Source organism: Bartonella sp. AC329YNZD, from assembly GCF_042196685.1.
In the GTDB taxonomy this organism is placed as follows: Bacteria; Pseudomonadota; Alphaproteobacteria; order Rhizobiales; family Rhizobiaceae; genus Bartonella.
In genome coordinates this window covers 173,015-230,685 of sequence record NZ_JBHIQS010000002.1, presented here as the reverse complement: position 1 = coordinate 230,685, position 57,671 = coordinate 173,015, and the positions used below count along the sequence as shown (strand labels likewise).

The window sequence follows — 57,671 nt, the reverse complement described above, 5'->3', positions numbered from 1 at the left end:
GGTTCAGGATCTTCTTGAAAATTATCAGGAGGCAAATAGTTGTTTTGTGCATTGACAAAAGTTCCATAATAAAGCCATGTCCGCCGTGCAATAGAACGGAGTTTTTTTTCATCTTTTGAAGAAAGATAAAGGCTATCTTGAAAGGTTGAAGGTTGACTCACAATCCAAGCAATGAAGGGTGAAAAAAACCATGCTATCCCAAAAGGCAAAGCAACCAAGCTTGCAAAACTATCAGAAAAAAGGGGGAGTGCTATAGTAAGAATACCAATAAGCGATGCTGGTGCCATTGTAAAAACATAGAAACGCAAACTATTGGGTATTGATTTTGTTGCGGCAGAAGTTTTCCATTCAAGAAGATGCTGTTTTGAAATCGTCATACGATAGAGTGTACGAATAATCGCATCGGTCATAAAATACGCCGAATGCGCAAGAAACGTCGTTTTAAGAAATATATCAGCGCTTGTAAGAGCAATTTTGTTCAAAATTAATTGAAAATGTCCACGCAAAGAATGATCTATATTGGATGAGACAAACGTTTTTAATACACATAGAATGGGTGAAATGAAGGAGCTAAACAACAAGAATAGTTGCCAGACGATTGCACTCTTTAATGGCAAAAGAGTCCAGCCTGAAAATGCTGCGATTAACCACATAAGTGGCATGAGAGAACGACGTAAATTATCCTGCATTTTCCAACGCGTTACAAAGCTTATTTGACGAGGAAAAAAAAGATAAGGTAAAAGTTGCCAATCACCGCGGATCCAGCGATGATACCGCATAACATCAATATTATAAGCTGTCGGATAATCTTCAACAATTTCTACGCTACTTACAAAAGCAGTACGAGCATATCCTCCTTCTAAGAGATCATGACTGAGAACAGTATTTTCTTTAATTTTGCCGTAAAGTGCTCGTTCAAATGCATCAATATTATAAAGCCCTTTACCGATAAAGGTACCTTCTCCTAAAAGATCTTGATACGTATCAAAAACAGCAAAAACATAAGGATCAATACCACGGTTGGTAGAAAAAACGCGTTGGAGAATTGATGTTTTTTTTTCTGTTGTAAGAGAAGGAATAATGCGTGGTTGTAAAATGCTATAGCCCTTTACAACCTTTCCACTTTGTGGATCAAAAATGGGATGATTGAGTGGATGGTTAAGCTTTCCAACAAGTTGTGTGACGCTCTCTGGAGTAAGACGTGTATCACAATCCAGAGTCATAACAAAACGGCAATCCATAGGAAGACGTGGATTGGGAGGATAAAAGCTCGTGTTTTTATCGCCTCTTAAGAGTCGATTGAGTTCATGAAGTTTTCCTCGCTTTCGTTCCCATCCCATCCAACATTTTTCGCTTGTATTATAAAGGCGTCGGCGATGTAAAAGGAAAAAAAGCGGAAGTTCATCACGATGATAACGACTATTGAGTTTATCAATACTCTTTTGCGCATAGTGTAATAAATCAAGATCATCTTGCGTTTCTCTTAATGGAGCATCCACCCAATCTGTAATGAGTGCAAAATGAATGGCACCTTTAGGATTGGAAAGATAGTGCACTTCAAGATTGCGCACTTGTTCATCAATATCATCGCGTGATGTCATCAAAGTAGGTACAACAACCATTGTCCGCGCATATCCCGGAATACCTTCTTTATATTCATAACCAATGAGTTGTTTTGATGGGACAAACCAAGAAACAACAGTGTTAAATAAAGCAAAAGCAGCATCGATAGCAGGAAAAAGCGCCAATACAGTAAAGCAAAAAGACATCCATTGTGTCATGCCAGACACTTGTAAAAAAACGTAAATTACAAGCAAAAGAGCAAGCGTTAGAAAAGAAACAGAAACGGCCATGACTCTCAATTTTGAGCAACAGGAAGCGCGTGTCCATTTTATGAGAAAGGGCGGAATATATCCACAAGCCTTTTCAAATATACCACAACCATCATCAACAAGGTACCACCCCACACAAGAATGATGAGGCATATCTTTAGAAGTGGAATTTGCCATTTCTACAACTTTATGTGCAACTTCCAGTTCACTAAGAGGTGAAAAGCGTGAAACTTTTTCAATGACTTGTCGATAAATATTGCGTGAGTGAGCATCAATTTCAGAAAAATCACTATTTTTACGCAAAATAGAATCAACACAACTCACTGTTTCAAACCATGCTGTCCAATCAACATCATCTATAGCTTTAAGAGCACTGATAATATTACCCATGGTCACACCATCTGCTGCTTGTCGGGTGTGTTCATCGGCTGTTGCAATCTCTAAGCTACTGCCTTGGCTTTCCAATTGTTTTTCAAGCCAAGTTAATGCTACGGTTGAATCAATAGATGCACTGCGCAAACGATAAAATAAATGCGCTGAAAAGGTTGGATCAATAGTAAGTGGTTGATACTGCGTAAAAATAGAATGGAGTTTTGGTTTATTTTCTACAAGAGAAATTTTATCAGCCACTTGACTAGCAAGATGACGCATACGCCGCGCTTTTTCAATACGGACTGAAAGACGACGGACATTTTCAATGAGCAGCATCTGCATCACAGAAGGAAGAGCCCACAATTCACCAATTGTGAGCGCACAAACTTCTTGAAATCCATTAATCATAGCAGTCAGTGTTTCTTGTGAAAAACTACTATCAGTATGCGCGATATAAAGCCAAGTTAAAATAAAAATTCGTGGCATTCCTGCTTTTTGTCTAGAAAGAGGAAGTTGCTTTATAAAGGACTTGGGGAGGTTACGGCGTAGCTGTTGTATGGTTTTATCAATGGCGTAATAATTATCAATGAGCCATTGAGCAGACGGTGCGATGGTCTCATCATTTTGGGCAGCAAAATCACTGGTATGAAAGGCATGAAGAATAAGTTTAGCACTTTCATTCAATCTCTTGCGAAAATCTTCTACTCCCTCATATTCAGGGAGTAAAACTTCTTTACCAGAAGCTATATCATGCCCTAAATTATAAAGATCTTCCTGTACTTTATAAATTGCACGAAGAGGAAAATCCGTATTAGTAAAATGATCTTTTCTCTCTGTTTGAGAAAAAAGTATTTTATGAAGGATATTATGCACGCCATGTCCCATTGTTATTTAATTACATCGTTTTTTATTTAAATTGTAAGCATTTTATCTGAATAGTGAACCGTTGATAGACAAAAAAACAAACTTTTTGTTTTTATTTGCAAGCATTTGCAATTTTTGACGCAATAATTAAAAAATAAGTAGACAATTTCTTTAGAAAATAAAAAGGTCACTCTTAAAATGAGTGACCTTAATAACAACATCAACTTTAATGATTGATGATTAATCTTGTTCTTGTTTTTTCAAAGCTGCACCCAGAATATCACCAAGAGAAGCACCTGAATCTGTAGAACCATATTGTGCAACAGCTTCTTTTTCCTCTGCAATTTCTAAAGCTTTGATTGATACTGAAATTTTACGTGTTTTTTTATCAAATGCTGTGATGCGAGCATCAACCTTTTGCCCAATTGCGAAACGCTCAGGACGTTGCTCATCACGATCACGCGCAAGATCAGCACGCCGAATAGTTGTCTCAAGGTTGTGGTCAATCAATTTTACACCAATGTCATTGTCGTTAACAGCAATCACTTCGCATGTTACAACTGCACCTTTTCGCAATTCGCCAGAAGCAGCTGCTTCTCCAACTTTATCGCTGGAAAGCTGCTTAATTCCAAGAGAAATGCGCTCTTTTTCAATGTCAACATCAAGAACCACAGCTTTAACGATATCGCCTTTATTGTAAGTATCAATGACTTGTTCACCAGGACGGTTCCAATCAAGATCAGACAGATGAACCATACCGTCAACATCGCCTTCAAGCCCAATAAAGAGACCAAATTCTGTTTTATTTTTAACCTCTCCTTCAATTTGAGAATTGACAGGAAATTTATTGGCAAAAGCTTCCCATGGATTTTCAAATGTTTGTTTTAAGCCAAGAGAAATACGCCGTTTAGAAGGATCAATCTCAAGAACAACCACTTCTACTTCTTGTGATGTAGACAGAATTTTTCCAGGATGAACATTTTTCTTTGTCCAGCTCATTTCAGAAACATGGATCAGCCCTTCGATTCCTGGTTCAATTTCAACAAAACCACCGTAATCAGTAATGTTGGTAACAGCACCCGTAATTTTTTTACCAATCGGATACCGGACACTGATACTTTCCCAAGGATCACTTTCAAGCTGTTTCATTCCAAGAGAAATACGGTGCGTATCTTGATTAATGCGAATAATCTGCACTTTAATCGTTTGGCCAATTGTGAGCACTTCAGATGGGTGATTAACACGCCGCCATGCCATATCTGTAACGTGCAAGAGACCATCAATCCCACCAAGATCAACAAAGGCACCATAATCTGTAATATTTTTCACCACACCTTCAACGATTTGGTTTTCTTCAAGATTTTGTACGATTTCTGAACGTTGCTCAGCGCGGCTTTCTTCTAAAACAGTGCGGCGTGAGACCACAATATTGCCACGACGACGATCCATCTTCAAAATTTCAAAGGACTGTGAATTATGCATGAGAGGTGAAACATCACGAATGGGACGAATATCAACTTGGCTGCGAGGTAAGAAAGCAACGGCACCATCAAGATCGACTGTAAAACCACCTTTTACTTGGCTAAAGATCACTCCATCAACGCGCGCACCAGCATTGAATTTTTCCTCCAAACGGACCCAACTTTCTTCGCGCCTTGCTTTTTCACGCGATAAAACAGCTTCACCCATCGCATTTTCAATGCGTTCAATGTAAACCTCAACTTCATCGCCAACTTGCAAAGAACCATCTTTTGCTTTAGCTCCAAATTCTTTGAGAGGAATACGTCCTTCGACTTTAAGACCAGCATCAATAATGGCCATGTCTTTTTCGATTGCAATAACACGACCTTTAACAACAGATCCTTCATTAAGATCATTAGTTTGAAAAGATTCTGTTAAAAGGGCTTCAAAATCCGCTGTTGTGGGATTGTATTGTGACATAAGAACTCCTAATATATACCTTGTATTATAAGGTATGAGCGCTAGGTTAGTGTTAACATAAGCAACTTCTTGCCTTTTTCCTTTTAAATACAGGAAAAAAAGTTAGCGCTAGGCCGGAAGTCACCTTGACGAATTTATCCAATTATATGCATTTTTATGATTGGATCAATAAAACTACATGCAATTTCAAATGTTGCTTCTATACTCAATTCTGACGTATCAAGCAAGTGGGCGTTTTTTGCTGGTTTTAGTGGGCTTTGTTTGCGCGTTATATCGCGACTGTCGCGCTGTTCAAGTTGAGCTAGGATTTCATGATAATTTGCTTGAACACCTTTTTTTAAAATCTCTTGGTAGCGGCGTTTGGCGCGTGTTTGAACATTGGCTAGAATATAAAACTTGATATCGGCATCAGGACAAACAATCGTTCCGATATCACGCCCATCAAGCACACAGCCGGGCAAAACTTTAGCAAAGTTGCGTTGTTTTTCGACAAGAATTTTGCGTACAGCAGGGTTAATTGCTATTTTTGAAGCCGCTTCACCAAGTTCATGAGAAGAAAGAAGAGAAGGATTTAAGGTATTAAAATCAAGTTCTTTAGCATAAATAATAGCATTACTTTCATCATGAAGAGATAAATTTTGTTGTAAAAGCGCATAAGCAACACCACGATAAGTGAGACCAGTATCGAGATGATGAAGATGATAATGTGCAGCAATTTTACGTGCTAAGGTTCCTTTGCCTGAGGCTGCAGGTCCATCAATAGCAATAACAAAAGGCTTCAAGCGATTCTCCCCCCAAGTTTTTTTATAAAAGGAATAAACTCTGGAAAGCTCGTAGCGATCATTCGTTTATCATCAATGGTAACAGGTTTTTCTGACACAAGCCCAAAAATGAGAAAACACATAGCAATTCGATGATCAAGATGTGTGGCAACATACCCACCCCCCAAACCTTTGGCAGAACCTTTTCCATAAACAACAAGAAAATCTTGACCTTCTTCACAGTCTACGCCATTAATTTTTAATCCTTGAGCAACAGCAGACAGCCGATCTGATTCTTTAACACGCAATTCTTCAATGCCTAACATAACTGTTTCGCCTTCTGCAAAGGCTGCTGCTACTGCCAAAGCAGGATATTCATCAATCATCGATGGAGCACGTTCTTTGGGCACCGTAACGCCTCTAAGGACCGATGATTTTATCCGTAGATCAGCAACATCCTCTCCACCTGTTTGACGTCGGTTCAAAAAATCAATTTGAGCACCCATTTCCCACAATGTTTCGATAAGTCCTATTCGAGAGTTATTTATCAAAACATTTTCAACGGTGATATCAGAGTCTTCTACAAGAAGGGCTGCGATAATTGGAAAAGCAGAAGAAGAAGGATCCCCCGGAATATGAATTGTTTGTCCAGTAAGATGGGGTTGACCATTAAGATGAATCAAACGCGCACCTTCGTTATCTTTTTCTATTTCAAGTTGCGCACCGAATGCTTTTAACATTTTTTCCGTATGATCTCGTGTCAGAACAGGTTCAATAACAGTTGTAGTGCCGGCGGTATTGAGTCCAGCAAACAGGATTGCTGATTTAATTTGGGAGGAAGCTATTGGAACACGGTAGCGAATCGGATTAGCCATTTTCGGTCCATAAAGCGTTAAAGGAAGGTGATCATCGTGCGTTGCCTCAATTTCAACCCCCATGAGACGCAGTGGATCAAGGATACGTCCCATTGGACGTTTAGAGAGAGAAGCATCACCAATAAAAGTTGTTTTCATATGATAGGGACCAACCAATCCCATAACCAAACGAGCACCTGTTCCAGCGTTGCCAAAGTCTAAAGGTTTTTGCGCAGCTAAGAGGCAACCATTTCCTGTTCCTCGTATGATCCAAACTTCATCTTTTTTAATAATACAGGCGCCCATAGCTTGCATAGCAGCAGCTGTATTGAGTATATCAGCGCTTTCAAGTAATCCGTGGATATATGTCTCACCACTTGCTAATCCTCCCAATATAAGAGAGCGATGGGAGATTGATTTATCTCCTGGTATTTGAATTTTTCCAGAGAGACTACTCGATTTATAGGCGGTTATAGGGATTGCTTTTTGCATGGAAATTCTATTTAATTCTATCTAACTTTTATGAAATTATGCATCCTTTAGCACATGCTTTAAAGGACGTCATGAGAAAATCTATGCGGAGCAATGTATTTATCTTTGACAAAGGCATTATTTTTCGATTAAGCACCATAAAATTCATCTTTTAATGGAATAATAGTTAATCAAAGAGGCACGGCTTATGGCAAAACAGGAACTCGGAACTAAACGTGTTGATCCAGAAACAGGAAAAAAATTTTACGATCTAAATCGCGATCCTATTGTGTCGCCTTATACAGGAATTTCTTATCCACGTTCTTATTTTGAGGTTGCGGCAGCTGAAGCAAACAACGAAGAAGAAGTTGATACTGAAGAGCTTGATACAGCACTTGAAAAATCTGCTTTTATGCTTCTTGAAGAGGATGATGAAGATTCTAAAGATGACGATCTTCCTGATTTGGAAGATAGTGATGTAGATCTCGGTGATGACGATGATACATTTTTATCTCATGATGATGACGATGAGGAGGAGGATGTTACTGATATTCTTGGAGGTGGTGTTTCTAACGATGACGACACTTAAAAGAAGTAAAAGAAGGCATCTTTTCTATTGAATGCAAATTCTTCTTGATCTTCAATTTTTCTCGCTTTAAAAGGCATGGGTTGTATATTGTTCTTTTGAGAAAGTTTGTTTTTATAGGGGCTATAGCTCAGCTGGGAGAGCGCTTGCATGGCATGCAAGAGGTCAGCGGTTCGATCCCGCTTAGCTCCACCAAAAGGGTTGGCTTTTCTGTCAAGAGAATCAGTTATAGAATCTGTGCATCTTTAAAAGATTTATGTGCTCTGTAACCATTGTTCCAGTAGCGCGTTCCTTGCTTTAATGCTATCATTATGCGTTTCTAATCATTTGTTGGATTGTAAAGTTTTACTTTACATAACAATGGAAAGGATCATTTTTTATGCTTTACACAGAAATAAAAAAGGAGCTGTTTAACTGACACCTATTTTAAAGGACAAAATTTGAATCCTTCTTCACTACAAAATCATAATCTGTTGATTATCGATATCCTTTTAAAAGATAAGAAGTACCTAAATAAAGATTTGGGAATAGAAGATTAAGATATACTTTCCAATTATTGCGAATCAGGACTTTTGTTGAATATTTTTAGTCTTATCAGATGTTCTAGCAATTTAAAAAATTATCCCCTTGAGTAGCATTCACCAACTCAATACTGAAGCATGTTAAATCTTAAATAACATATTGTTATCATTATAAATTATTTATATTATTAAGTGATAACTCTAAACAAAATAAACTTCTCTCACCATAAGCTATAACGCATTGAATCAATAGGATTCCTTCCTTACACATCACAAACGATGTTGGAGGTGTAGGAGTAAAGCAGTGCCATCATTATACTTTTCAATCCCTAATGTTGCAAAAATTCTTATATTTGAGAATGTTCATAAGAGGTATTTTTGCTCCTTTCTTTATGTGTTTTTATCCACATGCCAATCGCGCTTATGTACAAGCCAATGGTTTTTCTTGGTTAAACATCAAGAGATCTGAAATGACAAAATCCTAAGCTATTCAAAATTCTTAATTCAATATGAATAAAGGTATATTACCGTTATAAAACAATGATTTTTAGTAAAAACCGTTTAAGAAAAGAATAAAAATGCCTCTCATAAATAGTCTCAAATGCAAGCGCTATCACAACATTGAAGGCTTATTTGTTTTTTCATAGGCGTTACAGAAAAATCCTTCCTAGAATATTCTGCTCTGTAAAGTTATATATACTTTACAGTCCTATAAATGATAGTGTTTTACAACACTACAAGATAATTTTTTTAATTAATAATAGGGCAGGAAAGATGAATAGACACGCTTCATTCTATACAATACTCAATATACACTTAGGTTTCTGAAGAGCTGTAGCACTCCCTTTATACAAAGAAAAGTTTTTATGAAACGATACTCTTTCATTGAATGCATTTCTCGTTTTTTATATTGAACTTTTTACCTCTTTATAATGCTGGAATTGCATTTGTTTTGATTGCTATTTTATACACTTAATAAACAGAATATTCAGCCAATAATGCATATAATGAAAATAAAAAAGAGATTATATTTTTTCCTTCAATAATCTCTGGTATTTCACCCAGTGCTCAATGCCAGCGCGCTAAATGGAAGATCGTTTCTATTGTCAACTCTTTGAACAAAGGGGGAAAATATAGAGAGTGCGCTCAAATATATCGTGCATTGCAAAAGCTTTCTGTCGCTTGAGTTTATTCTATTCAATAACAATTTATTTTATTCTAAAACCGGAAAAACGAGATAACCTTGTCGCACCATAAGAAATTTTGCTCTCAAATAATTTCACCACATCAATTCTCTGATTGAGATTTTCAAAATCCTCCCTAACGCCATCCACATCTCTTTAATTGCTGTTCATAGAGCTTCGATATTCTCGCCATGCGCTGTGCTACCTGTGAAAGTGCAACAGTGACATGCCCGCCACTACGCGCATAAGCACCATGTCCCATATGATAATTTAAATAAAGGCTATATGCATCATCAAACCTCACGCCATTGCGTTGAACACTTTGGCGATGATACCAAGCAACAAAATCAGCAGCATCTGCGAAATTCGTACGCCATGCAAAAGACTTTCCTGTAGAGCGAAGATACATTGCCCATGTACTGTCAAGCGCTTGAGCATAACCATAAGCTGTCGACCGACGCTTCCATGGGATAAAACCAAGTAGTTTTTTGCGTGGAGGACGTGCATTATGACGAAAACTTGATTCCATATTAATGGTTGCAAGAATAATAGGCATAGGAATCCCATAGCGCATTTCTGCTTTTTGAGACGCCTTTCCCCAATTATCAAAAAAACCATTTTTTTGTGCTAAAATAGCGCAAGCATTGTTTGTGTGAGTAGGAGTGGTTGTTGCACAGCCCCCTAGCAGAAACACCAATGCCCCTAAAAACAAAAGGTGTCGCATATTCTCTATTCCTCTCGTTTAAGAAATAAAACAAGATAGAGATACTAAAAAATGATTACCAATCAATAAAGAGCGTGATCTAACTTGTGATATTTAAGAAAATTGTTTTGCGTTATTCCTCATCAACTAAACGCAATGTTTGTGACTGAGCGGATGTTGTCATTTTTGTTGGCTCAGAGTAATTTTCTTTTAATTCGAAAGTTTCAATGCGATTTGCCCGTTTCATAATTTTGGAAGATGATATTAAAATTCCCTCTATATCTTCACCTGCTTTGTAAAAGTGCTTCTGTAGGGCGCGAACACGCATATCCATTCGTCCAAAATCTTCCATCAGTTTTGCCACTTCCGATTGAATTAAATGCGCTTGTTCACGCATCCGCGCATCTTTCATAATGGTTTGTACAACCTGGACAGAGAGCATCAACAAAGATGGTGAAACAATAATCACATGGGCTCTATTGGCTTTTTGTACCAATGCCTCAAAGTCCTCATAAATTGTTGCAAAAATTGATTCCGATGGCACAAAAAGGAAAGCAGTGTCATGGGTTTCTCCAGGAATTAAATATTTCTGCGCAATATCACGGATATGGACTTCCATATCGGTACGAAATTGGCGTTCTGCCTCTTGACGCTCTTGCGTTGATGCGGCTTTACGCATAGCATTCCAAGCCTCTAGAGGGAATTTAGCATCAACAACAAGAGAAGGTGCTTTATTGGGCATATGAATAAGACAATCTGGGCGCTTTCCGTTGGAAAGAACAGCCTGAAAAGCATAGGCATTTGCTGGTAAGGCATCAGCAATAATTGCTTCCATCCGCCCCTGACCAAAGGTACCACGTGTCTGCTTATTGCTTAAAATGGATTGCAACTGAACAACTTGTCCCGTAAGCGATTGAATATTATTTTGTGCCGCATCAATCACTGCTAAACGTTCTTGCAAACGATTCAAATTTTCATAAGTGGATTTAGTCTGTACCTGAAGTGTTTGACCTAAGCTTGTTGTCATTCCATTGAGTTGCTCACTGAGCGATTTATTCAATTCAGCTTGCCGTTGACCAAAAATTTCCGCCATCGTTTGCATTCGCCCTTGCATTTCAGCTTGTGTTTTTAGCAAGGTAGCCATCTGCATTTGTGCCTCACGCGCACGTTCAGCAGTTTCTTGTTCCAAAAATGTTCTTTTTCGATGAGAATGTATCAGCATAAAAAATGCCAAACAGACAAGTGTAAATAAAAGTAAAACGATTAATTTAGAAAAAAACTCACCAGTGAGTATAGAAAAAAACGAATCAAACATAAAAGGTAATATAACGCTCTTATGGTAAAAAAATGCAAGAATCCGTTATTCAATATTGACCAATAACAAACCTTTGATTAATCTCTTCTTATGCCAATAAGATCTTTAGTTATTTTACCTGATCCGATTTTACGGGAAGAGTCCAAACCCGTTGAGCAGGTCGATTCAGCTCTCCAAAAGCTCGCAGATGATATGTTGGAGACCATGTATCATTCTAAAGGTGTTGGTCTTGCTGCTATTCAAATTGGTATACCACTACGTATGTTGGTTATGGATGTCTCTGGAAATTCTGAAGATGAGCAGAAAAAACCGCTTGTTATTATCAACCCTGAGATTTTATGGCTTTCAGATGAGCGCAATATTTATAAAGAAGGTTGTCTTTCTATTCCTGACTATTTTGCGGAAGTTGAACGCCCTAAACGTCTGCGTGTTCGCTATCAGGACCGTGAAGGAAAACAGACAGAAATTGAAGCAGATGATCTCTTGGCGACTTGCTTACAGCATGAAATTGATCATTTAAATGGGCGTCTTTTTATTGATTACATTTCAAAGATCAAACGCGATATGGTGATACGAAAATTTAAAAAACGCGCAAAAGAAAAAAACACACAGGAAGCAGTTTTGTAATGGCATTACGGTTAAGTTTTATGGGAACACCAGATTTTTCTGTTCCCATTTTACATGCTTTATTGAATGCTGGTCATGATGTTGTCGCTGTTTATAGTCAACCCCCTCGTCCAGCAGGACGTCGGGGGCTTAAATTAATCCCCTCAGCTGTTCACACGGTAGCAAAAGAAAAATCTATTCCTATCTTTACGCCTCAAACACTTAAAACAGCCGAACAACAAGAAAAATTTGCAGCACTTTCTGTTGATGCTGCTATTGTCGTGGCTTATGGACTCCTGTTACCCAAAGCTATTCTCGAAGCACCGCGTTTTGGTTGTTTTAATGCCCACGCTTCACTCTTACCACGTTGGCGTGGTGCTGCACCTATTCAACGAGCAATTATGGCCGGTGATAAGGAAACAGGTATCATGATCATGAAAATGGATGAAGGACTTGATACAGGACCTATTGCTCTTTCTCGTTCTCTCCCTATTACTGATAGCGCCACCAGCGCTGAGCTTTCAAATAAACTTTCAAATATAGCCGCAGAACTTATGATAGAAGCTCTATCAACTCTTGAAAAAGGACAACTTAAACTGACCCCACAATCAGAGGAAGGCATCACCTATGCAGCCAAAATTAGGAAAGAAGAAACCCGCATTGATTGGACAAAACCTGCAGAGTTTATTCATAGGCATATTCGCGCGCTCTCTCCCTCTCCTAGTTGCTGGTGCAATATGAATATCGGTGGACGAGAAGAACGCGTAAAAATTATTGAAAGTCGCTTAACAACAGGAGCTTCTTTTGAAATTGGGAGGATAGAACCAAATTCTTTGATTATTCATTGTGGACAAGGACGGATAGAAATAACCTCTCTCCAAAGATCTGGCGGTAAAATTCTTGATAGCGCAACATTCTTGCGAGGCGCTCATATTTCTGCTGTTTTTTAATATGCCACGTTTTAAACTCACTCTTGAATACGATGGTTCAAATTATGCTGGTTGGCAGCGTCAAGTGGAGCTTCACACGATACAAGGAACTCTTGAACAGGTACTCTTTTCCTTCAGTGGACAACAATTGACCATAACAACAGCAGGACGAACGGATGCAGGGGTGCATGCCACGGGACAAGTTGCCCATGTTGATTTTGAAAAAAACTGGCCCCCCCATACTGTGCGTGACGCACTCAATGCTCTTTTACGTAAACAGGGAGAAGCGATTTCAATCCTAAACGTACAAAATGTCCCTGATGACTTTGATGCACGATTTTCCGCTGTAAAGCGCCATTATCTTTTTAAAATTCTCAATCGCCGCTCTCCACCAGCTCTAAATGCCAAACGCGTATGGTGGATACCAAAACCTCTTAATGCTGAAGCTATGCATGAAGCTGCGCAAAAGCTTGTTGGACAACATGATTTTACAACTTTCCGTTCAGCACATTGCCAAGCCAAAAGCCCTATTCGTACCCTTGAACGCCTTGATGTTCAAAGAGAAGGAGAGGAAATCTTCCTTTATGCACAAGCTCGTTCTTTTCTTCATCATCAAATCCGTTCATTCGCAGGAAGCCTCATGGAAGTGGGTATTGGACGTTGGACAACACAAGATCTTGAAGCAGCTCTTCACGCTAAAGATCGCAAACGCTGTGGTGTTGTTGCCCCCCCCTCAGGACTTTATTTAACCAAAGTAGAATATTAATGATCCTTCAAGCGTTAACGCCTCAAAAACTGTTAAGGCAGCATATAAAAAGAACGAATTTCTTCAAACGCTTCTGCTGCTGTATTGACAAATTTCACAAAATTAACATCACTGGGAGAGATCGTACCTTGTGCAGATAGATACTCAAAGTTGATAGCATTGCTCCAAAATTCTTTGCCAAACAATAAAATTGGTACCTGTTTCATACGCCCCGTCTGTACTAAAGTTAACGTCTCAAACAGTTCATCCAGAGTCCCAAATCCTCCAGGAAAAATGGCTAATGCTTTCGCTCGTAATAAAAAATGCATTTTTCGCATCCCTAAATAGTGAAAATTAAAACACAAATGCGGCGAAACATATGAATTAGGCTCTTGCTCATGCGGTAAAATAATATTCAAGCCAATTGTTGGAGCCCCAACATCACAAGCACCACGATTTCCCGCCTCCATGATCCCTGGTCCGCCCCCCGTAACAACCACAAATTCACGATATTCTGTCGTAGCAGAATAAAGTGAGCACAAACGCGCAAACTCTCTTGCTTCATCGTAATAATGTGACATAGCACGCAAATTTTTCTTTTGTGTTTCATTTTTTGCTGCCCACGCAGCTTGCCTAGGTTCAGGAATGCGCGCACCACCAAACAAAACAACTGTCGATTGAATATTATATTCTTTAAGAGTTATTTCCGGCTTTAAAAATTCAAGACCAATACGTTGTGAGCGCAACTCTGGACGCATCATAAACTCTTGATCGATATAGGCTAAACGATAAGTAGACGAACGCACCTGTGCTGAATTAGAGACTTTATGTATTTGTTGTAGAGCATCCTTCGTATGGAGAAGTGGTGTCCAGTTTTCTTGCTCTGCTTTTCTTTTTTCTTTACAGCCTTTTTTCATGCACCTGTCCTACTTCCTCATCGTTTTATTGACTGAAAACATTTCTTCGCGTAAGTCATAGAGAATAAATCTTGAAGCTTTCAACTTGTTTAACGGAACTATGTTCATGATCAATCTCACACAACTTGAAATCATTATCGAAAAAGCATTTGATGATCGTGATTCTATTGATACTACCACAAAAGGTGAAATTCGTGAGAGTGTCGAACACGCATTGAATCTTCTCGATAAAGGTGCAATTCGCGTCGCAGAACGGCAAAAAAACGGACAATGGCATGTTCATCAATGGTTGAAAAAAGCTGTTTTGCTCTCTTTTCGGCTTAACCCTATGCAAATTATTGCCGGTGGTGTAAATGGAACACATTGGTGGGATAAAGTTCCTTCAAAATTCTCTGGTTGGCAAGAGGCAGATTTTAAAAGCGCTAATTTCCGTTCTGTTCCTGGAGCCATTGTACGCCATTCTGCCTATATTGCACCTCATGTTGTATTGATGCCATCCTTTGTCAATCTCGGCGCCTTTATCGATGAAGGAACAATGGTTGATACATGGACCACCGTCGGTTCTTGTGCTCAAATTGGTAAACATGTTCATCTTTCTGGCGGTGTTGGTATTGGAGGTGTTTTGGAACCCCTGCAAGCAAATCCAACAATCATTGAAGATCACTGCTTTATCGGTGCACGCTCTGAAATTGTTGAAGGCTGTATTATTCGTGAAGGCGCTGTTTTAGGAATGGGAGTCTTTATTGGAAAATCAACAAAGATTATTGATCGTACAACAGGTGAAATTTTTATTGGTGAAGTACCAGCCTATTCAGTGGTCGTGCCAGGTTCTCTCCCTGGAAAACCATTACCAAATGGTGAAGCAGGCCCAAACCTTTATTGTGCTGTTATTGTAAAACGCGTTGATCAAAAAACACGAGAAAAAACATCCATTAATGATCTTTTACGTTCTTAGACACAAGATTAATGCATAATAATATTTTCTCGTTTTTTAACTTGAATAATAACCTCGAATACAAGGATTCTCTCATTTCAAATCCTTTCATAGTGAATCAATCACTATCATTTCCTTGCTCGTCACAAACGTAGTTGGCGTGTGGGTAAGAAACACTTCAAGAAAAGAGTGAAATACCTTTAATGAATTCTCTCTATCGCCAAGAGCTATCATAATATTTTGAGCTGAAAAAGAGTATGATGGGTGCGCTTTGCACCTTTCTGACGCATAAAGATGTGGCGCCAAATGGGTTTCATGTAATTTACAATGAATTTCACGTTATATTTTGTTGCAGCCCCCGTTGTGAAATGAAGTTTGATGTATTGAGAGATGTTTCTTTGAAACAAGTGCACAAACGTGCAACACAACAAATGTATTTTGTTTAAAGCATTCTGTTTTACGTGAGAAAGTGACACCATTCGCAATACACAAAAACATGAAGCACAGTGCGATTCTATTTAAAAGTGTTCTTTAAGCACCTGAACCAATCGACAAAAGCAAAAGCGCAACCAATGAGAGAAAATATTCCTTTTTCCATTATTTATTCATTTTGAGCGCTTGGATAAAAGCCGATTGTGGAATTTCTACTTTTCCAAATTGGCGCATCCGCTTTTTGCCTTCTTTTTGCTTTTCCAAAAGTTTGCGCTTACGCGTAACATCACCCCCGTAACATTTCGCTGTTACATCTTTACGCAAAGCACGAATTGTTTCGCGCGCTATAACCTTACCACCAATAGCCGCTTGAACTGGAATCTGAAACATATGCTGAGGAATAAGATCTTTCAGTTTTTCACACATGGAACGCCCGCGCTTTTCTGCAATCGTGCGGTGCACAAGCATAGACAATGCATCTATAGACTCTCCATTTACCAAAATAGACATTTTAACTAAATCCCCTTCTGCATAATCTGTCATTTGATAATCAAAAGAAGCATAACCCTTTGAAATCGATTTTAGCCGATCATAAAAATCAAAAACAACTTCATTCAGTGGTAAATCATACGTTACCATAGCACGAGTTCCAACATAGGACAAACCAACCTGTACCCCGCGCCGCTCTTGGCATAGTTCTAAAATTGACCCAAGATAATTATCAGGAGTCATGATTGTCGCCCGAATCCATGGTTCTTCTATGGAAGAAATTTTAACCACATCCGGCATATCTGCTGGATTGTGCAACTCTTTAACAGAACCATCATTCATATTCATGCGATAAACAACCGAAGGTGCTGTCGCAATTAAATCCAAATTAAACTCACGCTCTAATCGCTCTTGAATAATTTCAAGATGCAGAAGCCCCAAAAAGCCACAGCGAAAACCAAAACCCAAAGCCGCGGATGTTTCCATTTCAAAAGAAAAACTCGCATCATTTAAGCGTAATTTGCCCATGGCTGCACGCAAATCATCAAAATCGGCAGCATCAATTGGAAAAAGTCCACAGAAGACAACAGGTTGCGCCGGCTTAAAACCAGGCAAAGCATTTTCACAAGGACGACGCTCTTCAGTAATCGTATCCCCAACCCGTGTGTCTGCTACCTCTTTGATAGAAGCAGTGATAAAACCAATCTCACCTGGTCCTAATTCATCAACCTGTACCATTTTAGGTGTAAAAACCCCAACGCGCTCAACTGGATATTTTGCTCCTGTACCCATCATACGAATGGTTTGGCCTTTTTTTAAAATACCATCTATCACCCGTACCAAAACAATGACACCAAGATATGCATCATACCAGCTATCAACCAACATTGCTTTCAAGGGATTTGCAACATCGCCTGTACGTGGAGGTGGTAATTGTGCAACAATTGCCTCCAAAACATCAGGAACACCCAAACCTGTTTTTGCTGATATTTCTACTGCTTGAGATGTATCAATGCCTATCACATCTTCAATTTGTTCTTTAACACGCTCAGGTTCTGCTGCTGGAAGATCAACTTTATTGAGAACAACAACTAACTCATGGGAATTATCAATGGCTTGATAAACATTTGCTAATGTCTGCGCCTCTACGCCTTGGCTTGCATCCACCACTAACAGAGAACCTTCACAAGCTGCCAATGAACGCGAAACCTCATAAGCAAAATCCACATGACCAGGTGTATCCATAAGATTTAAAATATAGGTTTCACCATTCTTTGCCTTATAGTGTAAACGTACCGTTTGTGCTTTAATAGTAATTCCACGTTCACGCTCAATATCCATGGAATCGAGTACTTGTTCTTTCATCTCACGTGTTTCAAGCCCACCTGTTATTTGAATCAAACGATCAGCTAAAGTGGATTTGCCGTGATCAATATGCGCCACGATGGAAAAATTACGAATATAATTACGATCTATTGTCATATAAGGCGATTTAGCAAAGAATAATACAAAACGCAAAGACCAATTATGCTCCGGCTTCTATCAAAAGAATATAAACCTAAAAAGCTTCTCAAAACACAACTTTTCATAGACTAAAAAATGAGGCTTTTGTTTGCTAAATTAAATCCAAGGGTGCTAAAATGATCTTTTCACATCTTGTTTGATAACTCATATGCTGGCATTATATAATAAGATATTGATTTATAAATATAATTTAGCATTATTTATATTGAATTAGAACCTTGAGTACCGTAAGATTCTCTCATTTCAAATCTGTATATCTTGAATCAATTAAAATCACTTACTTGCACATTACAAGCGGCATGAGTGTGTGGATAAAATTTTATATAAGAAAGAACTAAAAATGGCTCTTATGAACCCGTTTTAATGCAAGAGCTGTCGGCAACACCCACGAGCTGGCAAATAGTGTGATGGTGCCGACTTACTTTTTCATAAGCATAAAGATGGGGGTGCTCAATGGATTTACCGTTATACTATTCATAGGCACCGTCGCGAAATGGGATTGAGAGCGTTAAGAGATGTTTCTTTAAAATAAGCCCGTGAATATGCAACGCAATAATGGATGCGTATATCACTAAGGCTTTCAATAAAATGCGCAAGAAATGCTTTTTATTTGTGCGCAATAATCTGTTTTTTTCAGCAATCTTATAAAATAAAATGGATATTGAGAGAGATAATTTTCTTCTCAATGTTTAAAACTTTAGAAATAAGCTTTATTGAGTAAAGTTTTTATGCCCTTTTATACAACGCCTTTCTTCTTTCATTAAAGATAAAAAAACATCAAATCTCTTCTATTAATTTGGTAGTGTTTTTATTTATAATGACTATTTATTGTTTTGCAAATTAAATAAAAACCCTGAATATCGCGAACCTTTTTCATCTTAAGCTTGCTTATAGTAAATTAATCAAATTTTTTACACATTACAAACAGAAGTGGACAAACAGGACTGGTGTATGGATAAAGCCGTTTAAGGAATGAGTAAAATACTTCTTAATAAACTCTTTCAAGTACCAAAACTTGTCGTAATGGTAATTGATAAAGAAAATAATGCTATTAACTTTAATTTTTTATTTTAAGTAAAAATGGTGATATTTCATGGCCTTTATACATTTCACATGGACCATCAATGGGTACAATATCCATTGAGAAAATATGTCTTTTAAAAAAGTGCGTTAATATACACCATTATGGGGGCTGCTTTGAGCGTTTCTATTTTGCATGGGAGTTAAAGAACAAAAGGAATAACGTGCGACAGTGCATAGTTTTCATTATTCAAAAATATTACCGTAGATGTTTTTGAAAGTTGTTAAAGCCGAATTTAAAAATGATCGTAAAGATGCGTATTAATTTTCACTTTTACAACTTAATGCTTAGCTCAATGAAGTTTGTTTTTCCTTTTCAGAGGTTAGAAAACAGATAGAAGCATACTCTTGCTCCAATTTGGCATGCAAAAGCTGGAATAATTTATAGAATTCTTAATCATCTTAATATTAAAAAAAACTTTAAAAATGAAAACTCTACAAGCAAAAATCTCGTGCAATAAAATCATAATAAAAAAATGTATAGCTAATCAATTTTTTTAATTGCTTTATTTTTTTTACGCCATTGTGAAGGTTGTAATTCAGCCACAATGATCCCAATAAGAATAAGCAAACCGCCCAATAAAGCTAAGGGAGATAAACGTTCTCCAGCCAAACGCCCAACAATACCAGCCCATACCGGTTCACCTGCGTAAATGAGTGTCGCACGCGTAGGGGAAATAGACTTTTGTGCCCAATTCATAGCTAATTGAATGATGGCACTCATTAATGCCAATCCTATACCAATATTAAACCACACCCACGAAAATTCAGGAATGCTTTCACCCATCAAAGGCATACAAGCAAATGAAAAAAAACCACTAAAAAATAACTGAATAATGGTTACACGCCGACTATCAACCTTGTTCGCAAAAATTCCGATGAGTATGACTTCTCCAGCAATCGCTAATGCACCTAACAAAGTCAAAATTTCACCTTTTGAAAAATCAAAACTTCCAGGCTTTTGTCCTGAAATGAATACAAGCCCAATAAAAGCGAAAACAATACCAATCCAACATGCTAAACGGGGAGGTTTTTTAAACACAATCCATTGCAAGATTGGAACCATCGGTACATAAAGCGCTGTGATAAAAGCCGACTGACTACTAATAATCGTTTGAAGTCCAGCAGCTTGAAAAGCATACCCCAAAAACATGGCTAAACCAATCGCCATCCCAGCAAAAACTTCATAAACAGTTATCCTTTTTATAGAGCGCCAAAAAATTGCCCCACATATAAGAGATGCAACAATAAAACGAAATCCAACAAAAAATAAAGGACCGCTATAGCGTACAGCAATGTGAATGACTAAAAATGTAATGCCCCACAATATTGTCGCAGCAAATAGTGCCAATTCTGGTTTACTTAATAAAGGATATTTAAACTGTTTTATACTTTTCATGAAAAGCCTTCTCCTTCAATTTTCCGCACAATTTATGAAACAATAAGCGTTCCAATTCCCTGTTCGGTAAACAGTTCTAGTAAAACAGGATGAGGGGTTTTACCGTTTAAAATGACAACACCTTCCACACCATTTTGAAGGGCTTTTATACAAGTCTCTACTTTTGGGATCATGCCTCCTGAAATTGTTCCATTTTTGATAAGTTTCTCAGCTTCAGAAACTGTCAATTCTTTTAAAAGTTTACCCTGTTTATCCAAAACACCAGGAACATCAGTGAGAAATAAAAGGCGTTTAGCCTCTAATGCACCAGCAATAGCTCCAGCAAAAATATCAGCATTAATATTGTAAGTTTTACCATCGCGTCCTGGAGCCACAGGAGCAAGAACTGGTATCATTTCAGAACATGCTAAGAGATCTAGCAATGTGCGATCAACTTCAATAGGCTCACCAACAAACCCCAAATCTAAAACACGTTCAATATGAGAATCAGGATCAATGACAGTTTTATAAGCCTTTTCGGCAAAAACCATATTGCCATCCTTGCCGCATAATCCTATTGCCCATTCACCCTCAGCGTTGATGAGAGCAACAATTTCTTTGTTTATGGATCCCGCTAAAACCATTTCAACAACTTCAACAATCCGTTCATCGGTTACCCGTAAACCGTTTTCAAATCGTGATTCAATTCCCATTTTCATTAAAATTTTAGCAATTTGAGGTCCACCACCATGAACAACAATAGGATTAATCCCTGATTGCTTTAATAGAGCAATATCACGCGCAAATGCTCGTCCCAAAGCGGGATCACCCATAGCATGGCCGCCATATTTTACCACGACCGTTTCATTTTCATATTTTTGCATATAAGGTAAAGCAGACGATAAAAATGCTGCTTGTTTTTCCAAAACATCTACATCATCGTTTTTAGCATCATCCATCAATAGAGCCTCCTCATCACTTTTTACCATCTCTTAATGAAACTTAGGAAAAGTGAAAACAATAAAACCAAGCTTTACTCTATCCATCCCCCTGAAAATCGTCAATTTTCTTTTAATTTACGAAGATGAAACACAAAAAATGTCCTTTAAAAATTGACCGTAAAAAATTAAACAAAATAGGTGTCAAAAAACGTCATTACTTTATGATCTTATGTATAAAATTGAAAAGCAAAATTTTGAAAATTTTTTAAGCGACGCCCTATATTCAATTCATTAATTTATACCTATGGATACTTAACAATGAATAGAAATATATACAACCATTGATTTTATAAGATAAAAGCAAAATTTTCTTATCATAATAAAATTAACCTATCGCCAAGATAAGAAACTACTCAACCGCTTTAGTAACCTATCTCAATTTTTCTTTAATGAAATTGTCAAACGAAGTTCGACCGGAGACTATAACTTTGGTTTTAAAAATTTGACTTTTTTCAATCATTAAACATGAGAAAATGTCAATTAAATATCCCTTTATGAAGAATTATAATGCGTTGATTTATAATAATAATTTATATATTTATAGCGTAAAACCCTAAATGAGAAGTCTGAATATAAGAATATTTTGTCATTTTAACTCTCACATTTCAAATCAATAAAAACCGTTGGCTTGTACGTTACAAATGAACTTGGTATTATAAATACTATAGAAAGCTTAAAATACCTCTTATTAATGCTCTCAATAGCAAAAGATGCAGCAATGTTTGAAACGAGGAATGATAGTGTCAACTTACGCATACATGAGCGTAAAAAGAGTGGTGTACAATGAAGTTTTATACCCTTTCAAGCACCATCGCATGCAATCGGGGTACATCCATTAGGAAATGTTTCTTCAAAACAAGCGTATAGATTTGTAACACAATGATCTTCTGTATGGGCGTAAGAGATTTACCTCTATTAAAGATCGCGAAAACAAAAGCGTGAGGGACTATGTATTCCATTATTAAATACTACTTTGAATATTTCTGAAAGGCGCAAAGCTAAGTGAAAAAGAAGTGGCAAAGCTGGAATTTTCTACTTTTATGCTTTTATATTCTCCTCAACTTTAGCTATATCCTCGTTGCAAAAATTACTTAAACAGATATATACAATACTCTTGTTTCACTCCGACATAAAAAAGTTGCAACAGTAAAGAACATACTGAACTGCCTTAACATTTATCCATTTATCTCAAACATACTGCTCCATGAGATCTGAATTGATTTACAGATAACAGCAAAAGCAAGCGCTTTATTAAAATACAAAACCAAATCCACAATCTAAAAAGACATGATTACTGCTAAAAGCTGAGATGAAGCATGTAAAAGTTATTTTGAATAAGAATAACCCGTATTTTAAGGAAAGCAGTGGTTTAAGGCTATGAAAATGCCAGAAATAAAATCGGTTATAAGAAGTTGATACTTTATTTGAAAAAGATGAATTGCCTAACAGCTTATTTAGCGTTTCTTGGCAAGCTGCTAACTATTTTATAGTTTTATTTATAGAGCCTTTAAAAAGAAATTTTGAGTGAAAAAATAAATACAAAAAATACTGAATGCATAAAGACAGCCATCATGACACCGGCAATATTTATTATCAATCACTCAATTGCGTTCTTATATGGATAAGCCCTTTTTAAAATGTCATAGACATTCAAAAATAAGACTTATCCATAAAACTCATGAAATATAAAAACTATCAGCAGCAGGAGTTTATCCTAAATTAGCTGTCTCTCTCTTTTCTTTTTAAAGAAAAAAATGCTTTTCAAAGATAATGAGACAATAGAACACTTAATGAAAATAACTTTCCCACAGTTCTCTCTAATTATTCTGAGAACATTCACATATTTTAACCAGAAATATTTTCAAAAAATTCTTTCATCCGTGAAAAAAAACCATGTGATTGCGGTGAATTTTCATGATTTGAGAGCTTTTCAAATTTTTGCAACAATTCACGTTGTTCTTGCGTTAATTTCTGCGGTGTCTCAATCGTGATATGGATGTAAAGATCACCCCTTGCTTGCTGACGGCGCAACATGGGCATACCTTTGCCTCTAAGGCGGAATTGACGTCCATTTTGTGTTCCTTCTGGGATCTTAACACGTGCTTTAACACCATCAAGGTCGGAAACTTCAAACTCTCCTCCTAAAGCAGCTGTTACCATTGAAATAGGAACGCGACAGTGAAGATCTGCTCCTTCTCGCTGAAAAAACTCATGCGGTTTAATGGAAAGAAAAATATAAAGATCACCATTGGGGCCACCACGAATACCAGCATCACCCTCACCAGAAAGGCGAATACGCGTTCCATCTTCAATACCAGCTGGAACATTTACGCTCAATGAACGTTTTTTCTCTATACGCCGTGTCCCCTGACATTTGGGGCACGGATCGGTAATAGTTTCACCCCGTCCATGACATGTAGGACATGTCCGCTCAATAGAAAAGAAACCCTGTGCAGCACGCACACGTCCAGATCCATGGCATGTTCCACAAACTTGCGGCTTAGAACCCTTTCTCGCTCCTGATCCTTCACAAACATCACACGTAACGGAACTGGGAATATTAATTTCTGCAGTTTTTCCTGAAAATGCCTCTTCTAAAGTCACTTCCATATTATAACTCAAATCTGCACCACGTTCGCGACTATCACCACGCTTACGGTGGGTCCCTCCCATAATCTCACCAAAAAAGTCTTCGAAAATATCCGCAAATCCACCACCAGCAGCAAAACCACTAAAGGGATTTGCTCCCCCTTGACCACCACTATTTTCAAAGGCCGCATGGCCAAATCGATCATAAGCAGCACGCTTCTGGGGATCTTTAAGAACTTCATAGGCTTCGCCAATTTCTTTGAATTTTCGCTCTGCCTCTTTATCCCCCGCATTGCGATCAGGATGATATTGCATTGCCAATTTACGAAAAGCAGATTTCAACTTTTTATCATCACATTCGCGAGTCACGCCAAGAATTTCATAATAGTCAACCTTCATCATGTATTCCTGATAATTTTTCTGTCATCCAACTTTATGGATAATATTGCTTTTAATTTATATTTTTAGCAACAAAGTTGCAACTTATCTCAAATAATAAAGCCCAGCCTTATATTTCAAAGGCCGGGTTTATAAATTAATCAACACATACGCTGACACTATTTCTTCTTATCATTAACTTCTTCAAAATCAGCATCGACAACATCATCATTCTTTGTTTCTGTTTCAGTATCCGCGCTCGCTGCTTGTGAAGCTTCATACATAGCCTGTCCAAGTTTCATACTGACTTCTGCTAATTTTTGCATCTTTGTTGCTATCTCTTCCGTATCACTGCCTTCAAGCGCAGATTTCAAATCAGAGATTGCTGTTTCAATCTGTCCCTTTTCTTCAGCTGATACTTTATCGCCATATTCATTGAGCGACTTTTCAGTTGAATGAATAAGAGCCTCCGCTTGATTTCTAGCTTCAACACCTTCACGGCGTTTTTTATCCTCAGCCGCGTGCTCTTCTGCATCCTTTACCATTTTTTCAATATCAGCATCACTTAAACCACCTGATGCCTGAATACGAATTTGATGCTCTTTCCCTGTTCCCTTATCCTTGGCCGAAACATTAACAATACCATTCGCATCGATATCAAAAGTAACTTCAATTTGAGGTATACCACGTGGTGCTGGAGGAATACCAACAAGATCAAATTGAGCCAATAACTTATTATCACTTGCCATTTCCCGTTCACCTTGGAAAACACGAATCGTTACAGCACTCTGGTTATCATCAGCCGTCGAAAAAACTTGCGATTTTTTCGTCGGGATAGTGGTATTGCGCTCAATAAGGCGTGTGAAAACCCCACCCAAGGTTTCAATACCCAAAGATAAAGGTGTTACATCTAGCAACAACACATCTTTGACATCGCCTTGCAATACACCTCCTTGGATGGCAGCGCCCATTGCAACCACTTCATCAGGGTTAACGCCTTTGTGTGGATCCTTACCAAAGAAGTTCTGCACAACTTGCTGAATCTTAGGCATACGTGTCATACCACCCACTAAAACAACTTCGTCAATCTCACCAGCCTTTAATCCAGCATCTTTCAACGCAGCTTTACAAGGTTCGATGGTACGCTGCACTAAATCGTCAACGAGAGATTCAAATTTTGCCCGAGTCAATTTCATTGTTAAGTGCTTGGGACCTGATTGATCTGCCGTGATAAATGGTAAATTAATTTCTGTTTGCTGTGACGAAGAAAGCTCAATCTTTGCTTTTTCTGCTGCTTCTTTTAAGCGCTGTAAAGCGAGTTTATCATTTTTCAGATCAATTCCTTGCTCTTTTTTGAATTCATCGGCAAAATAACCAACCAAGCGCATGTCAAAGTCTTCACCCCCTAAAAATGTATCCCCATTGGTTGACTTAACCTCAAAAACGCCATCTCCAATTTCAAGGACTGAAATATCAAATGTACCACCACCAAGGTCGTAAACAGCAATTGTTTTTCCATCCTTTTTGTCCAAACCATAAGCTAAAGCAGCAGCAGTTGGCTCATTAATAATCCGTAAAACTTCAAGTCCAGCAATTTTACCTGCGTCTTTCGTGGCTTGACGTTGCGCATCATTAAAATAAGCAGGAACCGTAATAACGGCTTGTTCAACTTTTTCACCAAGATAAGATTCTGCTGTTTCCTTCATCTTTTGCAAAATCATAGCTGAAATTTGTGACGGAGAATATTTCTTTCCCGCCTCTTCAACCCATGCATCACCATTGTCACCTTTAACAATTTTATAAGGAACAAGCGCTTTATCTTTTTCAACCATAGGGTCATCAAAACGGCGCCCTATCAAACGTTTAACTGCAAAAACTGTCCCTTCAGGATTTGTCACCGCCTGCCGTTTAGCAGGTTGCCCAACAAGCCGCTCCCCCCCATCAGTAAAGGCAACAACGGAAGGTGTTGTTCGCGCTCCTTCTGAGTTTTCAATAACTTTTGCATTTTTGCCATCCATAACAGCCACACAAGAGTTCGTTGTCCCCAAATCAATACCAATTACTTTTGCCATATTATAATCTCCATTCAGCAAGCTACCTCAACCTTTATAAAGCATCTTTTTAAGACAGCTCCTCATAACACTTAAAGCCCATATATTGCTTCAAGCAACATAAAATAATAATAAACTGCAAGTCGCAACAAGCCTTGCTGCCTCGTATATAAGAACAGGCTTTTATTGCTACAAGAGAATAATGAGAGAAACATCTCCAAAATAAAAAATTTCTTTTAAAATAGGCACTCTAATGACCTATAAATACCATATTTATGAAAGACTTGAGATTATAATATATTTTTTTTGCAATTCTCAAAAAATATATCTTTCTATAAAAATTAAAAAATAAAAAGAGTGATTGCACTTTTGTTCTTTATCTCCCACCTTTAATAAAAAATACTCACATAAAAGCTTTTTAAAAATATCGCTTAAAGGCGAATAACTTATATCATAAATATTATAACCCTTCCTTAAACTAAAGTAGATGTCATATCTTATGAAGCTATTTTTTACGAGACTCTTTCATAGTGTTAAGCAGCGCTTTTCCAAATACGCATATCAGTAAAGACATTCTCTATCAATCTCCTCTCAAAAACTCCTCTTCTAATGGCCTCATTGTTCACTGCTATTTGAAAGCTGTGCTCTAAATCCACCTAAAAAGCTTTTTTACTTGTATAATTCTGAAATTTGAAAACATATAAAAATGCACAAAGATATCGCAATATTAAGCTTTGATAAAGTATATGATCGGTTTGTTTTGTCTATATTAAAAAAATAGTGATGCATTATAAATTTTATTAAGACAAACACGGAAGCATTGAGAAATTTTTTGTCGTTGTAAACTTTACTGTCTTCTTTTAAAATCGCGAAATTCTATGATTTCTATTTTTATATTAAAATCAATTTAAGTTTAATAATTCTCTCTTTTATTTTAAATAAGAACTCTGCTAAAATAAAAAAGTACATTTAAAATGTGAATTTTATGAAGGAGGGTGAATCAATGATGACATCTATTATTAAGAAAATAATAAATCTCATCTTTAAGAATACAATACATGCACAATATCCATACAAAAAAGTTATCATAAATATTGTGTGTGCTCTTCTCTTTTCTGCTATAATTTTGCCAGCAAATGCTCAACAATATCAACTTGGTGACATAGAAATTCTCAATCCTTGGACACGAGAAACGCCTAGAGGTATAAGGATTGGTAGCGGTTATCTCTACATTATTAATCATAGTAATACCCCAGACCGTTTGGTTTCTATTTCAACAAACGGCGTAAAAACAACAGAGATCCACTCTATGGCAGTTGTTAATGATATTATGAAAATGGAAAAAATGCACAATGGCATTGAAATTCCAGGAAATGGCGAAATTACGCTTAAGCCTGGTGGTGATCACATTATGTTTATGGGACTTTCACAACCATTCAAGCTAGGTGATAAAATTAGTGCAAAATTGACATTTGAAAAAGCAGGAACTATTAATGTTGATTTCTCTGTAAATGCTATGAAAGCGATATCACCTTCTAAATCCATTCCTGCTCATTAAACTCCTTTTATTATAAACATACATGTTATAAAAATAAGGAGCGTGAAATTTTTTCATGCTCCTTATGTTTTGTTTAATGCCATCAGTCAAAATTATTCCTTTTATGAATTAAGTATGGCCAATTTCAGGAATACGCAAAACTTGCCCAGGATAAATTTTATCGGGAGATTTTAGCATTGGCTTATTGGCTTCAAAAATAAATGTGTTTTTATCACCTTGCCCTTTTCCATAAACCTCTTCAGCAATTTTCCAAAGATTATCACCAGATTTAACCTCATAAAAGTGAGAAGTCTTTCTAGGCGTCGTATCTATAACCTTTAATTGATCTACACCTACAGAAGAGATACCTTGTGAATTACCAACAACAAGAAGTGCTTTTTCAAGTGTTGCTCTATCTGAAACCTCACCGCTTAAAATAGCTTTGCCATCTTTAACTTGAACATTTACTTTTTCTGTACCGAGTTGAAAATGATCAAATGCTGCCTTAAAATCTTTTTCTGTTGGTTCATGATCCCCAATACCTAACTTTTCCCCTACAGTTTTAATAAAATTAAAAAATCCCATTATGACCTTCTTTCGTGTAACAGAAACAAATTTTTGTGTATATATCGCCACATTCTTTTCTTTGCTCTTAAAACACATAGGCGGATTTTTTAAACTTCAACAATCAAAACTAAACCTGTTCAATTCTGGGACAAAGACACTAATAAACTATGCACTAAACTTTGATAAAAAAGCTTTTATGAAAATTTTCTCTCAAACGAAGGGATCTTAATAGACGTAGAAACATTATAAATTATGAAAGCAAAACAAGATTTTACAGTAATGACAAAAGGGTTTTTACTTTGCTACAATTTGTATCATATTTGTTTTGCAAAAAAAATGTGAACTCCCATATAAACAAGTGTGGGTAATTTGCTACCACAGCAATAGAAAGGTCTAAGAAACCATGAAAGATACACCAACAATCACGCAAACGATTGTACTTGTTGATGATGATCGCAATATTCTGACGTCTCTATCTTTTGCGCTTGAGACAGAAGGATATCGGGTTGAAAGCTATACAGATGGAGCATCTGCACTCAAAGGTCTCACACTTCACCCCCCACACTTGGCTATTTTTGATATTAAAATGCCCCGAATGGATGGAATGGAGCTCTTGCGCCGTTTGCGTCAAAAATCTGATCTCCCAGTTATTTTTCTGACCTCTAAAGATGATGAAATTGATGAATTATTTGGTCTCAAAATGGGCGCTGATGATTTTATTACGAAGCCTTTCTCTCAACGTCTTCTCATTGAACGTGTGAAAGCTATTTTACGCCGTTCCAATGCACGTAACCAACCGCCTTCTACAGGAACTGCTTCCACCTCTTCTCTTAAACGTGGAGATCTTGTGATGGATCAAGAACGTCACACCTGTACATGGAAAGATAAACCTGTTATTTTAACTGTTACAGAATTTTTGATTCTGCAAACCCTAGCACAAAGACCAGGAGTTGTAAAAAGTCGTGATGCTTTAATGGATGCTGCCTATAGTGATCAAGTTTACGTAGATGATCGCACCATTGATAGTCACATTAAACGTCTGCGTAAAAAGTTTAAACAAGTGGATGATGATTTTGCAATGATTGAAACACTTTATGGTGTAGGTTATCGTTTTCACGAGGTATAAAACTACTTTGTCGCAAAAATTTGAACGGCAATCAAATCGATGACAAACAATTCTCAACTGGAAACTCTACAAAAAACCGCTCCTAACGGCATATCCTCAACGTCATTTCTGATGTTTGCTCGTTTGCATCTTCGAACACAACGTCTCTTCAGACAATTGCTTTTTTCCAGTCTCACACGCCGCATTGTTATATTAAACATTGCCGCCCTTGCCGTTCTGGTTACAGGCATTTTATACCTTAACCAATTTCGCGATGGTTTAATTGAAGCAAAAATTAAAAGTCTATGTACCCAAGGAAAAATTATCGCTGGGGCTATTGCTGCTTCTGCAACCGTAGATACAAATTCTATCCTCATTGATCCCCAAAAGCTCTTAGAATTACAGGCTGGAGAAAGCATTACACCTGCCCCTCAATCAACCGACTCTTGGGATTTCCCCATTAACCCTGAACAGGTTGCCCCTCTTTTACGGCGTCTCATCACACCTAAAACGACAAGAGCACGTATCTATGATCGTGATGCTACTCTCCTTCTTGATTCACGCGTTCTTTATTCTAGTGGAGAAGTTTTTAGCTATGATTTACCTCCAATAAAAACAGAACAAAACATGTGGGATCACTTCACTTCATGGTATTCACGTATTTTTTATGGCAAAGGTATCATTCTGGATAGAGAACAAACAAAAACCAGCGGTATTGCTTATCCAGAAGTGTATCGAGCATTAAACGGATCTCTTGCTACCGCCAAAAGACGCAACAGACAAGGTCAATTAATTGTTTCTGTTGCCGTTCCTGTTCAACGCTATCGCGCAGTGGTTGGAGCCCTTCTTCTTTCAACCACTGGCTCCGATATTGATAATATTGTAAAGGGTGAAAGACTGGTTATCTTTAAAGTTTTTGCCGTTGTAGGCAGCGTACTTTTGGTCCTTTCTCTCTTTTTAGCCCATACGATTGCCCATCCATTAAGTAAATTATCTGCCTCGGCTAATCGAGTGCGTAATGGCAATAATCAGCGTGTAGAAATTCCTGATTTTTCAATGCGTGAAGATGAAATTGGTCACCTTTCAACCTCTATTCGTGATATGACCAATGCGCTTTATATGCGGATTGAAGCCATTGAACGCTTTGCTGCTGATGTAAGCCACGAATTAAAAAATCCTCTCACCTCCCTACGCAGTGCTGTTGAAACACTCCCTCTGGCTAAAAATGAAGAAGCACAAGAGAAATTGCTGGAAATTATTCAACATGATGTGCGTCGTCTTGATCGATTGATTACGGATATTTCTGATGCATCGCGGCTCGATGCAGAACTTGCACGAGAAACCGCAGAGATCGTTGATATGACACCGCTGCTGGAAAGTCTTGTTCATGCAGTTCAGGAAGTATACCGTAATACACAAACTATTGATGTAAGCCTTAATATTATTCCACGTCCTCATGGAAAAGCCTATCTTGTATTGGGACATGAACTCCGTTTAGGACAAGTGATTTCAAATCTTCTTGAAAATGCACGTTCCTTTATTCCCCGTGATCGTGGCAAAATTTGCATCACTATGAAAAGTCATGCTTCAACTCTTATTTTAACCATTGAAGACAATGGCCCAGGTATTCGTTCAGAAAATATTGAACGCATTTTTGAACGTTTTTATACAGATCGACCAAATGAAGATGCTTTTGGACAAAACTCTGGACTTGGTCTTTCTATTAGTCGGCAAATCATCGAAGCCCATAATGGGACAATTACAGCCGAAAATATTATTGATCCCGCACTTGGAAAGAATAAGACCGGTGCACGTTTTATTATTATACTTCCGCTTGCTAAATAAAGCTTTTATCCAAAGTAAAAGACATGAAAACAAAATGTGAAATACTCCACGCAAATTGCCTTAAACTGGGCGAAAAGGGGCTGTTAATTATAGGGCCATCGGGATCAGGAAAATCAACCCTTACCCTTTCTTTGCTTGACCGTGCTGAGTGGTCAAAACGTGAAGCGAAGCTTATCAGTGATGATTATACAATGTTGCGTGCGGAAAATGGAAAGCTTCACGGATACACTCCTGATAATTTAGAGGGCGGTATCGAGATTCGTGGTGTTGGTCTTTATATGATAGAATTTAAAAAACACACAATTATCGATTGTGTTATTTCTCTCGGTCCTGAATATGAACGTTTTTCCACAAATAAAACTTTTCAATTTGAAAATTTGCACATTCCTCTTTTAAAACTACCCTCTCTTCGTGAAGCCGATTGTACAGCCATTTGTCAAGCTATTGAAGCATTCTTGTTTAGAAAAATGTGGCGTAAATCTGTTTAATTTTTTTCTAAAAATAAAAAAATAACATTTTTTGCCTTTTTTTTGCAAATTTTTCTTGGCAGCAAGACAAAGCCTTGTAAAATATCCTTCCCACCAATATGGTCGGATCTTATTAGTTAACAGGAGTTTGCGTAAATGATTGGACTCGTGCTTGTAACGCACGGTGAGCTGGCTGTCGAATTTTTACATGCCGTGGAACATGTTGTTGGAGCACAAGAAAAGTTCGCAACAATATGCGTTTATCCCGATGACGATATAGATCAGCGCCGAGGTGATATTATAGCCGCAGTAACCGATACAGATACGGATCATGGCGTCATCATATTAACAGATGTGTTCGGTGGAACACCATCAAATATAGCTATTCCTGCTATTGAAAAAGGACGCGTTGAAATGATTGCGGGTGTTAATTTGCCCATGCTTATTAAACTGATTTCTATTCGCAAATGTCCTGATATTTCATTATCAGACGCGTTAAGAATAGCACAAGAAGCAGGGCGTAAATATATTAATGTACCAAGTATAATTTTATAGCGGATAATAAAATACCAATGTTTTCCAAAGATACCCTCCCATGTATAAGTCGTCATTTCAATATCTGTAATAAACGTGGGTTGCATGCACGTGCCTCTGCAAAATTTGTACAAACTGTTGACAATTTTAATGTTACTGTTGAAGTTGAAAAGGACGGAAAAATTGTTGGCGGATCATCAATTATGGGACTTATGATGCTAGCGGCTTCATCCGGTTGCAACCTTACCATTCGTGTTTCAGGACCAGAAGCAACAGATGCTCTTAATGCTCTTGAAAAGCTCATCAATAACAACTTTGGAGAGGAAAACTAGTGCTTTTTCATCATAAACAAGGATGATAATTCTTAGAAAATAGGAACTTTCCATCATTATTTTGAATTTTAATTTCTCTTCCCGCTTTTATACCAATATTCATATCCATTATAGATTGGTATAATTATCATAAATGTAAAAGCTTATAGTTATTTTGTTATGCAATAATTTTTTCCTTTTCCTAACATTATTTGGCCCATTTGAATAGTTTTGCGTATTATGGCTATTCCCCAACTTAATCATATAATTAGACCTTTACAGAAAAGAGAACTCTTCACCTTTGTATTAGAATATGCTTTATTTTAGGCTAAAGATAAATGTCAAAATAATTTCGCACATCAAAAATCTATCAACTTTCTTATTTTCTGCTCACTTTGTAGCTTTTATAATACACAAGTAATCTTCCATTGCACATCATTGTGATACAGATCATGAAAATGCAATTCTTATCAATGTCATAACCATTTTCTTAAAACGAATAAGCTTTGTAAGCTCATAATTATAGTAAGAATTCTTTAGACATTCTTTTTCTATACTATTGCCTTGTTTTCTGTGGTACGTGCCCCGCCCTTATTATCTATATTGCGCTTGGGATAACATCTTTCATTATAAGGAGATAATATCATGGATCGTCTATTTAGTGCTCTTCAGATTCCTCAACAAACAACAAAAGCCCTCATATCATTGCAAAATGGCTTACCAAAAGCGCAATGGATCAATCCGCAAAATTTTCATGTAACCTTATCTTTTTTTGGCGAAGTTGAAAGCTCCCTAGAAGATGAAATTATGCATACCTTTAACACTATAGAACTTCCTTCTTTTACGCTACAGATAAAGGGTTTTGAAGTTTTTAGTTCAGAAAATGCTCCCCATTCTCTTGTGGTTTGCATTGAACCTTGTGAAAAGCTTACTCTTTTACATGAAAAGATGCAATATATCCGGAATAAATTAGAGTTAAAGCCTGATGAAAGACTATTTATTCCGCATATCACTCTTGCACGAATATTTGATATTAATCTTAAAGATCTTTCTTCTTATCTATCTTCTCGAGATGATTTTTCGCTCCCTCCTTTTGAGGTTGATCATTTTGTTTTATTGTTATCGGCCTCTCCCTTAAATAAGACTCCCTATATTGTAAAAGGAAGTTGGGCGCTTCAAAGATAAAAGGGTGTTATAAACACCCTTTAAAAAAAGACTTCATATATATGTAATTGCAGGGAATACTGCATTTTATGTTGGAGATTTATTATTGATGTGTTTTAAGCCGAATCAGCTTCAACAGAAGCTTCTTTTGCTCCTCCTTTAGCTACACCCACTATAGCTGGACGTAGCACCCTTTCCCCGATAATATAACCTGCCTGAACCACTTGTTGAACAGTATTATCTGGAACATCAGCATTGGGAATTTCAAACATCGCTTGATGAAAGTGAGGATCAAATTTTTGCCCCTCTGGATGAATTTTTTGCACCCCATGACGTTCTAATGCTGCCATCATGGCACGTTCAGTCATTTCAACGCCTTCTGCTAATGATTTCAAACCAGCATCACTCTCCCGTGCACCTTCTGGAATCGCTTCCAAAGCACGATTGAGATTGTCAGAAACCGATAACATATCCCTTGCAAAATTAGCAATGGAATAAGCCTTTGCATCCGCCACATCTCGCATAGTACGGCGTCGAAGATTTTCCATATCTGCAACAAGACGTAAAAGTTGATCTTTCAATTCTTTATTTTCATCCTGCAAAGACGCTAAAAGATCACTAACCTCATTGCTTTCTGTTTCAACGACTTTGTGTTCCTCTGTTTTATGTGTTTTTAAAAATTCATCGGCTGCCTGTTTAAGTGTATTACGATCAGCTGGATTTTTTAAATCACAATTTTCAAATGAAGCGTCAGTAAATTTGTTTTTTTCATCAGACATAAAAATTTTATTCCTTCATAAGATTCGTTATTCTCGATATCGAAATTCTACAGACAAAAATCAAGGGGTATCGATGTATATAATACAATGAGCTTTTATAGTACAAATACTTACTTGCACCGTTTTAACGCAATAACTGTGACACAAGTTGAGCTGTATAATCAACCATGGGCACGATCCTTGCATAATTAAGCCGTGTAGGACCAATAACACCTAAAGCACCAATGACTCTTTGTTGTGAATCACGATAAGGTGCTACAACTAAAGAAGAACCAGAAAGTGAAAATAACTTATTTTCTGAACCAATAAAAATTCTAACCCCAGAACCTTCATCCGTTAAATCGAGAAGCTGTGCCATACTCTCACGCGTTTCAAGATCATCAAACAAATGGCGCAACCGTTCTAAATCTTCTTCTGCTTTTACATCTTCAAGCAAATTGCTACGCCCGCGAACAATGAGGTGTATTTTATGATCAGCATCTTCTCCTCCCCAAAGAGCTAATCCCGTTTCAACAAGATGATGCGATAAATCATCAAGTGCAGCCCGTGTTTCTGCACATAAGCGGGCAATTTCCCCTTTAGCTTCACTTAGTGTGCGCCCTTGGATATGGGCATTGAGAAAATTCGTTGCTTCCGTCAATTGTGCATGAGTAACCCCTTCTGGTAAATGAACAATACGATTTTCAACTTCACCTTGTTGAGTCACCAAAACGGCAAGAGCGTTCTCCCTATCAAGGCGCACAAATTCAATATGTTTCAATGTTCCTTCTTGTTTCGTTGCTAAAACAAGCCCTGCCCCACGTGATAGATCTGAAAGAACTCGGCTTGCTTGAACAAGAAAATGTTCAACCGATTGTGCATGACCAGCCTCTTTGACTTGCATTTCAATATTTTCTCGCTCTTCGTTTGGCAAATCACCCGCTTCCATAAATGCATCAACAAAAAAGCGTAAACCTGATTGTGTTGGCATTCGACCCGCAGAAACATGTGGTGCATAAATCAAACCGAGATGTTCAAGATCACTCATCACGTTACGAATCGTTGCAGGTGATAATGTCTGTTGCAAAAGCCGCGAAAGATTACGTGACCCTACAGGTTCCCCATCATTAAGATAAGCTTCAACAATATGGCGAAAAATACCACGCGAACGCTCATCAAGATATTTTAGTTCATTATCAATAGTTTTGTGTTTCATCACAATTGTTTCACTATTTTTAAAATCCTCATCTCTTATATAAGTTTTGCCAAGGTTTGGTCAAATAGTCTAAAGTAGTATAAAAACATATTATCCTATTGAGCTGTAAAATGCTACCTTTCAGAGTGATGCTTGATAAATTACGCAGGAAATATTTTTTGTTAGAGTGTATGAGAAATATTTAAGATAAGAGTTGATCTGTAAAGTGGTCTGCTGTAGGGACTTGTCAAAAGAATCTAGATTGATTAAAAACCGCTGTAAGTAGAAAATTTTACCCTTTAGAGCAAGCAGAAAATTGGAAATTTACCATAAAAATGCTATCATAAAAAAGACATGTCTTTCCTATCTTTGCAAGGTTATCTTCGTACAAGATAAAAAATTTTATTGGAACAAAATATCATAAAACATGTAAAATAATCATATCATGTAAAATCAAGCAGAATGTGTGTGTATGAGCATTTAAGCCGGTTTTTAGCACAAAAATAATTCCCCTTTCATTTTTGGAGAAATCTATATGAGAAGCATAGCAGATAAAAAACTTGTCATTGCTACACATAACACCGGAAAATTGCATGAAATCACTACTTTAATTACGCCTTTCGGTTTAATAATACAATCGGCAAAAGAAATGGGCTTGCCAGAACCAAAAGAAACAGGAAAAACATTTGAAGAAAATGCTTATATTAAAGCTTTTTCAGCAGCAAAAAAGACAGGACTTCCTGCCCTCTCTGATGATTCAGGCTTAGAGGTAGATGCATTGGAGGGTGCGCCAGGCGTTTATACCGCTGATTGGGCAATTCAAGCCGATGGTACACGTAATTTTCCAAAAGCTATGAAAAAAATAGAAAATGAACTCCAAAAAGTCGGAGCACGAGAAAAAAACCAACGGAAATGCCGTTTTATATCCGTAATTTGCATTGCATGGCCTGATGCTCATGCAGATTACTTCCGCGGATGCGTTGAAGGAACGTTCATTTGGCCTCCACGGGGAGACAAAGGCTTTGGTTTTGATCCTATTTTTTTACCCGATGGATATGAAAATACCTTTGGAGAAATGTCAACAGAGCAAAAACACAACTGGAAATGTAATGATATTCCCCCTCTTTCACATCGCGCACGTGCTTTCAAACTTTTGGCAGAAAACCTTTTAGCATTCTCATGAATGAACCTTTTGGCATTTACATTCATTGGCCCTTTTGTGCAGCTAAATGTCCTTATTGTGACTTTAATTCGCATGTTCGCATCCATGGTGTTGATCAACCACGTTTTGTCACCGCCTTTAAGCGCGAAATAGAAACGCAATACCACAAAATAGGCCCACGCCATATTACAAGTATTTTTATTGGTGGAGGAACCCCTTCTCTTATGGAGCCGCAAACTGTCGATGCCCTATTGCAAGCACTTGCAAAAAAATGGGTAGTCGATGATAAAGTTGAAATTACATTAGAAGCTAATCCATCCAGTGTGGAAGCAGAGCGCTTTCGTGGATACCGTACGGCAGGTGTTAATCGCTTATCTCTAGGAATACAAGCGCTCAATGATAAAGCATTGCGCAAACTTGGCCGACTCCATAATGTGGAACAAGCTCTTTGTGCCATTACTTTAGCGCGACAAATTTTTCCACGTTTATCCTTTGATCTCATTTATGCCCGCCCTGAACAAACTCTTGAAGAATGGAAATCTGAACTTGTACAAGCAATTGATTTAGCAGCAGACCATCTTTCTCTTTATCAATTGACAATCGAAGAAGGAACTGCCTTTAAACGGCTTCATGATGCAGGAAGACTTATCCTTCCCCCATCAGAGCTAGCAGCAGATCTGTACCATCTTACTCAAGAAATAACCGCACTGCATGGACTTCCTGCCTATGAAATCTCAAACCATGCAATGCCCGGTGCCGAATCAGCACACAATCTTCTTTATTGGCGTTATCACCAATATGCAGGCTTTGGTCCAGGAGCACATGGACGTTTCATTGAGCACGCACCGAATCATTCCTCTTTCTGTTCAAAAACATCATTATCACACCTTAAAAACCGTGAACGTTATGTCACAATAAATGAAAAACATCCCGAACAGTGGCTTAATTTGGTAGAAACAACAGGACATGGCTGTATTGAAACGGAACATTTAACCACTGAACAACAGGCAAATGAAATGCTCCTTATGGGATTACGCCTTTGCGAAGGCTTAGAACTTATACGCTATGAAACCTTAAGCCCTAAACGTATCCCAATGGAAAAACTGATCGATTTACAACACCAAGAATTGATAGAAATGGTGGATAACCAACGCTTAAAAGCAACAACCAAAGGACGTATTGTTCTTGATCACATCATCAGCCAACTCGCAAACTAAAGTTTTTATAACAACATACTTATTTTAATCATAATTATCATTTTTCATAGCAAAAGCGAGACTAAAATATTGTAAGATTCCCTTATTTTAAATCTGTTTATAGTCAATTAATTACAACCATTCGCTTACACCTTAAAAATAGGGAATGTGGATAAAAACTATAAAAAAGAGGCAATACCTTTTATGAACACTCTCAAATGAAAGCTATCGCAATATTTTGAGCTGGAAAGTGTATAGTGGTCTAGCTTTTTTCATAAGCGCAAAGATGATGCAATACTATAGATTTTATACACTTCACGGAAAATTACATATTCATAAGAACCATTGTAGCATGAATATGATAAAAACTGAGAGATATTTCTTTAAAACAAGCACATGAATATATAACACGATGATTTTTGTTCTTTATGAGATCGTGGCACTATTAAAGAACCAAAGACATAAGCATGAAACAATCTCTATTATTTACTCTAGATTCTTTTGAAAACTGTAAAATCGCATGAAAAAGGATAGTAAAAAGGTACATTTATTTTTACCTTTATGCTTTTATATCCTCCCTCAATGAGACTCTATGTCTGCTTGTGAAGAAGCAAAGCCGAGCACCAGCACATAACTTTACCAGCTCGTGGGTGTTGCGACGGCCCTTGGCACTTGAGACGGTTCATAAGAGACATTTGTATTCCTTTCTTCTATAGTTTTTACCCACACACTCATCCCCGCTTGTTATGTGCAAGCAAATGATTTCTCTTGATTTAAGATAAACAGGTTTGAAATGAAAGAATCCTCGAATATTAGGGCTCTTACCCAACATGCAAAACAATGAATTATTCTTATAAATCAATGTGATGTATCTTAAGAGATTACAAAAACAGATATACATGCAACATTTTACCTCACCCTGACATATAAAAACTGTTGTAACAAAGAAAATTGTGAACCAATATTTGAGACATGCCGTTGTGTGCTTGGTATTGATTTATAAGGTAACAGCAAAATCACGAATTTTATTAAACATACAATGCTATAAAATCACAAATATACTAAATATGAATCGGCATTGCTTCGTTGGCGAGCAAAATGGTATTCGTTGCATATCACCTTACTTGTATGTGTACATGCTTATGGCTATCTATACACGTCCTTTAAGGTTATTTTATAACTAATTGAAAATAATAATATAGGACAATCCTTGGCTAAAAAAGTCAATGTGATGCTACAGAAGAATTTCTATATATCTTTATCATCAAAAATATTAAAGCTGATTGGATAAGCTTACTTTCTATCTCATAATGATTTTTTCTACAATAAAGGTTCTTTGGAGTAACAAAGAGTATGGCAAAATATATGGATAAAATAAACTTGAAGCGTATTTCTATAGGCTTTATTTTAAAAGAAGTTCATTGAAACAAGGAAAGCATTTTATGAACATGCAGAAATCATATAAGACATGTGGTATGAATGAATGCATTTACGTTGTACGAACTTTTTACAATAGCAGCATGTTTTTGTGTGTCTTTATGGCTCCAATCTGTCATCACACAATGATGATATAATATTCATTGTTTTCCATATATGATTGCGTGTGACTTCCTTTCTACACTTTAAAGAACGAATATTTTCAATCCAATATGGTCTAAACAGTTCTGCTTCTTCAAACAGGTCTCTTTTGGCTTTTCAATTATGTAATTCACTTAACTAAAGACTCTACAGGCAAGAATCCCAACTTAAGAATATTCATCACTTACTCTAAGACTACTTAATATATTAAGTTTTACGAGTCTCGTATCACCACACCTTATCTTATGGCACAACAAGACAAAGGTATTTTTGAACCAACAATTATTTCTTTATGCAAAAAAATCAACAATAAAACGCTCATAAATAGCAGTGAGCGTTTCCACGGCTTCAAGAGATACACACTCATCTACCATATGCATCGTTTGCCCTGGTAAGCCAAACTCAACCACTGGGCAATAGTCCTTAATAAATCGCGCATCTGAAGTACCACCAGAAGTAGAACATTCTGGTATACTCCCTGTTACACATTTAATCGCATTGGATACAGTTTGAATGAGTTTATCATTTTTAGTCAAAAAAACATCCCCTAAACTTGGAATCCATTCAAGCTGATAAGAGGGATATTGATCACTATTGTTTTTTGCTTGCACCAAAGCAAGGCGCTTTTCAATTTCCTCCATCAGTGTTTCTTTTGTCCAAAGATCATTGTAGCGTATATTAAAACGAACCGTTGTCTGCGCTGGAATAACATTGACTGCTAAGTTACCGGTATCGATGGTTGTTAGTTCTAAATTACTCGGTTGAAAATTCTCTGTCCCTTTATCTAAAGCTGTTTGTGTCAATACTTGAATCAGCTTACTTGCCAAAGGCAAGGGATTGGCAGCCCGTTCTGGAAAAGCAACATGGCCTTGGCGACCTTTCACGATAATGATACCAGAAATCGATCCGCGACGACCAATTTTGATAATATCACCAACAGTCTTTACACTTGTTGGTTCTCCCACAAGAGCCGCAGTCCATTTTTCGCCTTTTTTTTCTGCCCATTTGAGAAGTTTTACCGTACCATTAACGGCAGGTCCTTCTTCATCACCTGTAATTAAAAGGCTTACCCTTCCTTTAATGGACTGTTTCTCAAGAACTCGCGCTAGAGCCGCAATAAAACAAGCGATACCACCCTTCATATCAACAGCACCCCGCCCATATAATTTCCCCTGATCTATAACAGCTTCAAAAGGTGGATAAGTCCAATCTTCCAATGCGCCTGGCGGTACGACATCCGTATGACCCGCAAACATAAGATGGGGTCCTTCACTTCCCATTTTTGCATAAAGATTTTCAACATTATCTGTATTTTTATCCGTAAAAATAGGGCGATCGACGTGAAATCCCATTTTTTTCAAAAATTGTTCCAAAGTTGATAAAGCCCCTGCTTCATGAGGTGTAACAGAAGGACAACGAATAAGTGCCTGTAATAGCTGAAGTGGATCTGTAAGAACAGACATAAGGTCCCTTCCCATTTTTTTATAAGTCATCGGAACTTAGAGTTATTACGCTGAATTACAAAAAAGATAAAGCAAAAACATTGAAGACACTCAGCAAACCAAGCAGGGGAGAACAATCGTGCTGAGAGCTTCAATGGCTTCCTCATTATGATGCATGAGCAAGCACACACTCAACAAAACACTCAACAAAAAGTTCCGTTAAATATTGCCTTCATTTGAAAGTTTTTTACGCCTCTAATTTATATGAATCAAAATTAATTGCATGCAGTCTAGGAGCATTTTCTTTCAACCAAGCTCGATATGTTTTACTATCAGGACATAGCTCTTCACAAAGAGCCCAAAATCTTGGTCCGTGATTCATTTCAACAAGATGAGCAACTTCATGGGCAACAACATACTCAACAACTTCTTTTGGTGCCATAATAAGGCGCCAAGAAAAAGAAAGACGCTTATCGATTGAACAAGAGCCCCAACGACTTCTCGTATCTTTATAACAAATGGATTTGACTTTACGTTCTACCTGATGAGCATAAAGTGCCACCAAAGGCGTTATAATAAGCGCCGCTTGTTTTTTTAAAACGTCAGCAATGCGTCTTGGAAGATATTCTAATTGACCATAAACAATAATTTCAGGCCCTTGCTCCGCATCTGCTGTAACAATTTCTGTTACTCCACGTCCCTTTCTATGCTTTATGGTATGAGAAACGCCCAATAAAGGTATTGTCGCCCCCTCTTTGAGATAAGCATTTTCAGGAGAGACTTGTACACGAGCAAGACGTGCCTCAATCCAAGACCGATGTTTTTCAATAAAATTTTCAACCGCATAGAGATTTATCGCTGGTGGTGTTGTTACACAAATCTCCTGATTTCTGGCATCGATACGTAAGGTAAGACGGCGCGCATACTTATTTTCCCGCACCCGTACAGGTACAGAGCGATCAGAAAAAATAAAATGCTGTTTAGAAATGCTCATATATTTTTATCTTCATCATTAATAAATAAATATACCCCTTATTTTGCATTAATCTGATTAATAAAAGATCTCAATACTGTTTCAAGGCAATCTAAATCTTGTGGACGAGAAAAGCGATGATCTGCATCACGAACAAGTGTCAATGTTACATCATGGAGAGGTAAATGATCAAGTAAAGTCAATGTATGCTGATAGGGAATATCTTCATCTTCCATCCCTTGTAGAATATGGACAGGACACCCAACATCAATGCATCCTTTCATAACACAATTTTCGCGTCCATCTTCAATCAATGTTTTTGTAAAGGGCATTGGCTCTATATCATCAACTGCAGGTCGTTCAATATAGCCTTTTTCTTCCAAAACCTTCCATTCTTCTGGGCCTAATTTTGGTTCCACCAATGTTTGTGTAAAATCAGGCGCTGGAGCAATCAATATCATGCCAGCAAGCTTCTTATTTTTCTGTGCTAGCATCATAGCAAGCCTTAGCGCAATCCACCCACCCATAGAGGAACCAATCAAAATTTGTGGACCCTCACAATAGGTTTCAAAAGTCGCTAAACTTTCCTTAACCCAACGCGAAATTGTTCCTTGAAAAAAATCACCTTCAGATTCTCCATGTCCAGAATAATCAAAACGTAAACAAGACAAATCATTCTTCTGAGCAAACTGATCAACTAATGTTGCCTTACTTCCCAACATATCGGATTGATAGCCAGGAAGCCAAACCAAACCTGGAGATTGGCGCCCCTTGCGATAGCGTACCGCAAGTGCGGTGTTCTCAAACGAAAAAAACTGACAAGAAATATTTTGATCCATGATTCTTTATCCTCCATAAAACAATTTCTTTAAATTAAGAGAAAAACTTTTATAATCTAAATCATTCCAAAAAGTAATAAATCAAATAATGAAAAAGATACGAATTATTGTTGTTTTTAGGTGCATAATTGTATATTAAATTAACTGTAGTTGAATCAAAATTTAAGGAGCATAAACCATTCGTAAACCGTTTAAAATGACACCTACCCAAAAAGACGGACCACGTTCAAATCAGGATATTCGGGTACCTCATGTTCAGCTTATCAATGATGAGGGACAACATCAGGGAGTTGTTGCGATACAAGAAGCTCTTGCTATGGCTGCAGATGCGGGACTTGATTTGGTTGAAATTGTACCAAATGCGGAGCCACCTGTATGTAAAATCATCGATTTGGGAAAATTAAAATATCAAACCCAAAAAAAAGCTGCTGAAACACGTAAAAAGCAAAAAGTCATCGAAATCAAAGAGATTAAGATGCGCCCAAATGTTGATGTCCATGATTATGGAGTCAAACTCAAGGCTGTTCATCGCTTTATTGATCATGGTGATAAAGTAAAGATTACTTTGCGTTTTCGTGGTCGTGAGATGGCTCACCAAGATCTTGGATTAAAGCTTCTTCAGCGTGTGAAAGAAGATACAAGTGAAATTGCCAAAATCGAATTGGAGCCAAAGCTTGAAGGCCGGCAAATGATGATGGTGATAACACCTAAATAGTTTTGCATTAGAATAATATTCGCATGCAACTCATCAAAATGATGTGTATAGTATTATTTAGAAGCACCACATAGAATTTTTGTGGTGCTTTTAAGGTTTTATAAATGTGTATAAATCCTTTTAAGAGTTTAATAATGCTTTATCAATTTATAAGAAGAATTCGTTATTTTGCGTATTAAATGAGAAAACTCAAACATCGTAAGGTCTTCTTATTTTAAGCTCTCTTATCATGCAATGCGGCAAAATTGTTTGCTTACACATCACAAATGGAGATGATACATAAAATTATTAAAAAAGCAGAAATGTTTTTGTGAACCATTTCAAGTGCCAAAGGCTATCACAATATGGAAATTGGTAAATACAATAGTGAAACTCGCCGGTACCTTTTATTGAAAACTAAAAATAATGATGAACAACGAATTTTCGTTATACCTTTCACAGAAACTTTGCACTACATTCTTCACTCTCACCGTTGTGAAATTGATGTGATGAACCTTGAAAGAAAAAGCTATTTTTGTAAAAAAGATTAAGGAGCTTTTTAATTAAAAGTGCTTCAATCTTGCATAAAATAATGAGAGAATATAGAAGCACTTCATGGCCAAAAAACAAATTTCCTCTTTTGATAAACATCTTATTATCCGTCTTTTGCGCGAAAATTTTCATAAACATGCGCGTTGGTACAGTGCGGCTATTTTCTCAATGATCATCATTTCTGGTACAACTGCAACTAGCGCATGGATTATGCGTGATGTTGTTAATAATATTATTGATGCGCAGAATTTTCCTATGATCGTTTTGATTTCTAGCATCATTGCTTTTATCTTTATTCTCAAGGGACTTGCAACTTTTGCCCAAACTTATTTTCTGAATAAAGCAGGCAATAGTATCATTGCTGAACAACAACGTAAAATTTTTGCACGACTTATGGAACAAGGAGTCTCTTTTTATCATAATAACACTTCATCTGATCTTCTTGTGCGCGTGACCCACAATGCTACAGCCGTACGTAATATCATGGATACTATTATCACAACTTTTGTACGTGATTTGCTTTCCGTTAGTGGTTTGTTGCTTGTCATGTTCATTCAAAATTTTATGTTAATCGCCATTACTTTACTCGTAGGACCACTAGCTTTTTTAGGCGTTCGAATGGCTTTAAAACGAATTCGCAGCCTTATGGAAAAAGAGCTCCTTTCACTTGGTGAAATTATCAAAATCGTACAGGAAACGGCTGTTGGCATTCGAGTTATTAAGGCCTTTTCACTAGAAGAAGTCATGAAAAAAAGAATGGATAAAGCCATTTGTGATGTTGAAAAACAAACAAATCATATTGCAACACTCGAAGCTATTACCAATCCGATTATGGAAACACTCACAGGTGTCGCCATTGCTGGTATTATCTGTTTTTCTGGTTACCTCGCAACTCAACGCGCAGGTGTTCAAGGTGAATTTATGTCTTTTATTGTTGCTTTACTTTTAGCTTATGAGCCCGCAAAAAGACTAGCAAATGTACGTGTCAAAATTGAATCTGGTTTGGTCAATATCCGTACGATGTTTGAAATACTTGATCGTCCCCTTACCGTTATAGAACATAAAGACGCTAAAGATCTGAATAAAACGCAAGGAGCTATTCGTTTCGAACATGTTTCTTTTGCCTACACTGATAACAAAATAGTATTAAAAGACATAAACCTAGAAATAGAAGCTGGCAAAATGACAGCATTAGTGGGGCCATCCGGTTCGGGAAAGTCAACCCTTATTAACCTTATTATGCGTCTCTATGACCCTACAAAAGGACGAATATTGATTAATGATCAAGATATCCGCTACACGACATTTCGATCTCTGAGAAACCTGATGGCCTATGTAGGACAGGATACTTTTCTCTTTCAAGGAACTGTTAAATATAATATCGGGCTTGGAAAAGAAGGAGCTAGTGATGATGAAATTATCGAAGCAGCAAAAGCAGCAAATGCTCATGACTTTATTATGAGTTTGCCAAATGGTTATGATACACAGATAGGTGATAATGGCTGTAATCTTTCAGGGGGCCAAAAACAACGACTCGCTATCGCTAGAGCAATGATTCATGATAGTGAAATTTTGATTCTTGATGAAGCAACAAGCGCTCTCGATTCACATACCGAAGCACAAATTAATGAAGCTATTCATCACCTTACCAAAGGACGCACAACGATTATCATTGCTCATCGCCTTTCAACAATTGCCCGTGCTCATAAAATTGTGGTCATACAAAATGGACAACTAATTGAACAAGGTACTCAAAAAGAATTGCTCGCAAAAGAACATGGGTTTTATAAAAAACTTCATAATATTCAGTTCAAAAAACATACCCCCTAATTTCTAGATCCTTAAATAAGATTTGAAATAAAAAATGGATAGAAGGTAATGCTTCATTTATAAAAAAAGACTTGTTATCAAGAAAAAGCATTACTTCAATCAAGAATTGGCAAAGAATTTATGGTTTATTGAAAATAAACTTCTTGGATTTAAATGAAACCTTTACTCGTTATTTTGTTGAATGCAATTGACTTTAACCACGAAACTTCAAAAACCCCTTCCCTTCCTCAAATAAGTGTTGAAACATTCATAAGTGTTGTGAATCCCTGAAAAAGAGAGCATCAAGGTTTGAAAAAATTGTTACGGAGGAAGAATCTGGATTAATACAACCTTTATCCGTGTTTATCCCTGCACTGATAATTTTTTTCTCTACACATTTTAAAGGACAAAGATTCTACCCAATCTGATCTGTAACAATCTAGATTTTTATTGAGTTCATTCCGCTTGATAACAACTTATGTGATTCACTTATACAAGGCTTACCCTAAAATATTTACCACGTGTTTTCAGAATACTGTGTCAAATTACATATCTTATATCACCTCACCTCAAATGTCGGTCTTTTATAGTACAATAGAATAAGCTAACAATTATAAATTGTGCTGCAAATTATAGATACACTCCGTGTAAGAAAAACATTGAAAAATAAGAGAGGATTTTATAAAACTTTTTTTACTGTTGTAGCTTGCTTTAAAGCAAGCTTTGCTGTTTTTTCTACATCTAGAAACTAAAATGATATTCCTCTAATACCTTAACTGCTTGAAGAGTTTACAAATGCACAACGTTAATGCTTATATAAGGCTATGATTCAATATGCAAAAAAACAGATGAAAAGCAAAATGACATTCCTCTTTCTTTTAATCGCTAAAATAGAAAAATACGACATATAACTCTGATAAATATTTTTACAAAAATACCTGTCAACATACATCTTAACACTTATTTATAATCATAATTTATTATTTTACATCTCAAATAAAAAATACGATGTAATTTGCTTATTGCAAATCTTCTTTATATTGAGGATGAATCAATCCAAAGCACTTGTTGTGCGCCATAAGAGACATTAGCGTGTTTATAAAAACTCTTAAGATCAGCAATAAAAATACCTCTATGCTTTCAAGTGCAAAGGTTATCGTCAACATGACAAGCTAAAAAATAGATAATAATGCCGGCTTATATCTTTAATAAATACTTATACCTTTATTAATAACGGTAGTATGGATTTTATACCATTCATAAGAGGTATTTTATACCATTTCACAAGCAATCTTATGAAATAGGCTCAAGTGCACACTGAGAAATTTTTCTTTAAAACAAGCACGTGAACTTGCAACACAATAATGTTATACTTTGGAGTATTCTGTTTGGAGAGCTATTTGTTATAAGAAAAGTGATCTCATTCAAAAATACAATAAACAAAAATCTAAAATAATAGGTAATTTTTATTATTAAAAAGTATTGCTTTAAATGCGTTTGACAATAAAATCAATATCTTATGAATTCTCCGCTTGCCTCACGCTTTTATTTATCACGTTCTTTAATGGAATCATGTCCTTCACGTAAAAACAGAATGCCATTGTGTTGCAAATTCACCTGCTTGTTTTAAAGAAACCTCTCTCAAAGTCTTCCCCAAACCCATTTCGCGATAACGTTCGTGAATTGTATAATGATAAATCCATTAAGCTCCCCATCTTTACACTTATGGAGTAACAAACCGGCACCATTTACACTATTTTTCCAGCCCCTAATGTTGCGACAGCTCTTAGCTCTCGAGATGATTCATAAGAGGCATTTTTAGTCATTTCTTAATAGTTTTATCCACACAGGATTCCCAGCTTGTAGCATGCAAGCCGAATGATTTTGATTGATTCAACGCGAGAGAAATTCGTATGATATGCATAGTTCTAATTCAAGTTGAATAACGATAAATTATCTTTATAAATCAATATATTGCACACACTACATTCTTTAGGCAACAGCACCACATGGGCTTGAAAACAAGATAAGGTATTTCTCTGAAATAAATATATAGCAGCAAAATAACATACTATCTTTCGTGAAGATTTTGTCCCTTTAGAGAATAAATCGAATATTTCAGATAGTTCTCTTCACGCCTCAACAAAAATCCTCTTCTTTGAGAGGATTCCTAACCTATGCTTCCTTCCTCAGACTTAAAAATGAGAGACAAAAAACGAAGAAATTGGTTTTTTGAAAATTTAATCTTTAATAATCTTTTTCATAAAAGAGACCAATACTAGAATTTTGTTCACTTCCTATGGCTCCTTTAGCTTTGAGATGACGCGAAATATCCAAATTAATTGTCCCTTTCGTCGTTCCATCAGAACCTGCTTCAAAGCCTAAATAAATATTATTGTGTATGTAGCGTCCAATACGTAAACCTGTCTTACCCTTTTCATTAACCATAACATCAAGATCATCAAGCCCAATTTTAGTTCGTAAAGTATTCAATAAAGATGTATTAGAAGCACCCGCAAGATCAGCTGCTGCTGCCGCAAGTTGAGCAATCTGAAATGGTGATAGTTCATTGAGAGAGCGATTAAAAATCAAACGTGCTAAAATCTCATCCTGTGGCAAATTCGGTTGTGAAGAAAAATTAATATCAAGATTATCAATTGTCCCACTTACAGTTACAGTGACACGAATATCACCACTGGTATTGTTGGTTACAAAATAAACCGTAGGATTAAGATTACCGCTAAAACTCGCTTGTCCTTGATCAAAATTAAGACGTTGCGAAAGAATATCAAAACGTCCACGAATCATTCTAAATTCACCAACTGGATGTACATCATTCAATGGACCCGCGAGATTAATGCCTCCTCCCAGTTCAGCATCTAACCCTTTTCCGCGTACAAAAAATTGATTGCGTGCTGTAACGCGCATATTTGATATCACAACAGATGAAGATTCTTGCGTGACAATACGGCTTTTGGTCGTGTTCTTAACATCAGCACGCTCAAGTGTTGTTTGAATCGATTTGGTTAAATTCTTATTTCTGACATCAAGAAACTTAGCACTTTTAAAATGATCAGGAACCAGAATTTCAGCTTTTTCAACGATAATATCACCACCAATAACAAGATCACTTAAAAAATGGCCCGTCATTGTCATCTTACCTGACAATGTTGCAAGAATCATAGAACCATCATTATAGTTGGCATTATCAAGATGAAAGATCAAATCTGCCTCTAGATCATTAGAGATACGACCTGAAGCAGAAATCCCCCCCCCATCAAACGAAGAAGCTGAAGCTTTCTCTATAAGAATATGATCGCCTTTTAATTTGCCTTCAAGTGTTACATTATTCAATCCTACATTGGTTTGTGAATCAAAAAAGCTCCCGTCGTCTATAGAAATATTTCCTATCAATTGTGGCTTTGATAACGCACCATTAAGAGCTGTATCAATTCTTGCTGTACCCATTATATATGCACCACGCTTGGCTAATAAGAGATTAACAAAATCAAGAGGCATTATCCCTTTAATGTTTAGTTTTGCCTCTAAACCATTGACGGAAACAGGACCATTGATGGAGAGATCTAACCCTTTATCTCCAGTAGCTACCATATTCTCGATATGCAATGTCAATTTTTTGTAAGAACCATGAGCATTTATATTGACCGACATCGGTCCTTTAGGCGTCATAGTGGTTAAACTTTTACCAGAAAACTCGAAATGAGCATATGGATCCTTTATTGTTCCACCAATATCAACCTTGCCTATCACCGCCCCATCAAACGCTTGTCCTGTAATAAAACTATTCGCCAAGCGCGCAGATACATTTTGTAAATTAATATGAAGATCAAGCTTGGCTTGATCTAAAGATACACGTCCTTGTGCCTGTGCTTGCACTCCTTCTCCTATTAAATTTGCATTCAAAGTAAGGTTTTGATCTATGGTTTTTCCCGTAGCAGAGAGAGAAAAAGGCATAATTTTTTTATCTTGAAAAGCAACGGTTGTCAGTCCTTCACCTTTTATATCGTAAGTTATATCAGGTTTTTTTAAATGACCACGAATCATAACCTGCCCTGTTACACTCCCTGCTGCTCCAAGATCGGATTTCCACAGATTGACTAAAGTAGCAGGAAGCGCATTCATTGTAAGTTGTAAATTCAGGGTATCTTGAATATTCCCTGCAAGGATGATATTGCCTCCATTTATTGCAATTCCTAATTCATTGATTGTCATTCCATCTTTATCAAAAGCAATTATGGATGGCTTCGGCAATGTTGCATGAAAAGTATGTTGTTTTAAATCCACATTTTCAATTTGCACTTTTCGTTTTATATTGTCTGGAAGTTCCTCAACCATTAAACGACCAGAAAGTTGTGCATTGAGAGTATCATGCAACATCGCTTGGACAGTAAAAACCGTTTGTCCATTATTTCTATCGGCGTGAACATTTAAACGATTGACCATTATCAACGGTGTTTGAATATGTTCTGCATTGATAACTCCTTCAAACTGAGTCATGCTAAAAGGATCGAATATGTCAGCATCTATTGCCAATTTTTTTATTTTATTCTTGGCAAAACTCAAATGGTTAACAGACGCTTTCACATTGATTGTTTGTCTGCCATTTCGTTCATCAAAAATAAAATCTCCTTTTACTTTTCCACTACCATCCTGCAAAAATAACGCTGAAAGCACTGAAATATCATCGGCATCAATATGCAACGCTCCTTTCACAAAACCTCCAAGTTGTTGAGAAAGATCACCGGTTATTTTTGCATTTCCCCCTCTAATATCGATATCTCTAAGTTTTCTCATCTTCTGAGAATTTTGAAAAGAAGCAGATAAATACAACGGCTTTTTAGCAAAAGTTCCTTCACCTTTTACAACTCCTGTTAAAGAGGTAATCGGTGCTGTATTATCCATAAGTGCCTCTATGTTAAACGTTGTGTTTTGAAGTTTCTTCCCCACAAAGAGTGCTTCAGCCACATGAGCACGTGTATTGAGTTTTATATGGCTATTGCGCCCCCTCACCGTACCTTGAATTGTAAGTGCACCACTTATCTTCGGATCTAATTGAGCTAGATCAAATACTTGAGCAGATAAGTCCATTTTAGCACTTTCATCTGAAAAATAACCATCAGCCTTTATGTTTGCATATTGATTTTTCAAATTTAAATGACGCAAAATGAAACCCTTCGTATTTCGAGCAGCTCCACCTGAAAGAGTGATATTATTTTTGAATAAACGATCAAAAGGCTGCACACCTATTTGCATATTGTTAGCCATTCCTGATAATTTGAGATCAAAAATGCCACTCAATAAACCGATAGTTCCTTTGGCTTTAATATCTGCACTACCAGAGAGCGATTGTTTACTGAATACTTCCAAAGGAGCTAATGTTTGAGCTTTTAAACCAAGATCGCCTTTAAAAATAAAATGCTCCATTGTCCCTTTTAACCAAGAAGAAAAACCCTGAGACGTTATACTAAAATCATGAATCAAAATTGGTTTTCTAGAAACAATATCCGTATCTAGATGCACATGAACCACTTGGCTTAAATTTTCTACTAATGACCCCTTAATCTTTTTAATCCCTTGAAGCTTACCATTAATCTGAATACCAACATGACGAGAAGCTGCATCATCAAGATTTTCACTCACTCCCCCCATATCAAAAATCGCATCATGAATATAAATATTTTTATTGCTTAAATGACGTACAACGAGCTGCCCATTCCAAGATTGTTGCCCTTCACGACCATAGTCAATGTTCAAAGAAATATTCTTTGCATGCTTATGTGCCTCTGATACTGATAAATGAACAAATCCTTTTTCTTTCTCAAGAGCCATTTTTCCATCAACAAAAAGCCGCCGCAAAAATCCATCAGCTGTTATTTCAGCATTGGATAAAACATTCATTTCTTTGCTCTGAATAACCATCTGATCAAGATGCATCACACCTTCTCTTGTCCTTCTTGCTTGTGCTTTCAACGTTACATCAGACTCAAAGATGTCACGATATTGAGAAGGCATTAAAGGGTTCAGTTTGCCCACTAGTTTCGTAGACAAACTATGTCCTTCTGCAATATTTGCAAAAATAATATTGCCTTCTAAAACAGAAGAATGATCAGCTTCCAACGAAAGTCTAACAACCAAATCATCAAAAGTACCTTCACCTTTAATGGCGAGATTTAATGCTGGGTGTTTTTCAATGTTGAAAACATTCGTTAAAATGCCATTTTGTGGCTCATTAGCAGAAATATCAATTTTGGCTGTACGATTGCTATCAGATATCTTCGTTAGAATAGAAAAAGAGCCAGGTGCATCTAAACGATGTGTCTCTATATCAACATTAAAATCACCACTATCTAAAGTGACATTGCCTTCTAAAGACATATCAGCAGAAAAACCAAAAAGATTCTGTTCAAACGTTATATGTTGAGCTGTAAGCGCATTGATAGAAAGAGCAAGTGGCAATTTTGGGAAAGAAAACTTACCCATCTCAAGGGAAGAAACAAGAGAAGAATTGCCTTGCGGTTTGCGTAAAAACGTAACTTGTTCTGCCGAAAGTTGATTAATATCCATCCGCCCTCTCAGCAATGCTAGACGATTCCAATCCATTTTAGCATTGGTAATTTTAAGCCAAACTCCTTTTTTATCACTGATAGTAATAGCATCAATGGACGTTTGAGAAGACAGTGCCCCTTGCATATTGTGTAAACGAACTTGACGATTAGGCGCTGAAAGCTTGCGTTCAATTAAAGAAACAAACCATGAGCGATTATCTGTTTTCATCTCGTTAGAGAAAAGATTTCCTCCCCTTTGCGTAAAAACAAAACTCCCCACCACAAAACACAAAAATCCAAAGAAGAAAACTGATAAACGTACACCTTTTTTCATTAAAATGCTTGTCCTATACCCACATAAAAACCAATGCGAGGATCGCCCTGCTCTCTCTTTAAAGGAAAGGCTAAATCAACGCGTAAAGGACCAAGACCCGTCATATAACGACCTCCTATACCAGCTCCCCATTTAATTTTTTGAGAAAAATCAAAATTCGCCTTTTTCCCTGCGATACCTCCATCAAGAAAACTGACAAATCCTATCTTATCATTTAAAGAAACACGCAATTCTGCCGATCCCTCAATAAGTGACCTTCCACCAACAATAGCATCATTTTCTGTTTTGATACCAATATTACGGTAAGCATAACCACGAATAGAGCCCCCACCACCAGCAAAAAAAAGCGTATCCGCAGGAACCTGTGCTGTCTCATTCCCCAAAATGGTCCCAAGCTTTGCCCGCGCAGCAAAAACAAAACGATCCCCTTCATCTAACGCCCAATAAGAACGACATTCTGCCGTTATTTTTGTCACAAAATTGCTAAAACGCATTTCATAAAAAGGCTCAATCAGAACTTCACCATACAAACCTTTTGTCGCATTGAGCTTATTATTACGACTATCGTAAATCAAACCACTAGGAAATCCAATTGTTGTAAAATTACGGTTCCCAAAATAGATATCACGTGAATAACTATTCGAAACTTCTAAAGCAGCCTGTCCCGATAGATTACCATTGAAAATATGCGTAATACCTAATTTCCCTTTTATCGCTTTTGTCGTATAATTTTCTAGAATATCTTGCTGTATTTTTAATTCTGATCTGAAGTCCGTATTAGGAGTAAATACACCAGGCTTTATAAATGTGCCACCCAAAAGATAATCAAAATTTTTAAAATTATATGATTGCTTTTTATCGCTACCAACACCACTTATTTTCGTCTCAACTTTAAGGACTTCTGCATGACCAAAAAGATTGTTATGCATCCAATAAGCTTCAAAACCAGCACCATCTAATGTTGAGTAGCCGCCACCTATACCAAAACGACGCGGTTTGCGTTCTTGTACAACAAGCGTAAGTGGTAAACGTCCATCAGGATTAATTGTATCAGCCTCATGTATATTAATAGCACGAAAAATACCAAGGCGCGCAAGACGCTCACTAGCCTTGGTTAATGCATCAGAATCGTATTGCTGTCCTGGTTTCAATCCTGTCATCCATGCGATATAAGCTGAATCTACACGTGGTTTATTACTTATATTGCGCACACTTAAAGGACCATAATAAGCCTTTTGTCCAGGATCAACAATAATCCGTCCTTCTACACGCAATGCAGCATGGTCAGCCACAATCTCCCTCTTTATAACTTTAGCTTTAGGATAACCTTGTTGGCGCCATCCTTCTACCGCCCATTTTTCTGCTTTCAAAATAGTTTCAGATTTGGCAATAGCTCCAACTTTATAGTCCAATTCTTCAATTGTGGGTATTTTATGCTTTTGATGTTTTGCAAACAGAGCAACTTTATCAATATTTGCAATACTAAAAACATATTGTGGACCAGCATTAATCGTAATAACAATATTAGATTGTACTGGAAGTTGAGTTACCGGACTTAAATCAGCAACTTCTAAACCATTAATTTTAATACTAATAACACCACCGTAGCGTCCATCAGCATAAAGAGCGGAAAGAATTACCCGATAATCTGAACGCGCTTTGGCTAACAAACCAGAAGAACTAGCAGATGATTTTTCTTTATCAGCAACAAGAGAAGAGACAGATTTAACTATTTTTACACCTTCTAATGGTGCCCCTGGCGGAGCAACAACATCAACTTTATAAAATCGCTCTGTACTTTTGACATTATTTGAAGGAGAATTTGTTTTCTTTTGACCAAAAAGAGAGAGACCCAAAAAATCAAACGCCGCAAGTGGCTGTGGAAAAGCAAAAGCAAAACACAAGCCCATAAATACACAGCGCACAGTTCCTGATTTTAATAAAATTCTTGTCTGGTATACCATAAAATCAGATACCTTTAATACACTTTGCATCTACTACGCTTTAAATAATATACAAATAAGAAAGGTAAATATAATTACTTTGCATATTTTACACGTTTTATCACATCAAAGAACGATCTGCGATACATAACGTAACCCACCCCTTATATCTTCACAAAATTTTGCACTGTTGCGTAACACGAACAGCCTCATTCCTTTTTCCTAACATATTTATTTAGCTTATTATAAATGTTTATAACTGTTTTATTGCACAACATATTATCATGGTTAAATTTGTACAAATAACTTACCATGAAAACGCTACAAAACTCTGCGTATTGTATATAGATTTCTCTATAAAAAACCATAGAAATGCTTCTTGATTTTTATGTATAGATATGATTGTCTTTCCCAAATCTCAAGGGGGGAAACAACTACAATGATCGCACATATTACAACTGTTGCTTTTCGCGGTCTAGAAGCCGTTCCTGTCGATGTACAGGTTATGATTTCATCCGGTAAAATAGGAATGGCTATTGTTGGATTAGCTGATAAGGCAGTTGCAGAAAGCCGTGAACGTGTACAAGCAGCCCTCCACGCTTGTGGACTTTCTATGCCTACTAAACGAATTACGATTAATCTTGCACCAGCTGATTTACCTAAAGAGGGATCACATTATGATTTGCCAATTGCCGTAGGCTTAATGCTTGCTATGGAAATCCTCCCTCCTGAAGTAGCACAAGACTATGTCATTTTAGGAGAATTATCATTAGATGGTTCACTTACCGCTGTTCATGGTGTGTTACCAGCCGCCATGACAGCTTTATCACTCGATAAAGGACTGATTTGTCCTTTTCAATGTGGACCTGAGGCAGCATGGGCAAATGCAGAAATAAATATTCTTGCCCCAGAGACTCTGCTCACTATAGTCAACCATTTCAAAGGAACCCAAATTCAAAAACGTCCACAACCGCGCCAATATACTATCGAAACTGAGCTTCCAGATCTTTGCGAAATCAAAGGACAAAAAACAGCCAAACGTGCCTTAGAAGTTTGTGCTGCTGGACGCCATAACCTTTTGTTCGTAGGTCCCCCTGGTGCTGGAAAATCTATGCTAGCGCAACGCTTACCTTCCATTTTGCCACCTCTTGATAGCCGTGAGCTTTTAGATGTCTGTCTGATTGCTTCTATTACAGGAGAAACGGTTCATAATACCATTTCACTTCATTGCCCCTTTCGTTCCCCACATCATTCTGCGTCCATGGCCGCAATGATTGGTGGAGGGCTTAAAGGACGACCGGGAGAGGTCTCCCTTGCTCATAATGGTGTGTTATTCCTTGATGAATTGCCTGAATTTTCTCCACAGGTTCTTGATTCTCTTCGTCAACCTTTAGAAAGTGGGGAGTCAGTTATCGCCCGCGCTAATCACCATATTAGCTATCCTGCTCGATTCCAACTTATTGCCGCAATGAATCCTTGCCGTTGTGGTATGGCAGGCGAAAAAGACCATGTTTGCCCTAAAGGGATACGCTGTCAAATCGATTATCAGTCCCGTATTTCTGGTCCTCTGCTTGACCGAATTGATTTACGGATTGATGTCCCTGCTTTGACGGCTATGGACCTTATGCAACCAGAACAATCAGAAAAAAGCTGCGACGTTGCCAAACGCGTCGCACGGTGCCGTACCATTCAAGCTAAACGTTTTTCAACAATGGGGTTTGATCATATTCGTACCAATGGCGATTGCCCTGCCAAAATTATAGAACAGATTGCCATTCCTGATAAAAGTGCGACCATACTCTTACGAGATGTGAGTGAAAAAATGCACCTCTCTGCACGCGCTTATCATCGCATTCTCAAAGTTGCACGCACAATTGCTGATCTTGACGGATCAGATACTCTTTCACGTTATCATCTCGCAGAAGCTATTTCCTATCGACTAGGCGCAGAAAGATTAACAGCCCTTAACTAAAAAACTACTCATCAATAAAAACTTATTGGAAAATAACGCAAATAAAGTTCTGTAAGTTTACCATCCTCTTCTAAAGATTTCAGCACATAATTGAGTATATCAACCAATTTTTCATTCTTTTTTGCAACAGCAAGCTGCATTCCTTGCCCCAATAACTGTGGCGCCATATATGCCCCCCCAACAAAATGACAGCAATTCGCGGTTTTTGAATCGTTTAGCCATAAAGATAAAGCAAATCCATCATCAAAAATAAGATCAATTTTACGCTCCTGTAACGCTTTATAGAGCTCCGCCCTGCCTTTAAATTCTTGTCCTTTGGCTTCAGGAAAATAGTGATGAAAGAGCTTTTCGTGAACACTTTTAGATAAAACACCACTGGTTAAATGTACCAATTGATCACTTATTGGCTCATCGAGATTTAAACGTCGAGTAGCAACAAATCGCGCTGGAAAACGCAAATATGGCTTTGTAAAAACAAGATCTTGCTGGGTTTTATTTGTTTCTTTTAAACCTGCAATAATAACTTCTGCACCACCATTGTTAACATGTTCTACAAGCTCTTTCCAAGGAACAACTTCTACTTCACAAAACTTCTCTAATGCTAATTTTGAGCAAATAGCACGCAATAAATCGATATTATAACCTGCAAGATGCCCCGTTTGATCAAGAAA

37 protein-coding genes, 1 tRNA gene and 3 pseudogenes (2 of these 41 running past the window's edge) are annotated in these 57,671 nt (G+C 37.2%); 19 read left to right on the top strand and 22 right to left on the bottom strand.

What is annotated here, in order from left to right:
* From ACFIMW_RS02155 to aroA, 4 genes and pseudogenes are all read right to left on the bottom strand, one after another.
* Positions 1-3,082 (bottom strand): annotated as a pseudogene (locus ACFIMW_RS02155) (GH36-type glycosyl hydrolase domain-containing protein); it reaches 5,488 nt to the left of the window's first position.
* Positions 3,083-3,308: 226 nt separating this feature from the next.
* Positions 3,309-5,009, bottom strand: a complete 1,701-nt coding sequence (gene rpsA / locus ACFIMW_RS02150) for a 30S ribosomal protein S1 (protein WP_026500132.1) — start codon at positions 5,007-5,009, stop codon at positions 3,309-3,311.
* A gap of 134 nt (positions 5,010-5,143) precedes the next feature.
* Entirely contained in the window at positions 5,144-5,791 is a 648-nt protein-coding gene (gene cmk / locus ACFIMW_RS02145) for a (d)CMP kinase (protein WP_375606160.1), read from the bottom strand.
* Positions 5,788-7,116: a 3-phosphoshikimate 1-carboxyvinyltransferase gene (aroA, locus tag ACFIMW_RS02140; RefSeq protein ID WP_375607948.1), complete on the bottom strand. Its 1,329-nt coding sequence runs from the start codon at positions 7,114-7,116 to the stop codon at positions 5,788-5,790. The genes cmk and aroA overlap by 4 nt, the downstream gene beginning before the upstream one ends.
* A 187-nt stretch (positions 7,117-7,303) precedes the next feature.
* On the opposite strand from aroA, the gene ACFIMW_RS02135 reads away from it, so the two are divergent.
* Both ACFIMW_RS02135 and ACFIMW_RS02130 read left to right on the top strand, forming a co-directional pair.
* Positions 7,304-7,684: a TIGR02300 family protein gene (locus ACFIMW_RS02135; RefSeq protein ID WP_375607947.1), complete on the top strand. Its 381-nt coding sequence runs from the start codon at positions 7,304-7,306 to the stop codon at positions 7,682-7,684.
* Positions 7,685-7,800: 116 nt separating this feature from the next.
* Positions 7,801-7,876, top strand: a tRNA-Ala gene (locus ACFIMW_RS02130).
* 1,646 nt (positions 7,877-9,522) lie between these two features.
* Here ACFIMW_RS02130 and ACFIMW_RS02125 read toward each other — a convergent pair.
* The gene (locus ACFIMW_RS02125) at positions 9,523-10,110 is read right to left on the bottom strand and encodes a hypothetical protein (RefSeq protein WP_375607946.1); all 588 of its coding nucleotides are present in this window, start codon (positions 10,108-10,110) and stop codon (positions 9,523-9,525) included.
* Between the two features lie 112 nt (positions 10,111-10,222).
* Positions 10,223-11,404 carry a DNA recombination protein RmuC gene (locus ACFIMW_RS02120; RefSeq protein WP_375607945.1) on the bottom strand — a complete coding sequence of 394 codons (1,182 nt, stop codon included), beginning with the start codon at positions 11,402-11,404 and terminating at the stop codon, positions 10,223-10,225.
* Positions 11,405-11,494: 90 nt separating this feature from the next.
* On the opposite strand from ACFIMW_RS02120, the gene def reads away from it, so the two are divergent.
* The 3 genes from def to truA are packed head-to-tail and all read left to right on the top strand — an operon-like array spanning position 11,495 to position 13,705.
* On the top strand, positions 11,495-12,031 hold the full coding sequence (gene def / locus ACFIMW_RS02115) for a peptide deformylase (RefSeq protein ID WP_375606155.1): 537 nt from the start codon (positions 11,495-11,497) through the stop codon (positions 12,029-12,031).
* On the top strand, positions 12,031-12,960 hold the full coding sequence (gene fmt, locus ACFIMW_RS02110) for a methionyl-tRNA formyltransferase (protein ID WP_375606154.1): 930 nt from the start codon (positions 12,031-12,033) through the stop codon (positions 12,958-12,960). Before def ends, fmt begins: the two co-directional genes overlap by 1 nt.
* Before the next feature lies 1 nt (position 12,961).
* Positions 12,962-13,705, top strand: coding sequence for a tRNA pseudouridine(38-40) synthase TruA (truA, locus tag ACFIMW_RS02105; RefSeq protein ID WP_375606153.1), 744 nt, complete (start codon positions 12,962-12,964; stop codon positions 13,703-13,705).
* 32 nt (positions 13,706-13,737) lie between these two features.
* Here truA and ACFIMW_RS02100 read toward each other — a convergent pair whose 3' ends face one another.
* Entirely contained in the window at positions 13,738-14,601 is an 864-nt protein-coding gene (locus ACFIMW_RS02100; RefSeq protein WP_375606152.1) for an LOG family protein, read from the bottom strand.
* A 106-nt stretch (positions 14,602-14,707) separates the two neighbouring features.
* Here ACFIMW_RS02100 and dapD point away from each other — a divergent pair, with 106 nt between their 5' ends.
* Complete coding sequence (gene dapD, locus ACFIMW_RS02095; RefSeq protein ID WP_375606151.1) at positions 14,708-15,556, top strand: 2,3,4,5-tetrahydropyridine-2,6-dicarboxylate N-succinyltransferase; 849 nt, start codon at positions 14,708-14,710, stop codon at positions 15,554-15,556.
* Between the two features lie 576 nt (positions 15,557-16,132).
* Here the strand turns inward: dapD and lepA are convergent.
* A complete protein-coding gene (lepA, locus tag ACFIMW_RS02090) occupies positions 16,133-17,938 on the bottom strand; it encodes a translation elongation factor 4 (protein ID WP_375607987.1) in 1,806 nt (601 codons plus the stop codon).
* Between the two features lie 448 nt (positions 17,939-18,386).
* Here lepA and ACFIMW_RS02085 point away from each other — a divergent pair.
* Positions 18,387-18,509: pseudogene (locus tag ACFIMW_RS02085) on the top strand (integrase); the annotation flags it as partial.
* A gap of 1,035 nt (positions 18,510-19,544) precedes the next feature.
* Here ACFIMW_RS02085 and ACFIMW_RS02080 read toward each other — a convergent pair.
* The 4 genes from ACFIMW_RS02080 to dnaK form a co-directional block, all read right to left on the bottom strand.
* Positions 19,545-20,459 (bottom strand): DMT family transporter, encoded by a 915-nt coding sequence (locus tag ACFIMW_RS02080; RefSeq protein ID WP_375606150.1) that lies wholly within the window; start codon positions 20,457-20,459, stop codon positions 19,545-19,547.
* A 32-nt stretch (positions 20,460-20,491) separates the two neighbouring features.
* Entirely contained in the window at positions 20,492-21,397 is a 906-nt protein-coding gene (gene argB, locus ACFIMW_RS02075) for an acetylglutamate kinase (protein WP_375606149.1), read from the bottom strand.
* A gap of 1,887 nt (positions 21,398-23,284) precedes the next feature.
* On the bottom strand, positions 23,285-24,427 hold the full coding sequence (gene dnaJ / locus ACFIMW_RS02070) for a molecular chaperone DnaJ (protein ID WP_375606148.1): 1,143 nt from the start codon (positions 24,425-24,427) through the stop codon (positions 23,285-23,287).
* Between the two features lie 158 nt (positions 24,428-24,585).
* Positions 24,586-26,478: a molecular chaperone DnaK gene (gene dnaK / locus ACFIMW_RS02065; RefSeq protein ID WP_375607944.1), complete on the bottom strand. Its 1,893-nt coding sequence runs from the start codon at positions 26,476-26,478 to the stop codon at positions 24,586-24,588.
* A gap of 982 nt (positions 26,479-27,460) precedes the next feature.
* Here dnaK and ACFIMW_RS02060 point away from each other — a divergent pair.
* Positions 27,461-28,015 (top strand): copper chaperone PCu(A)C, encoded by a 555-nt coding sequence (locus tag ACFIMW_RS02060; protein WP_375607943.1) that lies wholly within the window; start codon positions 27,461-27,463, stop codon positions 28,013-28,015.
* 108 nt (positions 28,016-28,123) lie between these two features.
* Here the strand turns inward: ACFIMW_RS02060 and lysM are convergent, their stop codons facing one another.
* Positions 28,124-28,579, bottom strand: coding sequence for a peptidoglycan-binding protein LysM (gene lysM / locus ACFIMW_RS02055; protein WP_375607986.1), 456 nt, complete (start codon positions 28,577-28,579; stop codon positions 28,124-28,126).
* Between the two features lie 385 nt (positions 28,580-28,964).
* Here lysM and ACFIMW_RS02050 point away from each other — a divergent pair, with 385 nt between their 5' ends.
* From ACFIMW_RS02050 to thpR, 6 genes are all read left to right on the top strand, one after another.
* The gene (locus ACFIMW_RS02050; RefSeq protein WP_375607942.1) at positions 28,965-29,687 is read left to right on the top strand and encodes a response regulator transcription factor; all 723 of its coding nucleotides are present in this window, start codon (positions 28,965-28,967) and stop codon (positions 29,685-29,687) included.
* Positions 29,688-29,726: 39 nt separating this feature from the next.
* Positions 29,727-31,511, top strand: a complete 1,785-nt coding sequence (locus ACFIMW_RS02045) for a stimulus-sensing domain-containing protein (protein ID WP_375607941.1) — start codon at positions 29,727-29,729, stop codon at positions 31,509-31,511.
* Between the two features lie 23 nt (positions 31,512-31,534).
* Positions 31,535-31,999: an HPr kinase/phosphatase C-terminal domain-containing protein gene (locus tag ACFIMW_RS02040; RefSeq protein WP_375607940.1), complete on the top strand. Its 465-nt coding sequence runs from the start codon at positions 31,535-31,537 to the stop codon at positions 31,997-31,999.
* A 135-nt stretch (positions 32,000-32,134) separates the two neighbouring features.
* The gene (locus ACFIMW_RS02035; protein ID WP_375607939.1) at positions 32,135-32,533 is read left to right on the top strand and encodes a PTS sugar transporter subunit IIA; all 399 of its coding nucleotides are present in this window, start codon (positions 32,135-32,137) and stop codon (positions 32,531-32,533) included.
* Positions 32,534-32,550: 17 nt separating this feature from the next.
* A complete protein-coding gene (locus ACFIMW_RS02030; RefSeq protein WP_012754483.1) occupies positions 32,551-32,844 on the top strand; it encodes an HPr family phosphocarrier protein in 294 nt (97 codons plus the stop codon).
* A 624-nt stretch (positions 32,845-33,468) separates the two neighbouring features.
* Positions 33,469-34,008, top strand: coding sequence for an RNA 2',3'-cyclic phosphodiesterase (gene thpR, locus ACFIMW_RS02025; protein WP_375607938.1), 540 nt, complete (start codon positions 33,469-33,471; stop codon positions 34,006-34,008).
* Positions 34,009-34,103: 95 nt separating this feature from the next.
* Here thpR and grpE read toward each other — a convergent pair whose 3' ends face one another.
* Complete coding sequence (grpE, locus tag ACFIMW_RS02020) at positions 34,104-34,766, bottom strand: nucleotide exchange factor GrpE (protein ID WP_375607937.1); 663 nt, start codon at positions 34,764-34,766, stop codon at positions 34,104-34,106.
* Between the two features lie 124 nt (positions 34,767-34,890).
* Positions 34,891-35,961 carry a heat-inducible transcriptional repressor HrcA gene (gene hrcA / locus ACFIMW_RS02015; protein WP_375607936.1) on the bottom strand — a complete coding sequence of 357 codons (1,071 nt, stop codon included), beginning with the start codon at positions 35,959-35,961 and terminating at the stop codon, positions 34,891-34,893.
* Between the two features lie 514 nt (positions 35,962-36,475).
* Between hrcA and rdgB the strand changes: the two genes are divergently transcribed.
* Together rdgB and hemW are read left to right on the top strand one after the other, a co-directional pair.
* Entirely contained in the window at positions 36,476-37,123 is a 648-nt protein-coding gene (rdgB, locus tag ACFIMW_RS02010; protein WP_375607935.1) for an RdgB/HAM1 family non-canonical purine NTP pyrophosphatase, read from the top strand.
* Positions 37,120-38,319 (top strand): radical SAM family heme chaperone HemW, encoded by a 1,200-nt coding sequence (gene hemW, locus ACFIMW_RS02005; protein ID WP_375607934.1) that lies wholly within the window; start codon positions 37,120-37,122, stop codon positions 38,317-38,319. The genes rdgB and hemW overlap by 4 nt, the downstream gene beginning before the upstream one ends.
* A gap of 1,847 nt (positions 38,320-40,166) precedes the next feature.
* Here the strand turns inward: hemW and dapE are convergent.
* From dapE to ACFIMW_RS01990, 3 genes are all read right to left on the bottom strand, one after another.
* Positions 40,167-41,339, bottom strand: a complete 1,173-nt coding sequence (gene dapE, locus ACFIMW_RS02000; RefSeq protein ID WP_375606136.1) for a succinyl-diaminopimelate desuccinylase — start codon at positions 41,337-41,339, stop codon at positions 40,167-40,169.
* A 226-nt stretch (positions 41,340-41,565) separates the two neighbouring features.
* Positions 41,566-42,312: a M48 family metallopeptidase gene (locus ACFIMW_RS01995; protein ID WP_375606135.1), complete on the bottom strand. Its 747-nt coding sequence runs from the start codon at positions 42,310-42,312 to the stop codon at positions 41,566-41,568.
* Between the two features lie 38 nt (positions 42,313-42,350).
* Positions 42,351-43,130 carry an alpha/beta hydrolase gene (locus ACFIMW_RS01990; RefSeq protein WP_375607933.1) on the bottom strand — a complete coding sequence of 260 codons (780 nt, stop codon included), beginning with the start codon at positions 43,128-43,130 and terminating at the stop codon, positions 42,351-42,353.
* A 196-nt stretch (positions 43,131-43,326) separates the two neighbouring features.
* Here ACFIMW_RS01990 and infC point away from each other — a divergent pair, with 196 nt between their 5' ends.
* The gene (infC, locus tag ACFIMW_RS01985; protein ID WP_375607932.1) at positions 43,327-43,845 is read left to right on the top strand and encodes a translation initiation factor IF-3; all 519 of its coding nucleotides are present in this window, start codon (positions 43,327-43,329) and stop codon (positions 43,843-43,845) included.
* Positions 43,846-44,439: 594 nt separating this feature from the next.
* The gene (locus ACFIMW_RS01980; protein ID WP_375607931.1) at positions 44,440-46,206 is read left to right on the top strand and encodes an ABC transporter ATP-binding protein; all 1,767 of its coding nucleotides are present in this window, start codon (positions 44,440-44,442) and stop codon (positions 46,204-46,206) included.
* A 1,527-nt stretch (positions 46,207-47,733) separates the two neighbouring features.
* On the opposite strand, the pseudogene ACFIMW_RS01975 reads toward ACFIMW_RS01980, so the two are convergent.
* The 3 genes and pseudogenes from ACFIMW_RS01975 to ACFIMW_RS01965 all read right to left on the bottom strand — a co-directional run.
* Positions 47,734-48,001 (bottom strand): annotated as a pseudogene (locus ACFIMW_RS01975) (integrase arm-type DNA-binding domain-containing protein); the annotation flags it as partial.
* A 431-nt stretch (positions 48,002-48,432) separates the two neighbouring features.
* Positions 48,433-53,085: a translocation/assembly module TamB domain-containing protein gene (locus tag ACFIMW_RS01970; RefSeq protein ID WP_375607930.1), complete on the bottom strand. Its 4,653-nt coding sequence runs from the start codon at positions 53,083-53,085 to the stop codon at positions 48,433-48,435.
* Positions 53,085-55,049, bottom strand: coding sequence for an autotransporter assembly complex family protein (locus tag ACFIMW_RS01965; protein ID WP_375607985.1), 1,965 nt, complete (start codon positions 55,047-55,049; stop codon positions 53,085-53,087). Before ACFIMW_RS01965 ends, ACFIMW_RS01970 begins: the two co-directional genes overlap by 1 nt.
* Before the next feature lie 418 nt (positions 55,050-55,467).
* On the opposite strand from ACFIMW_RS01965, the gene ACFIMW_RS01960 reads away from it, so the two are divergent.
* Positions 55,468-57,000 carry a YifB family Mg chelatase-like AAA ATPase gene (locus tag ACFIMW_RS01960; RefSeq protein ID WP_375607929.1) on the top strand — a complete coding sequence of 511 codons (1,533 nt, stop codon included), beginning with the start codon at positions 55,468-55,470 and terminating at the stop codon, positions 56,998-57,000.
* 11 nt (positions 57,001-57,011) lie between these two features.
* On the opposite strand, the gene ACFIMW_RS01955 is transcribed toward ACFIMW_RS01960, so the two are convergent.
* Positions 57,012-57,671, bottom strand: partial view of a transporter substrate-binding domain-containing protein gene (locus ACFIMW_RS01955; RefSeq protein ID WP_375607928.1) — the 3' portion only. 246 nt of this gene lie beyond the right edge of the window; only the last 660 of its 906 coding nucleotides appear in the window; its start codon lies beyond the right edge, outside the window — the gene reads right to left on this strand; the stop codon is at positions 57,012-57,014.

Excerpts from the sequence above, each read along its gene's own strand:
- rpsA (WP_026500132.1), bottom strand. The coding sequence starts at position 5,009 with ATGTCACAATACAATCCCACAACAGCGGATTTTGAAGCCCTTTTAACA.
- aroA (WP_375607948.1), bottom strand. The coding sequence starts at position 7,116 with ATGCAAAAAGCAATCCCTATAACCGCCTATAAATCGAGTAGTCTCTCT.
- ACFIMW_RS02135 (WP_375607947.1), top strand. The coding sequence starts at position 7,304 with ATGGCAAAACAGGAACTCGGAACTAAACGTGTTGATCCAGAAACAGGA.
- ACFIMW_RS02125 (WP_375607946.1), bottom strand. The coding sequence starts at position 10,110 with ATGCGACACCTTTTGTTTTTAGGGGCATTGGTGTTTCTGCTAGGGGGC.
- ACFIMW_RS02120 (WP_375607945.1), bottom strand. The coding sequence starts at position 11,404 with ATGTTTGATTCGTTTTTTTCTATACTCACTGGTGAGTTTTTTTCTAAA.
- def (WP_375606155.1), top strand. The coding sequence starts at position 11,495 with ATGCCAATAAGATCTTTAGTTATTTTACCTGATCCGATTTTACGGGAA.
- fmt (WP_375606154.1), top strand. The coding sequence starts at position 12,031 with ATGGCATTACGGTTAAGTTTTATGGGAACACCAGATTTTTCTGTTCCC.
- truA (WP_375606153.1), top strand. The coding sequence starts at position 12,962 with ATGCCACGTTTTAAACTCACTCTTGAATACGATGGTTCAAATTATGCT.
- ACFIMW_RS02100 (WP_375606152.1), bottom strand. The coding sequence starts at position 14,601 with ATGAAAAAAGGCTGTAAAGAAAAAAGAAAAGCAGAGCAAGAAAACTGG.
- dapD (WP_375606151.1), top strand. The coding sequence starts at position 14,708 with ATGATCAATCTCACACAACTTGAAATCATTATCGAAAAAGCATTTGAT.
- lepA (WP_375607987.1), bottom strand. The coding sequence starts at position 17,938 with ATGACAATAGATCGTAATTATATTCGTAATTTTTCCATCGTGGCGCAT.
- ACFIMW_RS02080 (WP_375606150.1), bottom strand. The coding sequence starts at position 20,459 with ATGAAAAGTATAAAACAGTTTAAATATCCTTTATTAAGTAAACCAGAA.
- argB (WP_375606149.1), bottom strand. The coding sequence starts at position 21,397 with ATGGATGATGCTAAAAACGATGATGTAGATGTTTTGGAAAAACAAGCA.
- dnaJ (WP_375606148.1), bottom strand. The coding sequence starts at position 24,427 with ATGAAGGTTGACTATTATGAAATTCTTGGCGTGACTCGCGAATGTGAT.
- dnaK (WP_375607944.1), bottom strand. The coding sequence starts at position 26,478 with ATGGCAAAAGTAATTGGTATTGATTTGGGGACAACGAACTCTTGTGTG.
- ACFIMW_RS02060 (WP_375607943.1), top strand. The coding sequence starts at position 27,461 with ATGATGACATCTATTATTAAGAAAATAATAAATCTCATCTTTAAGAAT.
- lysM (WP_375607986.1), bottom strand. The coding sequence starts at position 28,579 with ATGGGATTTTTTAATTTTATTAAAACTGTAGGGGAAAAGTTAGGTATT.
- ACFIMW_RS02050 (WP_375607942.1), top strand. The coding sequence starts at position 28,965 with ATGAAAGATACACCAACAATCACGCAAACGATTGTACTTGTTGATGAT.
- ACFIMW_RS02045 (WP_375607941.1), top strand. The coding sequence starts at position 29,727 with ATGACAAACAATTCTCAACTGGAAACTCTACAAAAAACCGCTCCTAAC.
- ACFIMW_RS02040 (WP_375607940.1), top strand. The coding sequence starts at position 31,535 with ATGAAAACAAAATGTGAAATACTCCACGCAAATTGCCTTAAACTGGGC.
- ACFIMW_RS02035 (WP_375607939.1), top strand. The coding sequence starts at position 32,135 with ATGATTGGACTCGTGCTTGTAACGCACGGTGAGCTGGCTGTCGAATTT.
- ACFIMW_RS02030 (WP_012754483.1), top strand. The coding sequence starts at position 32,551 with ATGTTTTCCAAAGATACCCTCCCATGTATAAGTCGTCATTTCAATATC.
- thpR (WP_375607938.1), top strand. The coding sequence starts at position 33,469 with ATGGATCGTCTATTTAGTGCTCTTCAGATTCCTCAACAAACAACAAAA.
- grpE (WP_375607937.1), bottom strand. The coding sequence starts at position 34,766 with ATGTCTGATGAAAAAAACAAATTTACTGACGCTTCATTTGAAAATTGT.
- hrcA (WP_375607936.1), bottom strand. The coding sequence starts at position 35,961 with ATGAAACACAAAACTATTGATAATGAACTAAAATATCTTGATGAGCGT.
- rdgB (WP_375607935.1), top strand. The coding sequence starts at position 36,476 with ATGAGAAGCATAGCAGATAAAAAACTTGTCATTGCTACACATAACACC.
- hemW (WP_375607934.1), top strand. The coding sequence starts at position 37,120 with ATGAATGAACCTTTTGGCATTTACATTCATTGGCCCTTTTGTGCAGCT.
- dapE (WP_375606136.1), bottom strand. The coding sequence starts at position 41,339 with ATGTCTGTTCTTACAGATCCACTTCAGCTATTACAGGCACTTATTCGT.
- ACFIMW_RS01995 (WP_375606135.1), bottom strand. The coding sequence starts at position 42,312 with ATGAGCATTTCTAAACAGCATTTTATTTTTTCTGATCGCTCTGTACCT.
- ACFIMW_RS01990 (WP_375607933.1), bottom strand. The coding sequence starts at position 43,130 with ATGGATCAAAATATTTCTTGTCAGTTTTTTTCGTTTGAGAACACCGCA.
- infC (WP_375607932.1), top strand. The coding sequence starts at position 43,327 with ATGACACCTACCCAAAAAGACGGACCACGTTCAAATCAGGATATTCGG.
- ACFIMW_RS01980 (WP_375607931.1), top strand. The coding sequence starts at position 44,440 with ATGGCCAAAAAACAAATTTCCTCTTTTGATAAACATCTTATTATCCGT.
- ACFIMW_RS01970 (WP_375607930.1), bottom strand. The coding sequence starts at position 53,085 with ATGAAAAAAGGTGTACGTTTATCAGTTTTCTTCTTTGGATTTTTGTGT.
- ACFIMW_RS01965 (WP_375607985.1), bottom strand. The coding sequence starts at position 55,049 with ATGGTATACCAGACAAGAATTTTATTAAAATCAGGAACTGTGCGCTGT.
- ACFIMW_RS01960 (WP_375607929.1), top strand. The coding sequence starts at position 55,468 with ATGATCGCACATATTACAACTGTTGCTTTTCGCGGTCTAGAAGCCGTT.